The 55565-nt window shown below is 66.6% G+C and carries 54 protein-coding genes, 1 tRNA gene and 1 riboswitch (2 of these 56 cut by a window edge); of the genes, 16 read left to right on the plus strand and 39 right to left on the minus strand.

Annotated features, from left to right (window positions below):
• From AC1DVI_RS22560 to AC1DVI_RS22575, 4 genes are all read right to left on the minus strand, one after another.
• A protein-coding gene (locus AC1DVI_RS22560; RefSeq protein WP_476959867.1) for a DUF190 domain-containing protein crosses the window boundary here: on the minus strand, nt 1–248 show its 5' portion. The gene continues 118 nt to the left of window position 1, outside the view; the window shows 248 of its 366 coding nt (coding positions 1–248); it begins with the start codon at nt 246–248; its stop codon lies off the left edge, out of view.
• Between the two features lie 3 nt (nt 249–251).
• Nucleotides 252–647 (minus strand): fluoride efflux transporter CrcB, encoded by a 396-nt coding sequence (gene crcB / locus AC1DVI_RS22565; RefSeq protein WP_476959958.1) that lies wholly within the window; start codon nt 645–647, stop codon nt 252–254.
• Complete coding sequence (locus tag AC1DVI_RS22570) at nt 647–1273, minus strand: hypothetical protein (RefSeq protein ID WP_476959868.1); 627 nt, start codon at nt 1271–1273, stop codon at nt 647–649. Before AC1DVI_RS22570 ends, crcB begins: the two co-directional genes overlap by 1 nt.
• 98 nt (nt 1274–1371) lie before the next feature.
• Complete coding sequence (locus tag AC1DVI_RS22575; protein ID WP_476959869.1) at nt 1372–2562, minus strand: MFS transporter; 1191 nt, start codon at nt 2560–2562, stop codon at nt 1372–1374.
• Between the two features lie 77 nt (nt 2563–2639).
• Nucleotides 2640–2701, minus strand: a riboswitch (Fluoride riboswitch).
• Nucleotides 2702–2736: 35 nt separating this feature from the next.
• On the opposite strand from AC1DVI_RS22575, the gene AC1DVI_RS22580 reads away from it, so the two are divergent.
• Nucleotides 2737–3033 (plus strand): hypothetical protein, encoded by a 297-nt coding sequence (locus AC1DVI_RS22580; protein WP_476959870.1) that lies wholly within the window; start codon nt 2737–2739, stop codon nt 3031–3033.
• Nucleotides 3034–3049: 16 nt separating this feature from the next.
• Here AC1DVI_RS22580 and AC1DVI_RS22585 read toward each other — a convergent pair whose 3' ends face one another.
• Nucleotides 3050–3409 carry a DUF190 domain-containing protein gene (locus AC1DVI_RS22585; protein ID WP_476959871.1) on the minus strand — a complete coding sequence of 120 codons (360 nt, stop codon included), beginning with the start codon at nt 3407–3409 and terminating at the stop codon, nt 3050–3052.
• 227 nt (nt 3410–3636) lie between these two features.
• Between AC1DVI_RS22585 and AC1DVI_RS22590 the strand changes: the two genes are divergently transcribed.
• The 3 genes from AC1DVI_RS22590 to AC1DVI_RS22600 are packed head-to-tail and all read left to right on the plus strand — an operon-like array spanning nt 3637 to nt 4966.
• A complete protein-coding gene (locus AC1DVI_RS22590) occupies nt 3637–3942 on the plus strand; it encodes a substrate-binding domain-containing protein (protein WP_476959872.1) in 306 nt (101 codons plus the stop codon).
• A gap of 29 nt (nt 3943–3971) precedes the next feature.
• Nucleotides 3972–4154 (plus strand): hypothetical protein, encoded by a 183-nt coding sequence (locus tag AC1DVI_RS22595; protein ID WP_476959873.1) that lies wholly within the window; start codon nt 3972–3974, stop codon nt 4152–4154.
• A gap of 5 nt (nt 4155–4159) precedes the next feature.
• Nucleotides 4160–4966, plus strand: coding sequence for a TSUP family transporter (locus AC1DVI_RS22600; protein ID WP_476959874.1), 807 nt, complete (start codon nt 4160–4162; stop codon nt 4964–4966).
• A gap of 47 nt (nt 4967–5013) precedes the next feature.
• On the opposite strand, the gene AC1DVI_RS22605 is transcribed toward AC1DVI_RS22600, so the two are convergent.
• Entirely contained in the window at nt 5014–5685 is a 672-nt protein-coding gene (locus AC1DVI_RS22605) for a hypothetical protein (RefSeq protein WP_476959875.1), read from the minus strand.
• A gap of 274 nt (nt 5686–5959) precedes the next feature.
• Here AC1DVI_RS22605 and AC1DVI_RS22610 point away from each other — a divergent pair, with 274 nt between their 5' ends.
• Nucleotides 5960–6622: a recombinase family protein gene (locus tag AC1DVI_RS22610; RefSeq protein ID WP_476959876.1), complete on the plus strand. Its 663-nt coding sequence runs from the start codon at nt 5960–5962 to the stop codon at nt 6620–6622.
• Nucleotides 6623–7424: 802 nt separating this feature from the next.
• Here the strand turns inward: AC1DVI_RS22610 and AC1DVI_RS22615 are convergent.
• The 5 genes from AC1DVI_RS22615 to AC1DVI_RS22635 all read right to left on the minus strand — a co-directional run bounded on the left by AC1DVI_RS22615 (nt 7425) and on the right by AC1DVI_RS22635 (nt 11464).
• Complete coding sequence (locus AC1DVI_RS22615) at nt 7425–7916, minus strand: type II toxin-antitoxin system VapC family toxin (RefSeq protein ID WP_476959877.1); 492 nt, start codon at nt 7914–7916, stop codon at nt 7425–7427.
• Nucleotides 7913–8662, minus strand: coding sequence for a hypothetical protein (locus AC1DVI_RS22620; protein WP_476959878.1), 750 nt, complete (start codon nt 8660–8662; stop codon nt 7913–7915). Before AC1DVI_RS22620 ends, AC1DVI_RS22615 begins: the two co-directional genes overlap by 4 nt.
• Before the next feature lie 149 nt (nt 8663–8811).
• Nucleotides 8812–8979 (minus strand): hypothetical protein, encoded by a 168-nt coding sequence (locus tag AC1DVI_RS22625; RefSeq protein ID WP_476959879.1) that lies wholly within the window; start codon nt 8977–8979, stop codon nt 8812–8814.
• A complete protein-coding gene (locus AC1DVI_RS22630; protein ID WP_476959880.1) occupies nt 8976–10397 on the minus strand; it encodes a site-specific integrase in 1422 nt (473 codons plus the stop codon). The genes AC1DVI_RS22625 and AC1DVI_RS22630 overlap by 4 nt, the downstream gene beginning before the upstream one ends.
• Nucleotides 10398–10585: 188 nt before the next feature.
• Nucleotides 10586–11464, minus strand: a complete 879-nt coding sequence (locus AC1DVI_RS22635; protein ID WP_476959881.1) for an N-formylglutamate amidohydrolase — start codon at nt 11462–11464, stop codon at nt 10586–10588.
• Between the two features lie 233 nt (nt 11465–11697).
• Here AC1DVI_RS22635 and AC1DVI_RS22640 point away from each other — a divergent pair.
• Nucleotides 11698–11772 (plus strand) — tRNA-Val (locus AC1DVI_RS22640).
• A gap of 114 nt (nt 11773–11886) precedes the next feature.
• Here AC1DVI_RS22640 and AC1DVI_RS22645 read toward each other — a convergent pair.
• Nucleotides 11887–13878: a methyl-accepting chemotaxis protein gene (locus AC1DVI_RS22645; protein ID WP_476959882.1), complete on the minus strand. Its 1992-nt coding sequence runs from the start codon at nt 13876–13878 to the stop codon at nt 11887–11889.
• 452 nt (nt 13879–14330) lie between these two features.
• Nucleotides 14331–16502 carry a malate synthase G gene (locus tag AC1DVI_RS22650; protein ID WP_476959959.1) on the minus strand — a complete coding sequence of 724 codons (2172 nt, stop codon included), beginning with the start codon at nt 16500–16502 and terminating at the stop codon, nt 14331–14333.
• 240 nt (nt 16503–16742) lie between these two features.
• On the opposite strand from AC1DVI_RS22650, the gene recD2 reads away from it, so the two are divergent.
• From recD2 to AC1DVI_RS22670, 4 genes are all read left to right on the plus strand, one after another.
• Nucleotides 16743–18941, plus strand: a complete 2199-nt coding sequence (recD2, locus tag AC1DVI_RS22655; RefSeq protein WP_476959883.1) for an SF1B family DNA helicase RecD2 — start codon at nt 16743–16745, stop codon at nt 18939–18941.
• 351 nt (nt 18942–19292) lie between these two features.
• Nucleotides 19293–19901 carry a cold-shock protein gene (locus AC1DVI_RS22660; RefSeq protein ID WP_476959884.1) on the plus strand — a complete coding sequence of 203 codons (609 nt, stop codon included), beginning with the start codon at nt 19293–19295 and terminating at the stop codon, nt 19899–19901.
• A gap of 299 nt (nt 19902–20200) precedes the next feature.
• A complete protein-coding gene (locus AC1DVI_RS22665) occupies nt 20201–20923 on the plus strand; it encodes a Crp/Fnr family transcriptional regulator (protein ID WP_476959885.1) in 723 nt (240 codons plus the stop codon).
• A 155-nt stretch (nt 20924–21078) separates the two neighbouring features.
• Nucleotides 21079–24060: a DUF3369 domain-containing protein gene (locus AC1DVI_RS22670; RefSeq protein WP_476959886.1), complete on the plus strand. Its 2982-nt coding sequence runs from the start codon at nt 21079–21081 to the stop codon at nt 24058–24060.
• A gap of 39 nt (nt 24061–24099) precedes the next feature.
• Here AC1DVI_RS22670 and AC1DVI_RS22675 read toward each other — a convergent pair whose 3' ends face one another.
• From AC1DVI_RS22675 to AC1DVI_RS22730, 12 genes are all read right to left on the minus strand, one after another.
• The gene (locus tag AC1DVI_RS22675) at nt 24100–26091 is read right to left on the minus strand and encodes a methyl-accepting chemotaxis protein (protein WP_476959887.1); all 1992 of its coding nucleotides are present in this window, start codon (nt 26089–26091) and stop codon (nt 24100–24102) included.
• A gap of 230 nt (nt 26092–26321) precedes the next feature.
• Nucleotides 26322–26621: a hypothetical protein gene (locus AC1DVI_RS22680; RefSeq protein WP_145622447.1), complete on the minus strand. Its 300-nt coding sequence runs from the start codon at nt 26619–26621 to the stop codon at nt 26322–26324.
• 226 nt (nt 26622–26847) lie between these two features.
• The gene (locus tag AC1DVI_RS22685) at nt 26848–27141 is read right to left on the minus strand and encodes a ferredoxin family protein (RefSeq protein WP_014239763.1); all 294 of its coding nucleotides are present in this window, start codon (nt 27139–27141) and stop codon (nt 26848–26850) included.
• Nucleotides 27138–28439: an FAD-dependent oxidoreductase gene (locus AC1DVI_RS22690; protein WP_476959888.1), complete on the minus strand. Its 1302-nt coding sequence runs from the start codon at nt 28437–28439 to the stop codon at nt 27138–27140. Before AC1DVI_RS22690 ends, AC1DVI_RS22685 begins: the two co-directional genes overlap by 4 nt.
• Nucleotides 28440–28469: 30 nt before the next feature.
• Complete coding sequence (locus tag AC1DVI_RS22695) at nt 28470–29549, minus strand: electron transfer flavoprotein subunit alpha/FixB family protein (RefSeq protein WP_137102558.1); 1080 nt, start codon at nt 29547–29549, stop codon at nt 28470–28472.
• Between the two features lie 39 nt (nt 29550–29588).
• On the minus strand, nt 29589–30455 hold the full coding sequence (locus AC1DVI_RS22700; protein ID WP_476959889.1) for an electron transfer flavoprotein subunit beta/FixA family protein: 867 nt from the start codon (nt 30453–30455) through the stop codon (nt 29589–29591).
• A gap of 344 nt (nt 30456–30799) precedes the next feature.
• Entirely contained in the window at nt 30800–31123 is a 324-nt protein-coding gene (nifW, locus tag AC1DVI_RS22705) for a nitrogenase-stabilizing/protective protein NifW (protein ID WP_476959890.1), read from the minus strand.
• A gap of 17 nt (nt 31124–31140) precedes the next feature.
• Nucleotides 31141–32028, minus strand: a complete 888-nt coding sequence (gene cysE / locus AC1DVI_RS22710) for a serine O-acetyltransferase (protein WP_476959891.1) — start codon at nt 32026–32028, stop codon at nt 31141–31143.
• 13 nt (nt 32029–32041) lie between these two features.
• Nucleotides 32042–33187 (minus strand): homocitrate synthase, encoded by a 1146-nt coding sequence (nifV, locus tag AC1DVI_RS22715; RefSeq protein WP_476959892.1) that lies wholly within the window; start codon nt 33185–33187, stop codon nt 32042–32044.
• Nucleotides 33188–33307: 120 nt separating this feature from the next.
• Nucleotides 33308–34513, minus strand: coding sequence for a cysteine desulfurase NifS (gene nifS / locus AC1DVI_RS22720; protein ID WP_476959893.1), 1206 nt, complete (start codon nt 34511–34513; stop codon nt 33308–33310).
• A gap of 3 nt (nt 34514–34516) precedes the next feature.
• A complete protein-coding gene (gene nifU / locus AC1DVI_RS22725) occupies nt 34517–35440 on the minus strand; it encodes a Fe-S cluster assembly protein NifU (protein WP_476959894.1) in 924 nt (307 codons plus the stop codon).
• A 49-nt stretch (nt 35441–35489) separates the two neighbouring features.
• The gene (locus tag AC1DVI_RS22730; RefSeq protein ID WP_109068593.1) at nt 35490–35870 is read right to left on the minus strand and encodes a HesB/IscA family protein; all 381 of its coding nucleotides are present in this window, start codon (nt 35868–35870) and stop codon (nt 35490–35492) included.
• 280 nt (nt 35871–36150) lie between these two features.
• On the opposite strand from AC1DVI_RS22730, the gene AC1DVI_RS22735 reads away from it, so the two are divergent.
• Nucleotides 36151–36648: a hypothetical protein gene (locus AC1DVI_RS22735; RefSeq protein ID WP_476959895.1), complete on the plus strand. Its 498-nt coding sequence runs from the start codon at nt 36151–36153 to the stop codon at nt 36646–36648.
• On the opposite strand, the gene AC1DVI_RS22740 is transcribed toward AC1DVI_RS22735, so the two are convergent.
• The 14 genes from AC1DVI_RS22740 to AC1DVI_RS22805 form a co-directional block, all read right to left on the minus strand.
• Nucleotides 36611–37123: a nitrogen fixation protein NifQ gene (locus AC1DVI_RS22740; RefSeq protein ID WP_476959896.1), complete on the minus strand. Its 513-nt coding sequence runs from the start codon at nt 37121–37123 to the stop codon at nt 36611–36613. The two genes, AC1DVI_RS22735 and AC1DVI_RS22740, sit on opposite strands and share 38 nt — an antisense overlap.
• Nucleotides 37124–37191: 68 nt before the next feature.
• Nucleotides 37192–37485: a ferredoxin III, nif-specific gene (gene fdxB, locus AC1DVI_RS22745; protein WP_114860860.1), complete on the minus strand. Its 294-nt coding sequence runs from the start codon at nt 37483–37485 to the stop codon at nt 37192–37194.
• Nucleotides 37486–37644: 159 nt separating this feature from the next.
• Nucleotides 37645–37851: a CCE_0567 family metalloprotein gene (locus AC1DVI_RS22750; protein ID WP_119507475.1), complete on the minus strand. Its 207-nt coding sequence runs from the start codon at nt 37849–37851 to the stop codon at nt 37645–37647.
• A 10-nt stretch (nt 37852–37861) separates the two neighbouring features.
• Nucleotides 37862–38326, minus strand: a complete 465-nt coding sequence (locus tag AC1DVI_RS22755) for a NifX-associated nitrogen fixation protein (RefSeq protein WP_014239777.1) — start codon at nt 38324–38326, stop codon at nt 37862–37864.
• 4 nt (nt 38327–38330) lie between these two features.
• A complete protein-coding gene (gene nifX / locus AC1DVI_RS22760) occupies nt 38331–38732 on the minus strand; it encodes a nitrogen fixation protein NifX (RefSeq protein ID WP_200484393.1) in 402 nt (133 codons plus the stop codon).
• A gap of 47 nt (nt 38733–38779) precedes the next feature.
• Complete coding sequence (nifN, locus tag AC1DVI_RS22765; protein ID WP_476959897.1) at nt 38780–40186, minus strand: nitrogenase iron-molybdenum cofactor biosynthesis protein NifN; 1407 nt, start codon at nt 40184–40186, stop codon at nt 38780–38782.
• 5 nt (nt 40187–40191) lie between these two features.
• Nucleotides 40192–41607, minus strand: coding sequence for a nitrogenase iron-molybdenum cofactor biosynthesis protein NifE (gene nifE, locus AC1DVI_RS22770; RefSeq protein WP_476959898.1), 1416 nt, complete (start codon nt 41605–41607; stop codon nt 40192–40194).
• A gap of 205 nt (nt 41608–41812) precedes the next feature.
• A complete protein-coding gene (locus tag AC1DVI_RS22775) occupies nt 41813–43300 on the minus strand; it encodes a methyl-accepting chemotaxis protein (protein WP_476959899.1) in 1488 nt (495 codons plus the stop codon).
• 439 nt (nt 43301–43739) lie between these two features.
• A complete protein-coding gene (locus AC1DVI_RS22780) occupies nt 43740–44948 on the minus strand; it encodes an NAD(P)/FAD-dependent oxidoreductase (RefSeq protein ID WP_476959900.1) in 1209 nt (402 codons plus the stop codon).
• 142 nt (nt 44949–45090) lie between these two features.
• The gene (locus AC1DVI_RS22785) at nt 45091–45621 is read right to left on the minus strand and encodes an RrF2 family transcriptional regulator (protein WP_476959901.1); all 531 of its coding nucleotides are present in this window, start codon (nt 45619–45621) and stop codon (nt 45091–45093) included.
• A gap of 214 nt (nt 45622–45835) precedes the next feature.
• Nucleotides 45836–47395, minus strand: coding sequence for a nitrogenase molybdenum-iron protein subunit beta (nifK, locus tag AC1DVI_RS22790; RefSeq protein WP_476959902.1), 1560 nt, complete (start codon nt 47393–47395; stop codon nt 45836–45838).
• Between the two features lie 30 nt (nt 47396–47425).
• Nucleotides 47426–48865, minus strand: coding sequence for a nitrogenase molybdenum-iron protein alpha chain (gene nifD, locus AC1DVI_RS22795; RefSeq protein ID WP_476959903.1), 1440 nt, complete (start codon nt 48863–48865; stop codon nt 47426–47428).
• 141 nt (nt 48866–49006) lie between these two features.
• Nucleotides 49007–49888: a nitrogenase iron protein gene (gene nifH / locus AC1DVI_RS22800; RefSeq protein WP_014239786.1), complete on the minus strand. Its 882-nt coding sequence runs from the start codon at nt 49886–49888 to the stop codon at nt 49007–49009.
• Nucleotides 49889–50160: 272 nt separating this feature from the next.
• Nucleotides 50161–51405, minus strand: coding sequence for a hypothetical protein (locus AC1DVI_RS22805; protein ID WP_476959904.1), 1245 nt, complete (start codon nt 51403–51405; stop codon nt 50161–50163).
• Between the two features lie 337 nt (nt 51406–51742).
• On the opposite strand from AC1DVI_RS22805, the gene AC1DVI_RS22810 reads away from it, so the two are divergent.
• The 5 genes from AC1DVI_RS22810 to AC1DVI_RS22830 form a co-directional block, all read left to right on the plus strand.
• The gene (locus AC1DVI_RS22810) at nt 51743–52630 is read left to right on the plus strand and encodes an NAD(+)--dinitrogen-reductase ADP-D-ribosyltransferase (RefSeq protein WP_476959905.1); all 888 of its coding nucleotides are present in this window, start codon (nt 51743–51745) and stop codon (nt 52628–52630) included.
• 27 nt (nt 52631–52657) lie between these two features.
• On the plus strand, nt 52658–53551 hold the full coding sequence (draG, locus tag AC1DVI_RS22815; RefSeq protein WP_476959906.1) for an ADP-ribosyl-[dinitrogen reductase] hydrolase: 894 nt from the start codon (nt 52658–52660) through the stop codon (nt 53549–53551).
• 8 nt (nt 53552–53559) lie between these two features.
• Nucleotides 53560–53988, plus strand: a complete 429-nt coding sequence (locus AC1DVI_RS22820; protein WP_476959907.1) for an ArsC/Spx/MgsR family protein — start codon at nt 53560–53562, stop codon at nt 53986–53988.
• A gap of 75 nt (nt 53989–54063) precedes the next feature.
• A complete protein-coding gene (locus tag AC1DVI_RS22825) occupies nt 54064–54831 on the plus strand; it encodes a class II glutamine amidotransferase (protein ID WP_149166711.1) in 768 nt (255 codons plus the stop codon).
• A gap of 149 nt (nt 54832–54980) precedes the next feature.
• Nucleotides 54981–55565: the 5' portion of an FMN-dependent NADH-azoreductase gene (locus tag AC1DVI_RS22830; RefSeq protein WP_476959908.1), read on the plus strand. The gene runs 42 nt beyond the window's last position; only the first 585 of its 627 coding nucleotides appear in the window; it begins with the start codon at nt 54981–54983; the stop codon falls past the right edge of the window.

Consider the following 55565-nt stretch of genomic DNA (forward strand, 5'->3'; position numbering starts at 1 on the left):
GCGTTGATACGCTCCTCGTCGTCGATGATCTCGACGATCAGCGGCAGGTCCTGCGAGAGGTCGAGGATCTTGCTGGTGTGGATGTGGCTGTCGTGGCCGTACCCGATGACCCCGCGGAGCACCGTGGCCCCCCGCAGCCCCAACTCGCGGGCTTTCAGGACCACCGCTTCGTAGAAGGGCTTGCCGCCGCATTTGTCCTGCTCGCTGGTGTGGACACGGAGCAGCACCGCATCGTGGAGAGTCCGCATGGCCTAGGCTCCCTTGAGTTGGTTCAGGCTGGCCGCGGCGACGTGCCCGAGCCAGACGAAGATCATGCACAGCACAACCGACAGGACGACGTTCCATCCGGCCTGAAGCCACTCGCCGTCCTGCATCAGGCTGAGGGTCTGAAGGCTGAAGGAGGAGAAGGTCGTGAAACCGCCGCAGATGCCGACCATCACGAAGGTGCGGGCGTCCGACGGCACCATCAACCGGCCGTCCGGGCCGGTCAGCGTGGCGGTGAAGCCGATGATGAAGGAGCCGACGACGTTCACCACCAGGGTGCCCCACGGGAAGGTCTGCCCGAACGCGGCGGCGATCATCCCGGAGCATGCGAAGCGGAACACGCTTCCCATGGCACCGCCGAGTGCGACCCACAGGTAGGTGATCATGGTTCTCCTCCGGCCGTCTGCCAGAGCGTATCGGTGACCGATGCCCGGTCGCGACCCGTCTGCCCCCACCAGGAGAACGCGATGTCGTTGGCGACGTAGAGGGCCGTATCGGCGACCGCGACCGAGGCGGCGAAGGCGGCCGATCTCGCGATCTCCACGCCCCCCACCAGATTGTTGACGGCAAAACTTCGGAGGGTGCTGGCGACCCGGTAGCTCGCCGCTTTGGTGGCGAGAACCTGTGGATCGTCGGTTTCGGTGGAGCCCGGTGCCAGCCACTCCCACGCCAGTTCGTGGCCGACATAGACGGCGGTCGCCGTGGTCAGGCTGATGGCGAAGATGGGCGGGCCGCTGACGCCCGAACCGCCGTAGAAGGCCAGGAACAGGGCGGCCTCCCCGGTACTGGACAGGGTTTCGAACGTGACGGCCTTGGCGAGAATCCGCCCAAGTCCGGCCGGGAACGCATCGTCACCGGCCGCCGGGGCCGGCTCCTCAAACCCGACCTCCTGCATCACGACGACCGGAGCATCCCCCGTGACGTCCACATACGGCGTGGCGGCCCTTGCACCGGGCGGGGACACCACGAGCGTGAAGCCGGCCAGCAACGGCCCTGCGAACCGAAGCACGGAAAACACCTCCAACCTTCCCTCCATGACCTGTTCGTTCCGTCGCGGGTGATGCACGCCGTTGGGGAGCACGGGGCTCCGGTCAAACCCAATGCTCCTCATGTCGGCCTCGTCAGGCGAAGGAAGACCGGGATGGCCGCGGCCTGAAGGGCGACGGACACGCCAACGACCCACGCAACGCCCGTGTGATCGTAGAGAATGCCGAGCAGGACCGAGCCGCCGAACCACGCGACGCCATAGGTGCTGTTCATGATGCCGTAGGCCGTTCCGCGTCGCTCCCGCGGGGCCATGGTGGCGACCACCGCCCGCATCACCGACTCCTGGGCTCCCATGCCGACACCCCAGCAGACCATGCCGACCGCCGCCCACCAGAACCCGCCGAGGAAGGCCAGAGGTGCGGCAAGCAGGGACAGCAGCGTCGCCGGGATCATGCTGCGGACGCCGATCCGGTCGAACAGCCACCCGAGACAAAGGGCGGCGACGGCGTCGGCGGCCATCGCGATGGCGTAAAGCACCGGGATGAGCGGGGCTTCGACGGCACCCGTCCGTCCCCAATGGAACGCCACCAGGGCGAAATCGACGTAACCGGCGGCGATGCAGGCGACGGCCGTCATGTAGGTCCAGAATCCGGTCCCGAATCCACCTGTCGCCAGAGGCGGCGGGCCGAGGTCGAAATCCCGCGGGTTGGGGAACTGCACACGGGCCACCAGCAACAAGGCGATGGCCAACGCCGCCGGGATGGCCAGCAGGGCGTAGGCCGTCTGATAGCCGTGGCCGTGGAAGAGGATCAGGCTCAGCATCAGGGGGCCGAGGACGGCCCCGGCTTGATCCAGGGCCTCATGGAGACCGAATCCCCAGCCGAGACCGGTCTGCGAGCAGGCATGGGACAGCATGGCATCGCGGGCCGGCGAACGGATCGCCCGTCCCATCCGCTCGGCGACGATGAGGACGACGGCAACCGGCCAGTGTCCAGCCAGGGCAAGCAGCGGTACCGCCACGAGGTTCAACAGGTAACCCGTGATGGTGATCGGCCAATACCGCCCCGCCCGGTCGCTGAGCCATCCGGAGCCGAGCCGTATGGCATGGCCGATGAACTCGCCGAATCCGGACGCGATGCCGACCACCGTTGCTCCGGCACCGAGAGCCGCAAGATACGGTCCGTTCAGGCTGCGGGCACCCTCGTAGGTCATGTCACCCAGCATGCTGACCAAGCCGAGCAGCACGATGAAAGCCAGGGCGTGCCGACGGGTCAGCATCGGGGCAAGGGGGGCGTCGGTGCTTGCGACCATGCAGATCCCTCCAGTGGTGGCGGACGGAGCTACGCATGGACGCGGGGCGGGGTTCAGACAGAGTCCCACTGCGGACATACGCAGCAGGAGTCATCAGCCCTCACAGGCGGTTTCGGGGGACCCCATCCCCATCGCAGGTTAGGATACGCACATCAACCGGGAAATCAACCGCCGATGGACCGGATGAACAGGATTTCAGGGAACACGGACATGCCGCAACCGCAAACCGATCTTGAAGCCATCCGCCGTCATGCCCAGTGGGCGAGACGCCACGCCACGATCTGGGTGATGATCGCTCTGGGCCTCTTTGTCGCTGCCTTCTTCCTGCTGGACGATGCCGGTGTGACGGAAACCAGCCGCACATCATTCCTCGTCATTCTCGCCACCCTGCTCATCATCAACACCATCTGGCAGGCGGCGGGAGCCCTCGCCGCCCGCGTCGAGGCCATCGTCCGTGACCGGGATGACTGACCCACCCGGTCAGGGTTCAGTCGGTCCTCCTCGGTTCCCGCATCGCTTCGGGTCCGTACTGAAGAACCTGTATCTTCTCCAGGGTGATGAGCCCGCTGGCCATCATGCTTTCGAGCACGGGCAGGAAAGCGTTGACCTTGCCCTCGCCGTCGGCGATTTCCACCACCAGCGGCAGGTCGAGCGACAGCCGAAGGATCTTGGCCGTATGGACCCGGCTGGAATGGCCATAGCCCATCACCCCGCGGAGCACCGTGGCTCCGGCCAGACCCATCTCACGAGCCTTCATGACGACCGCCTCGTACAGCGGGCGTCCGTGGTAGCGGTCATTCTCTCCCATGAAGATCCGCAGGAGAACCGCGGCTTTCGGCATCTGCATCGCCAAGCCCTCCTCGATTGAAAACTGGTCGGTCCAACGCACAATTCAATTGGTAGCCACACCAGAATTGTGGAATTCCGTTAACGGCCGAGCCGGCGTTCGCTATGCTCGGGCATACACGACGAAGGTTGAAGCCCGCAATGCGACCCCGACATGGTGCTCTCCGCCTCTCCCGCCGGGTCCTGCTTGCAACAGGAGTGGTTCTCGGCGTCGGAGCCGGGTTGTCCATGATGGCCTGGGCGGCAGACCCAACGGTTATCGCAGCGGCTGCCGACCTGAATTTCGCCCTGACCGAAGCGTCCGATCTGTTCGCCAAGGAGTCCGGGAAACCCGTCAAGATTGCCTTCGGTTCATCGGGTAACTTCGCCTGTCAGATCGCCTGGGACGGCCCCTTCGAGATGGGCATGTCCGCCGACGAGAGCTATGTCCACCCTCGATACGGCCATCCCGCCGGGTACCAACGTCGGATGGCTAATCGCACCAGGGCATGTGTACCTGCACCGCTTCCACCGCCCATTCCGCGGCGATCATGAAAACCCGGTGGCAGGAACGAGCGGAAATCTTGCGACGGGGGCAATGCACCAGCATCGTCCGCCGGGTTGGCGACCGCGACGACAGCCCGCTGAGTTTCAGTGTGCCGACGCATGTGGCGGAGCGGAATCACCGCACCATCGGCGACCGGGCCACGGTGTCCCTGCTGCGGGCCGCCCTTCACCACATGCCATGGGACGGACTGGATCAGTAGATGTCATGAACGGAACGACGGCGAACCGGCGACCTGTGGTCCTGGCCATTGGATTCGGCATGCTGATCGCCATCCTGGGCGGACTGATGGGACTCGGCGGAGCGGAGTTCCGGCTGCCGGTCCTCATCGGTGTCTTCGGGTTCGCCGTCCGACGGGCGGTGCCGCTCAACCTACTGGTGAGCCTAGCAACCATCCTGGTGTCGCTGACATCCCGGCTGACCCTCGGCACCTCCGCTCCCATCGGCGGCATGTCCGTTGAGATCACGGCGATCATGGCCGGAGCAGTCGCTGCGGCCTGGGTCGGAACCGGGCTGTTCCAGCGGATTGCCGATCACACCCTGGAGCGGATCGTTGCCGGTCTTCTGCTGCTCATTGCGGCCATCCTGCTCGGGGAGGCGGCTCTGCCCGACGGGGTCGAGATCTCGCTGCCGGCCGACGCCGCGTTGCGGGCAACCACCGGCATTCTCGCCGGTCTGGCCATCGGACTTGTCAGCAGCCTGCTCGGCGTGGCGGGCGGCGAACTGATCATCCCGACTCTCGTCCTGCTGTTCGGAACCGACATCAAGGCGGCAGGCACCGCCAGCCTGATCATCAGCCTGCCGACCGTGCTGGTCGGCGTGATCCGCTACCACCGCCAGAATGCCTACAGCGAGGCTGGGGTGCTGCGGGAGGTGGTCGTACCCATGGCTGCCGGTTCGGTGTTCGGGGCCGTTCTTGGGGCAACGCTGCTCGGCCTCGTATCCGCCAACCTGCTCATGGTGTTCCTGGGCGGAATTCTGGCGGTGTCGGCGGTCAAGATGTTCCGGAGATAGTCACCGGTACGCCGGAGAACCGCCGCACCGGTGGAGACGGATCGTCATCACCATGCGTCGGCAAGTCGGTCCCGGACTTCCGCCGAAACGCATGCCGCGGAAACCACCGCTTTCTCGTTCCTGATGTCGTCGATCTGAACCACCGTCACGTCCGCATGGTTGCGGGCCAACCGGCAAAACTGGTCCGCCTGACGATGATCAAGGGTCAGTGTCAGGGTATACGGGTGCTTGCTCTCCCGCCGATGTGTACGCTCCATTACTTCATGCATCTTCATGTTGGGCTCCGTTTTGCGGTGACTGGCTCGGGTATTTACCACAACCGTCGTCAGCGGATCGGGAGCAAGCCAGCGTTTGCCCCAGTGGTGGATAAATCCTGAAGTCGCCACAACGAACCGGGGCATTGCATCATGTTGAGATTCAGTCGTGCTCATCACATCTTGGGAGAGTTCGTACCCGCCGCCGCCAAAGGCACCCCATGGACTCCCCTGATCAAAGTCGAGTCGCGGACATGGAAAGGTCTGCCGGCTGCCCGGATCAAACAATTCGTAGAGAAGGACTACTTGATCTCCCTGCTCCGGTTGGCCGTGTGGATTGTTCTCACCTCGAAGGAGCGGGCTCAGATAGTGGGGGCATTCCTCGATACCAATGAGAATGCCATCGAGATCCTGATCGCCTTCGTCACCGAAGTGCATCGCTCGGACTTTCAGATAGCCGTCCACGACGATCTGGCGGGTTGGGCAGGCCGATGATGCGGCCCCTGCTCTCCATCAGAAATACCGGTGCCTGGACGCGACTGGTCCGCACCGGCTAACGGATCGCCGGGAAAGTGCGAGCCGGTCGCCGTCTCACACTCCATGGCAGGCGAGCGGCATGATGAAGGGCTGCTCAAAGAGCCCGAGGATGTCCATCTTTCTTGGGAATAATAGACATACGTCGTTGTGAATTGATTGATGTTCCTGTACCTTTTCCCAAAGGTTTCCGGGGGAACTTCACATGAGCACGGCCTTCGCGTACCTCAGGACCTCATCAGCCAGCAATGTGGAAGGTGATAGCCCGTACCGGCAGAACCATGCCGTGATGCGGTACGCGGCGGCGTCCGGGATTGAGGTTGTCGCCTGCTTCTGGGACTCCGCCGTCAAGGGTACTGATCCGGTTGAAACCCGGAGCGGGTTCAAGGCCATGCTGGAGCAGGCCCAGGTGAACCACATCAACCTGATCCTCGTCGAGGACGAGACGAGGTTCGCACGCGACCTCCTGGCCCAGGAATTGGGCCTCATTCTACTGGCCAACCGAGGGATCAAGGTGTTGACCTCCAGCGGCTCCGACATGACCGACGGCAGCGATCCGGCCAAGGTTATGTGGCGGCAGATAGCTGGGTCATTCGCCCAATATGAAAAAACCAAGCTCGTGGCCAAATTGAGAGCGGCCCGTGATCGGCTAAGGACCAGCCAAGGAAAGTGCGAGGGCCGGAAGTCCCACGCAGAGCGGAACCCGGAAGTTGTCCGACAGGCCAAGCGATTGGCCCGTCGGAATCCCAAGACCCGTGTCGTCAAAAGCTTGAGGCAGATTGCGGCCGAACTCGCCATCCTTGGATATCTGTCCTCGACCGGTCGTCCCTACACGCCGCAATCCATAAAGAACATGCTGGCACAGTGAAACCGGCATGGTCATGGTCACGTACAGGTCCGCCGGTGTGAAGCCCCCCACCGGGGCTGGAAGACTTAGGCCATCTGCATCGTTCCCGTTGGTGACGCAACGGCCAAACGCTCGCAGGCTCGCGTTCGTCCGGCAGCCCTCGCTTCGGCGAGCCTCGCTTCCGCTCGGCTCCCCTTCGTTCGGCTGCATCCCGGCCATCAGGAAGGGCAATCCCCAGCCTCTCCCTCATCGTGGAGGGAGGCACACTTAACCCTTCCGCAGGGTTAAGTGCGTCCGTCGAAGCTCATCGCGTCGGTCGGCCATCGAGTATGGGGGCGGCGGGGTCTACGTGTGTTTCCGACACCTGAGGCGGTTGGCCTGTACCTCATTTTTCATCCCAAGGACTTCCCCCGAAGGGGCCAGCGGTAGGACCTGGAGCCCTCGATGCGGCTGTCAGGTCCGTCCCCGTCGTGGTGTATCACGTTGCGGGGTCATTAATGAAAGTGTGGCGGTCGCCGGCCGGCTCCGGTCGGCGGCCATTTGTGAGGCTGGCCTTTTTCCGGTATAGCCTTGAAACGCAGTTGAGTTCTGAAGCTGTCAGGGGCAGCTTCCTCAAGCGACCTATGGCACGTCGTCTGTTCGGCCCTGATCCGCCAGACGGGGGTATTTAGATCTACTCAATCCCGGAAATCGAAATTCCAAGAACCATTCTGTCGGATGGCTGATATGCGTAAGTTGCATATCAAGACCGTGTGGACGAGGGCAACACGAACCTCGGGCCTCCGCAGTGGGCAGCCACAGAAGGAGACGACCCCGATGTGGATTACTGAACGCTGGTGTCTTCAAGAACCTTGTCGAACGGCAACCGCGGTTGCACGGGTCCCCGCGGCCTGCATATGAGCAACTTGCTTGGGCTCACGACCCAGCTGCTCTTTTTCAGAAGTTCGCCGTCGAAGGTGTTGAACTCGTTCAGGCCCGCATCAAGAGCGGTCGCGATATGGATGGAATCCTTCGGTTTGATTCCATTCTCCCAGACAACCTCCCGTGCGAGTTCAGCCACCTTCCTGGTGACCCCCCGCACGGCGATGTACTCGCTTCGGAACAGGTTCAGGACCTTGTTCTTGTTCTCTTTCGGAACCGGCGGACGCCCTTTGAGGTTCAGGACCTCTGTGATCGTCAACGCCGACGTGACGATCAGCACACGGCCCTCGCTGGCCTCCTGGAGGACGGCTTCACAGAGACCCACCTTGTCCTCCTCGGCGAGCAGGTAGCCAAGGAAGCAGTCCGAATCCCAATAGAGCTTGGCCCTACTCATTCATAGTTCCTCAGGATGCCGCGGACCTTGCGGAAGTGAGGGAGTTGCTCCGGATCGGGAAACGGGACGATCTCTTCGACCTTAATGCCGGTCGGCATCCCGTCTGGCCGGTACCGGATCATGCCGTAGACTTCCACCCGCTTCCGGAAGCACGATAGAGCTTGTTCGAATTGGTGATCGCCCACGTAGCAGCGAATTGGCCGGTCTGAGACTGGCTCGTAGATGACGAAGTGTTGGCTCCCCCGGACGGTCGCCATTTCAAGGGTGCCCTCGATTGACCCATGGTCCTCGTACGCGGCCCTCAGGAGATCGACTGCTGTAGCCACCGTCCTGTGGCTGATACCAACAGGTTCTTTCCTCCGCCATACTCGGACGGTGGTGTCATCCCCCTCTTTGAGACCAACCACGGACCCGAGATCCCGCAGGTGTCGAAGACCCGCCTCTGGGAGATCCTCCAGATCGTCGGTGCCGAACTCCAAAGCCTTGATGCTGGACAGCACCCGTCCGGTGATGGCCGCCACAATGTTCGGCGGAGCACCGGCTGCTGGCTCGATCCCCACGAGATTGCTGCCGGCCTTGACCTGCACCAACCACTTCACTGGTTGATCGTTGTCGCAGGCTTCCTTCGTGATCGATGACAGCACGCCGAAGAACGCCCGCACCCCCTTGAGGAATTTCTCCGGGGTCACGCTCTGGCCGTCAATCTCCAGCGTAAGTTCAGCGTCGATGTCGTCCGGCGTTGCCACGGTTCCCTCCAGCACGGTGAAGTCTACCCCAAGAGTGCAAACTGGTACAGAGGGTTGAAGAGGAGAGGTGGCGTACAAGCATCGCTTCAGCCGTCGGCGGCAACCGCCGACCCTAGGCTGGCGTGACGACCGTCCAGTGCACTGCCAGTTCAGCCCGGTGGTGGCTTGATTGGCAGGTCGAAGTCGATGCGGTTCAACTCCTGGGCCATGTACGGGATCGAGATGGAGCGGGCGTAGGTTTTGTCGGCGGGATGGGCCGGCTGAGCCCAGCCGCCAAGCCGCTTGCGGGCGATCTCATTGGCCTGGGCTTCGATCATGGCTTGGTTCCAGGTGTGGCGAAACTGTGGTACGTCGTGGTGTCAGTGCGAACTCCCGCCCGGTCCAGGAGATCGTAGACATCGTCGCGGATGCTGTCCCAATAGTTTCCGCTGCTGTACTTCGAGGCCGGGAAGACCTTCCGAAAGCCGTCCTGCTTCCGCTGATGGACGTACTCGATGAAACCCAGGTTCACCACCCGCCGGTGGAGCGGGATTACGCGTCGCGAAGCGGCGGTTTTGATGGTCTTGTCTTTGTCCTGGCCGTCTGAAAACTCGGATTGGTCGGTGATCCGGAGGCACCAATGCTCGCTCTCCTGTATCACGTCAGTCACGTCCAACTGGGCAAGCTCGTTCGCCCGGCACCCCTGGAACAGGGATAGGACCGGAAGCCAGTTCAATCCGTCCAGCCGGTACTCCGCGGTGAACAGTGCCCGCAGTTGCGGAAGGGTGAAGGACGTTCGCCGGCTTTCGCTGGCCGGAATGGAGAGGTCGTCGGCGGGTGTCGCGGTCAGGTAGGTTTCGGTGACGGCGTACCGGAAAAGGGCTGTGATGCGGTTCAGGTACTTGTTCGTGACGGAAGCCTTCAAGGTCGGAATGGAATCGTCGTCCTCACGGCGGGTGTCCAGGATGGCGGCGATTTCCTGATACTTCAGGTCTCGGAACTCCGGATACGACTTCGCCCGCGGGATCATCGACAAGATGACCTCTCTGACCCGCTTGATGTCTTCCCGGCCAACCGTAGAGACATCACGAAATTCACCCAGCACATCGGTCAGAAAGGCAAACGCCACGCCGTACCCGCGGCGGGCGTTCATGTCCATCGACTTCCGCTTCGGTTCGGCCAAGTACTGTCGGATCAGTTCACCGAGACCGGCCGCCCGACGCGGCTTGGGAGGCGGCGACCACTGCTCGTACATCCGCTTCACCGCCCCGGCCGTCATATAGTAAGTGGGCGTGCTGCCGTTGAAAGGGTTGCCGAGGCTGGCGTACTCCTCCAGAGCCGCAACGGCCGGGACGGCGTGCTGGATCTTGGCCGCGAGGCTGGGCGGTACCTGCATGTTTCTCGCCCGCAGGACGCTGTCGAGGAACTCGGCGGGCGTTTGGGGTCGCTCGTTGCCGAAGTCGGTGTAGGCCAAGCCGCCGATGATGGCGTCGTGGATCTGCTCGACGGTCATATCCTCGATCCACCGGGGCTCACGATGCAATTCCCGCCGGTACGACTCGAACCGTTTCTCCACCTCGCCGTTGATGATGCTCACCTTGCTCCGAGCCTTGGAGCGTTCCGATGCCGACAATCCCAACGCGATTTTGATCATCCCGTTCTTCATGCGGCGGAGTTCGGGGTGATCCCGGAGGCTGGCGGGGATGCGGCGTTGGTAGTAGAGCCGCCCACCAATCTCGATCACGTAGTCAGCCATCCCCGCCTCCCCGGCACGCCGGCTGTATGCCGGCCCTGTATGCTGGGGCTAGCCTCTCACGACCTTGAAATCTGTCAACTTGGCGGGATTCCGCGGTTTTCCGGCCCCTCGTCGCACTTCCTCCCTAGACTCGGGCCGGGGCTCTTGCCCCGGCCTTTTTTTGCGCGGCCCGGTGCGCGAAGGGCTGTTCAGCGCGGGGCAAGGGGGTTGGGAGGCAGGTGGGCGATGTTGTCCACCATCTCGTGCATGTGCCGGGTCAGGACGGTCAGAAAGGGCAGGCGCGACAGCGTGGCCTCGTCCATGTAGAGGTCGCGGCTGATCTCGATCTGGAGCACGTGGATGCCCTGGCGCGGGCGCCCGTAATGGCGGGTGGTGTAGCCGCCGGCATAGGGCGCGTTGCGGCTGACCGTGTAGCCCAGACCGCGCAGGAACCGCTCCGCCGTCTCGGTGACCGAGGGGGCGCAGGAATTGCCGAAACAATCCCCCAGCACGATGTCGCTGCGCCGGTTGTCGCGGTCGCCCAGACCGGGGGATGGCATGGAATGGCAGTCGATCAGCACCGCATGGCCAAACCGGGCGCGGGTGTCCTCGATCAGACGGCGCAGCGCGGTGTGATAGGGGGTGTAGCACTGCTCCACCCGCCGCACCGCTTCGGCGAAGCGCAGCTTGCCGCGGTAGATGTCCTCTCCGTTGGCGACCACGCGCGCGATGGTGCCCAGTCCGGCGGCCACGCGCGGCGAGCGGGTGTTGACGTAGGGGGGCAGAGGGTCGGCGAACATCTCCGGGTCCAGCTCGTAGGCTTCGCGGTTGACGTCCAGGAAGGCGCGGGGGAACAGCGCGCGGATCAGCGGGATGCCCAGCGCCGGGGCGCCCGCGAAGATCTCGTCGACGAAGCAGTCTTCCGATTTGCGCAACGCGCGCGGGTCGAGCCGTGCCGCCGCCAGGAATTCGGCCGGATAGCGGTTGCCGCTGTGCGGCGAGGCCAGCACCAGTGGCTTGGTCTGTTCGTCCGGGGCCAGAAGTTCGAAGGCCGGCTCCGGTGTGGCGGCGTCGACGGAAGCATCCATGGCATGTGATGTAGTGGACACGGGCGGCTCTGTCACGCACCGTCCCGCTCGCCCCCCGACAGATGTGAGGCGCGTGGTGTCCCCTCGGCGGAAAAATCGGATGCGGTTCGTATGCGGCGGCAAAAAAGTGAAATCCGGGCTTGCCAGACCTCCGGGATGATGGTACACCCCACGCCCACGCCGGACGGGACGCAAGACGGATGCCGAACCCCGAACCGACCGGCGACACGGATGGGCGCGTAGCTCAGCGGGAGAGCACTACGTTGACATCGTAGGGGTCACAGGTTCAATCCCTGTCGCGCCCACCATCCTCGAAGGCCGGAACCCAGACGGGTTTCCGGCCTTCGCCATATCTGGGCTTTGGCTCCCTGCCGGAAGACCGGCCCTTGCCGCGGAGGGCAAGAGCCTAGCGGCCTTGTGCGTCACGCCGCGCTGCGGTCCGGTGTCCTGCCGCGCGTCAGGGTCGCCAGATCGCGGTCCAGCGCCGGCTGGTCGGCCTCCGGCAGGCGGAACTTCACGTGCAGCTGTCCCGGCTCGCAGGACTTCACCGTGAAGGGCACGGGGCAGGACAGGCCGGGCGCGCGCAGGGTGCCGGGAGTGCCCACCGTCATCATCGGCGCGTCCACGATCATCGCGCCGCCGGACGACAGGTTGGCGATCCGCGCCTTGCAGTCCGTACCGGCGACGGCGCCGTCGATGGTGCAGGGCAGGTCGACCTGGAAGCGGGGCTTGCGGCGGCGGTCGACGTCGCTGGTCGCGGTGCGGACCACGCGCACCAGGACGCTCTGCAGGTCGTCGATGCTCCGCGCCACGTCCCCGGCACCGGCGCGCATGCCGTCGGCCCGTTCGCCGGTCTGGTTGGCCTCCTCGGACACCAGGGCGATGCGGCTGGACACCTCCTGGGCGGCGTGGCTGGTCTCGTTGACGGTGCGGGCGATTTCCCGGGTGGCGGCGTCCTGCTCCTCCACCGCCGCGGCGATCGACGAGGAGATGTCGGAAACCTGATCGATGGTCGCGGCGACCTCGCCCACCCGGTCCACGGCCTGCTTGGTGACCGATTGCACGTCGGTGATCAGCGTGGCGATCTCCTCGGTCGAGCGGGCGGTCTGGTTGGCGAGGTTCTTGACCTCCTGCGCCACCACCGCGAAGCCCCTGCCGGCCTCGCCGGCGCGGGCGGCTTCGATGGTCGCGTTCAGCGCCAGCAGGTTGGTCTGGCTGGCGATGTCGCCGATCAGGCGGGCGACGGCGCCGATGCGCTCGACCGCCTCCGACAGATGCCCGATGATCGCGCTGGCGGAGCCGGCCTTCTCCACGGCCTGTCCGGTCACCGACACCGACGCCGTCACCTGCCGGCCGATCTCCTGGATGGAGGCGGACAGTTCGTTGGCGGCGGCGGCGACGGTCTGGGCGTTCGCCAGCGCCTGGTTCGCCGCGGCGGCGACGGTCTGGGAGTTGTCGCTGACCATTCCGGCGGATGCGGCCATCGCCTCGGCGTTGCTGGCCATCTGTTCGGCGTGCCGGGCGACCTGCTCCACGGCGGTGCGGGTTTCGCGCTCCACCGTGTCGGCCATGGCGGCCAGGGCCTGGCGCCGCTCCTCCTCGCCGGCCGCGCGGGCGCGTTCCTGTTCGGCGCGCAGGCGTTCGTTTTCCAAGCCGGCTTCGCGGAAGACGCGCACGGCATCGGCCATCTGGCCGATCTCGTCGCCGCGCCCCTCGAAACCGACCTCCGTTCGCAGGTTGCCGGCGGCCATGCCGGTCATGGTCAGCCGCATCCGGTCGATCGGCCCGACCACGGCCCGCCGCAGGAAGAGGATGGAGGCGGCGATCAGAAGGAGCGTGACCGTGGCTGTCGTGACCAGCAGGGTCTTCAGTGTGGCGGCGGAGGCTTCGATGTCGGTGACCGCCGCGTTGAGGCCGTTCAGCCGTTCACCGCGCACCTCCTCCATGGTGGAGAGGAGCCGCTCCATCTCCTTGTCCATGCTCTCGGCCACCGCGTCGAATTGCCCCATCATGGCGTTCCCCGCCGCCGGGCCGCCGTCGACGTAGGCGCGGGACATGCGCTGGCCCAGTTCATAGAAGGGGGGGAAGGCGGCCTGGGTGGCGGCGATGCTCCGCACCATCTCCGTCAGCCCCAGCTCGCGCGCGATGGCATGGGCGCTCTCGGCATGCCAGGCGAAGGCCCTCGCGTGCTCGTCCGCCTTCGCCGGCCCGTCGTCCAGCCCGTCCAGCCCGCGCGTCGCGGACACGTCGGTCAACCACTGCTGCACCTGCGCCACGTCGTAACGGATGTTGGCGATCAGCTCGCTCAGCGGCACCACCTTGCGGCTCACCTCGTCGGCGGTCTGGCGGACATGGGACAGGTGCCGTTCCTGCCACGACGTTTCGGTCCCGACGAGGAATGTTGCGATCGCCATGACGACAAAAACAAACACAGAGACCAGTGTTGTCTTTCGTTTGATGGTCATGGCGTGCAAGAAATTCATAACAATGCTCCATTCCATATATTGCTGCCGCGGACTTGCCGCCATCGGATGAGTCGAATGGACAATTCATCCAATCAAACTTGGAATCAAGTTTACCGTTGATCCTATTACGAAGCCCTGATGTGCGCTCGCCTTATGAATAAGGTCTGTAGTCCGCGTGAGCGGGCTATGCACGATGATTGGACGTTTAGAAACGAGGATTCGTTCGAAAGAATATTGTGCGGAGGTTCCGGTTTTATTTGTGCTCGAATGTATGGAATTTGCAACCTGAGCGCCTGATTTTATGTCCAGGTTCTGGTGATTTTGTTGCTTCACGCAAAGAAAAAGGCCCTCCCCCGCGAACGGGGGAAGGGCCTTCGATGCGCGCCGGATGGCGTGTCGGTTTAGCCGGCGGCCTTCGCCTTGGCCTCGATGCGGCGGCGGTGCAGCACCGGCTCGGTGTAGCCGTTCGGCTGCTCGCGGCCCTTGAAGACGAGGTCGCAGGCGGCCCGGAAGGCGACGCTGCCGTCGAAGTCGGCGGCCATCGGGCGGTAGAGCGGGTCGCCGGCGTTCTGCTTGTCCACCACGGCGGCCATGCGCTTCATCGTCTCCATGACCTGCGCCTCGGTGGTGATGCCGTGGAGCAGCCAGTTGGCGATGTGCTGGCTGGAGATGCGCAGCGTGGCGCGGTCCTCCATCAGCCCGACGTTGTTGATATCCGGCACCTTGGAGCAGCCGACGCCCTGGTCGATCCAGCGCACCACGTAGCCGAGGATGCCCTGGGCGTTGTTGTCCAGCTCCTGCTGGATCTCCTCCTCCGACCAGTTGGGGCGGTCGGCCAGCGGGATGGTCAGGATGGCGTCCAGGCTGGCGCGCTCGCGGCGGGCCAGTTCCTCCTGGCGGGCGGCGACGTTGACCTGATGATAGTGCAGGGCGTGCAGCGTGGCGGCGGTGGGCGAGGGCACCCAGGCGGTGTTGGCGCCGGCCTGCGGGTGGGCGACCTTGGCGGCCAGCATGTCGGCCATGCGGTCGGGCATCGCCCACATGCCCTTGCCGATCTGGGCGTGGCCCTTGAGCCCGCAGAGCAGGCCGGTGTCGACGTTCCAGTCCTCATAGGCCTTGATCCAGGCGGACGACTTCATGTCGTTCTTGCGGATCATCGGGCCGGCTTCCATGGCGGTGTGCATCTCGTCGCCGGTGCGGTCGAGGAAGCCGGTGTTGATGAACACCACGCGCGCCGCTGCAGCGCGGATGCACTCCTTGAGGTTCACCGTGGTGCGGCGCTCCTCGTCCATGATGCCCATCTTCAGCGTGTTGCGCGCGATGCCCAGCGCGTCCTCGACGCGGGCGAACAGCTCGTCCGCGAAGGCGACCTCCTCCGGCCCGTGCATCTTCGGCTTCACGATGTAGACCGAGCCGGCGCGGCTGTTGAGGCGGGCGCCCTTGACATCGTGCAGCGCGATCAGCGAGGTGATCATGCCGTCGAGGATGCCCTCCGGCGCCTCGCTGCCGTCCTTCAGCAGGACCGCGCTGTTGGTCATCAGATGGCCGACGTTGCGGATCAGCATCAGGCTGCGGCCCGGCAACGTGATCGTCTCGCCGTTCCGGCTGGTGTAGCTGCGGTCGGGGTTCAGCCGGCGCTCCACCGTGCCGCTGCCCTTGGGAAAGCTGGCGGTCAGAGTTCCGGTCATCAGGCCCAGCCAGTTGCGGTAGGCCAGCACCTTGTCCTCGGCATCCACGGCGGCGACGGAGTCCTCGCAGTCCTGGATGGTGGTCAGGGCGGATTCGAGCACGAGGTCGGCGACGCCCGCCGCGTCGGTCTTGCCGATCGGGTGGCTGCGGTCGATGCGGATTTCCATGTGCAGGCCGTTGTCGGCCAGCAGGACGGCGGTCGGGGCGGACGGCTCGCCGGTGTAGCCGACCAGCCGTTCCGGCTCGGCCAGACCCGTGCTGCGGCCGTCCTTCAGCGCGACGACGAGGCGGCCGTTGTCCACCGTGTAGCCGGCGGCGTCGGCGTGCGACCCGTCGGACAGCGGGGCGGCGCGGTCCAGCACGTCGCGGGCGAAGGCGATGACCTTCTCGCCGCGCTTCGGGTTGTAGCCGGCGGTGCGCTCCGCCCCGTCCGTGTCGGGGATGGCGTCGGTGCCGTAGAGCGCGTCGTACAGGCTGCCCCAGCGGGCGTTGGCGGCGTTCAGCGCGTAGCGGGCGTTCATCACCGGCACGACGAGCTGCGGACCGGCGGTCGTGGAGATCTCCGGATCGACGTTCTCCGTCGTCACGGCGAAGTCCGGGCCTTCCGGCAGGAGATAGCCGATCTCCTTGAGGAATTCGGTGTGGGCCGCGCGGTCCAGCGGCTGCCCGCGGCGGCCGCGGTACCACTCGTCGATCTGGGCCTGGAGTTGGTCCCGCTTGGCCAGCAGCGCGCGGTTGCGCGGGGCCAGATCGTGGAGGATCGCGTCAAGGCCCGACCAGAATTGCTCCGGCGTCACGCCGGTGCCCGGCAGGGCTTCGTTCTCGATGAAGCGGTGAAGCTCCGTGGCAACTTGCAAGCCGCCAACCTGAATGCGTTCCGTCACCATTGCTGCTCTTTCCTTCCGAAGTCGTAGACACCGCGGTTTTTCGGTTTGTCGTTCTTTGGCTGACGTTTTTTTCACCGCAAGCCCGCGCGCGGTGCCGTTCCTTCGGTGCGGCTCCGGCGTGGGCTTCGCGCGACAAAGTACACATTCGCGGCGCTCCGGTCTTCCCCCGAATTGACGGCGCGGAATGGTGACATGAGGAACTCCCCCAATGGCCCGGCGCGGCCTATGTTGGGGAGCATGAGCATATCCGGTCATGCATCCCCCGCCGCGGGCGCGCCCTTGCGGGAACCGCTGTCGGGTCTGGTGGAACGGGTGACCTTCCACAGCCCGGAGACGGGATTCTGCGTGCTGCGGCTGAAGGTGCGCGGGCAGCGCGACCTCGTCACCGTGGTCGGCCATGCCGCGACCATCGGCGCGGGGGAGTTCGTCCAGGCCAGCGGGGCCTGGGTGAACGACCGCAACCACGGGCTCCAGTTCAAGGCCGACTTCCTGCGCGCCACCCCGCCGACCACGGTCGAGGGGATCGAGAAGTATCTCGGCTCCGGCCTGATCCGCGGCATCGGGCCAGTCTACGCGAAGAAGATGGTCAAGGCCTTCGGCGAGGCCGTGTTCGACGTGATCGAGCAGGAGCCGGACCGCCTGCGGCAGGTCACCGGCATCGGGCCGAAGCGGGCGCAGCGCATCATCGCCGGCTGGGCCGACCAGAAGGTGATCCGCGAGATCATGATCTTCCTGCACAGCCACGGGGTCGGCACCTCGCGCGCCGTGCGAATCTTCAAGACCTACGGGCCGGACGCCATCCGGCTGATCACCGAGAACCCCTACCGGCTGGCCCGCGACATCCGCGGCATCGGCTTCAAGACGGCGGACGCCGTGGCCGCCAAGCTGGGCATCGAGAAGACCGCGATGATCCGGGCGCGGGCCGGCATCGGCTACGCCCTGGCCGAGGCGACCGACCAGGGCCATTGCGGCGTGCCGGTGGCCGAGCTGATCCCCATGGCCGTGAAGCTGCTGGAGATCGACGCCTCGATCCTGGAAACGGCGGCGGAGCTGGAACGGCAGGACGGCGCGGTGGTCGCCGACAGCCTGGGCGGCGAGCCCTGCCTGTTCCTGGCGAGCCTGCACCGGGCGGAGCGGGCCATCGCCGAGCGGCTGCGCCGGCTGGCCGGTGGACCCGTGCCCTGGCCGGAGATCGACGCGGAGAAGGCCATCCCCTGGGTGGAGGCGAAGGCCGGCATCACGCTGGCCGAGGGTCAGCGGGAGGCGCTGCGTCAGGCGGCGACGTCGAAGCTGCTGGTGATCACCGGCGGGCCGGGGGTGGGCAAGACGACGCTGGTGAACAGCATCCTGACCATGCTGAAGGCCAAGGGCGTGTCGATCGCGCTGGCCGCCCCGACCGGCCGGGCTGCCAAGCGGCTGAGCGAGAGCACCGGCATGGAGGCGCGGACCATCCACCGCCTGCTGGAGACCGACCCGCAGGCCGGCGGTTTCAAGCGCGACGAGACCAACCCGCTGGAGTGCGACCTGCTGGTGGTGGACGAGACCAGCATGGTCGACGTGCCGCTGATGAACGCCCTGCTGCGCGCCGTGCCGGGGCGGGCCGCGCTGCTGCTGGTCGGCGACGTGGACCAGTTGCCCTCGGTCGGGCCGGGGCAGGTGCTGGGGGACGTGATCGGCTCCGGCGCGGTGCCGGTGGTGCGGCTGACCGAGATCTTCCGGCAGGCGGCGACCAGCCGCATCATCGTCAACGCCCACCGCATCAACGCCGGCCGGATGCCGGAGACGCCGAAGGCCGGGGAGGACAGCGACTTCTACTTCGTCGAGGCGGCGACTCCAGAGGCCGGTGTGGCCAAGCTGATCGAGATGGTGCGCGACCGCATTCCCCGCCGGTTCGGCGCCGACCCGGTGCGCGACGTTCAGATCCTCTGCCCGATGAATCGCGGCGGTCTCGGCGCGCGGTCTCTGAACATCGAATTGCAGAAGGTGCTGAACCCGCCGGGCGAGTCCCGAGTCGAGCGATTCGGCTGGACCTTCGGTCCCGGCGACAAGGTCATGCAGGTCGAAAACAACTACGACAAGGAGGTCTACAACGGCGACCTCGGCATCGTATCCGCGGTCGATGCCGAAGAAGGGACGTTGACCGCCGCCTTCGACGGGCGCCCGGTGACCTATGATTTTGGAGAATTGGACGAGATCGTCCTCGCCTATGCGACGACGATCCACAAGAGCCAGGGGTCCGAATACCCGGTGGTCGTCATCCCGGTGGTGACCCAGCATTACACGATGCTCCATCGCAACCTGATCTATACCGGCGTGACGCGGGGAAAACGGCTGGTGATCATGCTCGGTCAGCGCCGCGCGCTCGCCATGGCGGTGCGCGGGACGCAGGGGCGGCGGCGCTGGACGAAACTGGGGGAATGGCTGTCGCCTCTATGACCCTTGGCGGAAGACAACCATGTCGGGATTTTGTCACAAGCGTATGCGCGCGGGGTTTGCGGCGCTGGTCCCGCTGTGCGGCGTGCGCCCCGCGGAACGCCGTGGAAAATGTCTTAAGCTGTTCAATTGGCGAAAGAAATCTCCTCCGCTCCAGGGGCGGGGCGGACGCGGTGGCCCACAGCCGGGCGGAGTCGGCACCGGGCGTCTTCGGGACCGGTACCCCTTCCGAATGGACGCGTTTCCCCCTGGCCGAATGTCGCAGGAAGGGTCGTCTGGCCTTTGGCGTGCTTGACGGATGGCTCGTACCCTGTGACAAAGATAATTCGGCATCCTTTATGAGCTTGAAGACACATGTTCGACCGCCCGCCCCGCCAGGGCTACCGCGCTCCCGAGATCACCAAGGCCAACGTCACCGCCACTGTGAAGTGGTTCAACCCCACCAAGGGGTTCGGCTTCGTGTCCCCCGAGGACGGTTCGCCCGATGCCTTCCTGCACGTCTCCGCGGTTCAGGCCGCCGGCTATGACGCGCTCGACGAAGGCGCTACCATCGTTTGCGACCTCGCCCGCGGCCCGAAGGGTCCGCAGGTTGCTTCCATTCAATCCGTGGACACGTCCACCGCGTCCCGCGCGCCGGCCCGTCCGGCCCGCGCGGGCGCTGGCGGCGGCTTTGGCGGCGGCGGCTATGACCGTGGCGGCTACGGCGGCGGCGGCGGCGGTTACGACCGCGGCGGCTGGGGCAAYGACGCCGGCGGCGAAGAGGTCGACGGCACCGTCAAGTGGTTCAACGCCGACAAGGGCTTCGGCTTCATCACGCCGAGCACCGGCGGCAAGGACGTCTTCGTCCACGTGAACGTTCTGCGTCGCTCCGGCATGCAGTCGCTCCAGGAAGGCGATCAGGTGCGCGTGACCGTCCGCCAGGGCCAGAAGGGTCCGGAGGCCGGCAAGGTCGAGTACCGCTAAGCCGTCTTCAGTCTCTGAAGAACGGCCGGGGCGCTTCCGCAAGGAGGCGCCCCGGTTCGTTTTCGGGCCTCTGATGCCGTCGCCCAAGGTTCCCGCATCGTTGCGGCGAATCCCCATCTTGCCCAAACCTTGTGCATGCTGCGACATTGCCCGGGCGGCATGGACCTGCGGGTCCCGGGACACGGCGGTGTCGGGGGCTTGTCGACGGCGCGGAATGGCAATCGCCGGTGCGACGGATGTCCCGTCCGCCGGGCATCCCGGCCGAGACTGTGGGGGAGGGTGAAGAGGTGAGGGAAGGCATGAGGAACGATCCGCCGGGCTTCCGGCCCCAGGACGCCGCGACGCTGCGGTCCAATGCGCTGTTCGGGCGTCTGCCCGACCGGTCGCTGGAGCTTCTCGTCAGCACCGCGCAAGTGCGCACGGTGCCCCGCGGCACCACCCTGTTCGTTCAGGACGAGGATGCCGACCGCTTCTTCGCGCTGCTCGACGGTTGGGTAAAGCTCTACCGGCTGACCCGCGACGGGGCGGAGGCGGTGGTGACCATCGTCGCCCCCGGCGAGACCTTCGCCGAGGCCGCCATGTTCGCCAGCGGCAAGTTCCCGGTCTGCGCGGAGGCGGTCGCCGAGTCGCGCGTCATGACCCTGACGGCGGAGGGCTTCGCCCGCTGCCTGCGCGAGGACGACCAGATCGCCTTCGCCATGCTGGGGTCCCTGTCGGTGCGGCTGCGCCACCTCGTCCAGCAGATCGAGCAATTGCAGGTCCAGCCGACCGCCCAGCGGGTCGGCAGTTTCCTGCTGCGCTTCTGCCCGGAGGGCGGTGGCGCCACCAGCTTCGCGCTGCCCTTCGACAAGGCGCTGGTCGCGCGGCGCCTCGGCATGCAGCCGGAAACCTTCTCCCGGGCGCTGGCGAAGCTGCGCGGGGTGGGGGTGGAGACGCAGGGCGGGACAGTGTCCGTCGCCGACCTGGACGCGCTGCGTCGCTTCTGCAACGCCGACTCCGGGGGCGGCGAGCACGGCGGTTGACGGAACGGGCCGGGCTGGGCGCAGTCTGGGGTTGTCATCGTCCGCGGTGCCTTGCCGATGAAGGGTTGCGGCGGGCCGCAGTGGCATGTTCACGCGCGGCGGCCCTGTGATATCCTCCCGCGACCGGAGGCTGCGGGTGGCGCGGAGGGAGTTCGATGAGCGACGAGTTTCTTTTCGCCGACGACGAGCCGGGTATCGAGGCCGAAACGGCGAAGGAAGCGGCGCCGGAGCCCGCCGATCCCTGGATCATCCTGATCGTCGACGACGATCCGGCGATCCACGCGACCACCAAGATGGTGTTGCGCGGCTTCACCTTCGAAGGCCGCCCGGCGCAGTTCCTGTCCGCTGGTACCGCGGCGGAGGCGCGCAGCCTGCTGGAGCAGAATCCGGCCATCGCCGTGGTGCTTCTGGACGTGGTCATGGAGTCGGACGACGCCGGCCTGCGGCTGGTGCGCATGATCCGCAGCGAGTTGAACAACCGGCGCGTGCGCATCATCCTGCGCACCGGTCAGCCGGGGCAGGCGCCGGAACGCGACGTCATCCTGAACTACGACATCAACGACTACAAATCGAAGACGGAGCTGACGGCGCAGAAGCTGTTCACCTCGGTCGTCGCCGCCCTGCGCGGCTATCAGGATATCACCGCCATCGAGGACCACCGCCGGGGGCTTGAGCGCATCCTGGACGCCTCCTCCGCCCTGCTCGACAAGCGGACCATGGCGGAGTTCGTCCGCGGCGCGGTGTCGAAGATTGCCGAGATCTGCCCGCCCTGCGACGGCATCGCCCTGTGCAGCCGCTGGACCGAGGAGGAGACCGGTGGTGCCGCGCGCGACCCGCTGGTGCTCGGGGCCGGCGGCATCCACGCGGCGGCGGAGGGCAAGCCGGTGCGCGCCGCCCTGCCGGCGGAGGCGGCGGAGGCGGTGACGCAGGCGCTGGCCGACGGGCGGAACCGCTATGAGCGGGAGCGCAGCCTGCTGGTCTTCCGCTCCACCTCGCGGCACCACGACACGGTGTTCCACATCAACCACCGGCGCCCCCTGACGGAGGACGAACGGCGGCTGCTGGAGGTCTTCTGCTCCAAGGTCGCGGTCGGCTTCGACAACGTGCATCTGTACGAGGAACTGACCGCGCTGAACCGCAACCTGGAGAGCCAGGTGGCCGACCGGACCCGCGAACTGGTCGCCGCGACCGAGGCGGCGGAGGCCGCAAGGGCGGAGGCGGAGGCCGCCAACCAAGCCAAGTCGTTGTTCCTGGCGACCATGAGCCACGAGATCCGCACCCCGATGAACGGCGTCCAGGGCATGCTGGAGCTGCTGGAATACACGCCGCTGACCCCCGAGCAGCAGGAGCTGGTTTCCGTCGTCCGCGATTCGGCTGGGGCGCTGCTGACCATCATCAACGACATCCTGGACTTCTCGAAGATCGAGGCCGGGCGGCTGGACCTGGAGCACGCTCCGGTGTCGCTGTCCGCGGTGGTGGAGGGCGTGGCCGAGACGCTGGCCCCGGCAGCGCGGCAGAAGGATCTGGCGCTGGTCACCTACGTCGATCCCGATCTGCCGCCACTGGTCATGGGCGATTCGGTGCGCATCCGGCAGGTGCTGTTCAACATCGCCGGCAACGCGGTGAAGTTCACCCCCTCCGGCTCGGTGCGCATCCGGGCCGAGCTGGCGCGGTTCGAGGACGGGCGGGCGACGATCCGGATCACCGTGACCGACACCGGAATCGGCATCGCCACGGAAGCCCAGGCCCAGCTCTTCGACCCCTTCACCCAGGCGGAGGCCTCGACCACCCGTCGCTTCGGCGGGACCGGGCTGGGGCTGTCGATCTGCCGTCGACTGGCCGAGCTGATGGGCGGCGAGGTCGGGGTGGCGAGCGAACCGGGCCGGGGCTCCACCTTCTGGTTCACCTTCACCGCCGATCTTGCCCCGGACCGCGACGCCGCGGGCGTCGGGGCTCCGCCGCTGGCCGGGCTGTCGGTGCTGCTCCTGGCCGCCGACGCGGAGGAGCGGCGGTTCCTCGCCCGCTACCTGAACACCGACGGTGCCGTTCTGCTGGACGCGCCGGACGCGGCGGCGGGGATGCAGGCCCTGCCGCCGGGGGCGCCCTGCGACGTCGTGCTCACCACTTCGGAAGCGGATTTGCAGGCGCTGGACACCGCAGCGCCTGGGCTGGCGCGCGGGCGGGTGCTGCTGGGGGGGCGGGGCGCCTTGATCGACGCGGTCGGGCTGGCCCGACCGGTGCGCCGCGGCCATCTGGTGCGCGCCGTGCTCGCCGCCGCGGGTCGCGGGCCGGCGGTCGAAACCGATGCGGGGCATCCCGGACCGACGGCGGTTTCTTTGGCGGAGGGTGGAGGGGCGTCTCCACCCCGCATCCTGGTGGCCGAGGACCATCCGACCAACCGGCAGGTCATCCAGCGGCAGCTCGCCCTGCTCGGCCAGACGGTGGACTTGGCGGAGGATGGCGTCCAGGCGCTGGCCCTGTGGCGTGACGGGAATTACGCGCTGCTGCTGACCGACTGCCAGATGCCGGAGATGGACGGCTTCGAGCTGACCCGGCTGATCCGTGCCGAGGAGGCGGCGGGCGGTCGTCCCCGCCTGCCCATCATCGCGGTCACAGCCAACGCCATGGCCGGCGAGGCGCAGCGCTGTCTGTCCGCGGGGATGGACGACGCCGTGTCGAAGCCGGTGGAGATCGGCCAGCTGCGCCGCTTGCTGGACCGCCACTTGCCGTCCATGTCCGCGTCCGAACCGGCGCCGGTTCCCTCGGCATCCGTCGCGACGCCGGACTCCCGCCCCGACGCGCCACCCATCGATGTGGGGGTCCTGGCGACCCTGTTCGACGGGGACATGGAGTTCGTCGGGCAACTGCTGCAGGAGTTCATCGTCTCCAACAGCGCCAGCCGCGACCGTCTGGTGGCCGCCCATGAGGCGGAGGATTGGGACGGCGTGCGTCAGGCCGCCCACAAGCTGGCGGGGTCCTCCCGCACGGTGGGCGCGCGCGATCTCGCCATGGCGAGCGATGCCATCGAACTGTCCTGTGTGGAGCGGCGGCTGGACGGCATCGGTTCGCTGGTCGCCCGCGTCGACCATGAACTTGGCCGCGCCGCCGCGTACATTCATGGCATGGCGCCGGCTTAGCGAACCGGCGCCGGCCCAATCAGTCGATCAAGCGGCTCCTCAAGCGGCTATTGGCCGCAGGGCGCGGTCGCGGACCAACGCGTTGAACCTCTGCTCAAATCCGGCCTTCGCCTCGTCCGGCAGCTCGAAACGGATGTGGCAGCTCTGGGCCTCGACCGTCACGACGGTGAAGGGCAGGGGCATGCCGAAGCCGTCGATGTGCAGCGTGCCGCGCGCGCCGTTCGTGGCGCCATCCCACACCTGCAGCGCGGCGCCGCTGGAGGACAGGTTGTGCAGGCGGCAGATCCGGTTGCCGGCGGGGGTGTCGGCGCGGGCGGGCAGTTCCACCGCATAGCGGGCCTCGCGGCGGCGGTCCACCTCGCTCATCGAGGTGCGGACGACCCGGACCAGGATGCCGCGCAGCTCGTCGATGCTTCCCGAGACGTCGTCGGCGATGACGCGCACGGCGGCGGCGCGGTCGCCGGTGGCCTTCGCCTCGCTGGAGACCTCGGCGATGCGGCGGGAGACCTCGCGCGCGGCGTCGGCGGTCTGGTTGACGTTCCGGCTGATCTCCTGGGTCGCGGCGGCCTGTTCCTCCATCGCGGCGGCGATGGCGGCGGCCACCTGATCGACCTCGGTTATGCTGTCGGTGATGGTGGAGACGGCGACCACGGCCCCGCCGGTCGCGGCCTGGATCTCGCCGATCTGGGTGGCGATGTCCTCCGTCGCCTGCGCGGTCTGGTTCGCCAGATTCTTCACCTCGCTCGCCACCACGGCGAAGCCCTTGCCGGCCTCTCCGGCACGGGCGGCCTCGATTGTGGCGTTCAGCGCCAGAAGATTGGTCTGGCTGGCGATCGTCTGAATGAGCTGGGCGACGTCGCCAATCTTCTGCACGGCGTTGGACAGCGACTGGATGGTGCCGCGCGCCTGGTCGCCCTTCTCCACGGCAATGCGGGTGATGCTGCTGGCCTGCGCCACCTGTGTGCCGATCTCGCGGATCGAGGCGGCCAGCTCCTCCGAGGCGGCGGCGACGGTCTGGGCGTTGCGCAGGGCCTGTTCCGCGGCGGCGGCCACCGACTGGCTGTTCGCCCCGACGGCGTCCGCCGACCGGGCCATGGCCGCGGCGTTGCCTTCCATCTGCCCGGTGCGCTCGGCCACCCGGTCCACGGCGTTGCGGGTTTCGCGCTCCACCGTCTGGGCCATGTTCTCCAGCGCGTCGCGCTTGGCGATCTCGGCCTGCTCCCGCTGGCGTTCCTGTTCCTGGCGCATGCGATGATTTTCCAGCCCGTTGGCCTTGAACACCTCCACCGCGCGGGCCATCGCGCCGATCTCGTCACGCCCGTCGCTGCCCGGCACGGCTTCGGCATAGTCGCCGTCGGCGATTCGCCGCATGGCGGCGGTCAGGCGCCCCACCGGGCCGGTGACCCGGCGGACCACAATCATCACGCCCAGCAGCACCATGGCGATGCCGACCGCCAGCAGCGTCCAGGCGGTCGTGCTGGCGGTGCCGTGGGTCTTCTGGGCCGCCTCGTAGTTCTCGCCGGCGACGCGCACCTGGAGGTCGATCAGCAGGCCGATGCGGTCGGTGACGGGATCGATGGTCTGGTACAGCTCCTTTCGGACGAAGCCGTCCAACGCGCGGCCGTCCTTGTCCAACAGGATGCCGATCAGCCGCTCGATCAGGATGTCGGCCTTGGCCATGTCCGGCTTGATCTGATCGACGAGCGCCTGTTCCTCGGCGTTGAGCGTGTTGGCCAGATAGGCGGACCAGTGCGACCGTATGTCCTCCTTCGCCTTGCGGGTGGACGCCAGGCTCTCGTCCCAGGTGAAGTTGCCGTTGCGGGCCTTGTGCGAGGCGTCGACGATGAAGACGGCGTAGGCGTCCGAGATGATCTTCAGGTTGCGCAGCGGCAGCACCCGGTCGTCATGCACCGACCGCAGATCGGCGTTCGCCATGTTGAGCGCGCGCAGCCCGACGACGTCGCTGACGGCGAGCAGAAGGCCGAGCAGGTTCAGAACCACAAGAAGAAGGACTTTGATGGAGAGGTGCATTGCAGACTTCCCGCGGATTTCGACAGGCACCCGCTGTTTCCCATCGTCGTGCGATGGTGCGGGTTTCAGAAGCGTCAGGCGTGGATGGAACGAAAAAATCGCCGTCCGCGGGATGGGCGCGGACGGCGATTCCTTGCTTTTGCTCTGCACAACCGGCCGCGCGATCCGGGCCCTGTCCGAACATCCGGTGGGTGTTTACGGGCGGTGCCTCGTCTTCAACCCCTCGGGCGTCAGTGGACCTTGACCTCGTTCCCGTGATCGCGGCGGTAGATGTGCACATGGTAGGCGGCCATCGGATTGCCCCGGACATACTCCAGCAGACGGCGTTCCATGTCCGGCGTGGCGTTGCGGATCAGCATCTGCCAAGCCGGCTCCATCGTGGCGCGCTGGGTCTCGTCGTGCGGCAGCATGATGAAGCCCGCCCATTCTGGCCGGAAATCAGCGAGATAGCTTTCGGCATAATGCCGCATCATGGACGCGTCGTTGACGTTGACCGACTTCATGTTCTCGAAGCAGACACGAAGCTGCATGTTCCGTCTCCCTCGTTTCGCAGGTCTCGATACAACGGATATGTGCAGCGTCCGTCCCTTCCGCATCCATCGGGCGGGCGGAAAATTTGGGCGGGGGCGGCGAGATAACCGTGCAACGAAGAAAACCCCTCCCCGCGGAGCGGGAAGGGGTTCCAGTCATGGCGGATAGGAGAGGGAGACGACCGGCGGACCAGCGGCGAAGGCCGTAGGACTGCCGGTGCGTTCCTCAACCAAACTTATAACTGATGCCGTAGCCGCCCCGCGGGTAGTCCCACTGAATATTTTCCTTGTCCTGGCAGACCACGCGGCAGGTGCCGCATTCCAGGCAGCCGTCGGTGGCCAGCGTCACGCTGCCGGTCTCGTTCTTGCTGTAGCAGGCCGCCGGGCAGCAGACGGTGCAGGCCTGGGACTCGCAGGACTTGCAGACCGCGTCGTTGCGGATCTGGATGTGCGGCCGGCTCTCGTCGACGATGTAGCGGTTCTGGTACAGCTTCTCTTCGATCTTGACCACGATGCTCATCGCACGGCCCTCACCAGCTTGATTGCGTCGCCGACCAGACCCATGATCGAGCGCTTCTTGACGAAGGACTTCATGATCTCCTTCTCCTTCGTCTTCTTGTCCACGCTGTCCACGGTGAACCAGCTGTGGGCGGCGGCGGTCAGCGTGTCGGGGTAGGCGCCGAAGAACTGCTTGTTCTCGTGCATGATGCCCGGCAGGTTCCGGTACTTCTTCAGGTCCTTCATGATGAAGCTGTCGTCCAGCTTCTTCTTGTAGCCGGCGAGGTTGGCGGCGTTGTAGGGCTTGCCGGCCTGCTTCAGCTCGATCACCGTCTCCGCGGCCATGCGGCCCGACGCCATGGCGAGGTTGGAGCCCTCGCGGTGGGCGGCGTTGTTGAAGTGGGCGGCGTCGCCGACCACCATCCAGCCGTCGCCGTAGAGCTGCGGAACCGCCTTGTAGCCGCCCTCGGGGATCATGTGGGCGGCGTATTCCTTCATCTCCGCCCCTTCGATCAGCGGCTTGATGACGGGGTGGTTCTTCAGGTCCTCCAGCATCTTGTAGGGCGGGATGGCGCCCTCCTTGAAGTCGGAGATCAGGCAGCCGATGCCGATCGTCAGCGATTCCTTGTTGGTGTAGAGGAACGCCGTGCCGACCATGCCCTTGGTCACCTTGCCCATGATCTCGATAACCACGCCCTCCTCGTCCTTCAGGCCGAAGCGCTGCTGGATCAGCTCGGGATCGATGAACAGGATTTCCTTGACGGCCAGCGCGACGTTCTGCGGCGCCAGCTCCTGCTGGAAGCCGGTGCGGCGGGCGAGCAGGGCGTTGACGCCGTCGGCCATGATGACCACGTCGGCGTGGATCTCGCCGCCCTCGCGGTCGGTGCGCACGCCGATGACCTTGCCCGAGGCGTCACGGATCAGCTCCGTCACGGTGGTCTCGCAGATCTGCAGGCCGCCGGCCTCGCGGATCTTCTCGGAAAACCACTTGTCGATGTTGGCGCGGATGATCGTGTAGCGGTTCGGCTTGTCGCTGTTGAAAGCCTCCGACCGGTAGTTGGTGCCGATGTAGTTGTCGTCACCGAGCAGCCAGATGCGCTGTTCGATGATGTGGCGCTCGGTCGGGCAATCCTCGCGGAAGTCCGGGATGATCTTCTCCAGCTCGGCGGCGTACATGATGCCGCCCTGGACGTTCTTGGCGCCGGGATACTCCCCGCGCTCGAGCTGAAGAACGTTGAGGCCCTGCTTGGCCAGCGTGTAGGCCGCCGCGTTGCCGGACGGGCCGGCACCGATGACGATGGCGTCGAACTTTTCGACCATGGTCCTTGTGGCTCCTGTTCGTCCGGTTGCTTAGCCGGCCAGCCGGTTGACCGAGAGGCGCTTGCCGAAAGCGTCGGTCAGGGCCGGCAGGATGGTCAGCGCGTCGCCGACCAGCCCGAGATGGGCGAAGTCGAAGATCGGCGCGTTGGGGTCGGTGTTGATGGCCAGGATCAGGTCGGACTTCTCCATGCCGACCCGGTGCTGGATGGCGCCGGAGATGCCGGCGGCGATGTAGAGCTTCGGGCGCACCGTCTTGCCGGTCTGCCCGACCTGACGGTCGAAGCCGGTCCAGCCGGCCTGGACCAGCGGACGGGTCACCCCGACCTCGCCGCCCAGAACCTTGGCGAGGTCGAAGACCAGCTTCAGGTTCTCCGGCTTGCCCAGCCCCTTGCCCGCCGCGACGATGATGTCGGCGAAGGCGAGCTGCGCCTCGTTCTGCTCGCGGTCGGCGATGAAGCTCAGCACCTTGGTGATGACGTCGGTCTCACGCAGGTTCGGGAACACCTCGACCACGCGGCCGGTGCGGCTGTCGTCGCGGTCGGGCATCGACATCACGCGCGGCCGCACCGTGGCCATCTGCGGCCGGTAGGCCAGCGTCTGGATGGTGCAGAGCAGCGTGCCGCCGAAGGTCGGGCGGGTGGCCGCCAGCGAGCGGTTGTCCATGTAGATATCAAGCTCGGTGCAGTCGGCGGTCAGGCCGGTGGCGAGCGTGGTGGCGATGGCGCCGGCGAGGTCGCGGCCCAGCGTGGTGGCGCCCAGCAGCACGATCTCCGGCTTGTAGGTGTTGACCACGTCGGTCATCACCCGCGTGTAGGGATCGGTGCGGTAGTCGGCCAGGACCGGGTCGGTCACCTTGTAGACGACGTCGGCGCCGTAGGTGAAGGCGTCGCCGCAGATGGCGTTCAGTTCCGGGCTGTCGGCGCCCAGGACCACGGCCCCCACCTCGACCCCCAGCTTGTCGGCGAGCTTGCGGGCTTCGCCCACCAGCTCCCACGACACGGAATGGACGGAGCCGCGCTCCTGCTCCACGATCACCCAGATGCCCTTGTATTCCTTCAGGTGCTCGGGCAGTTGGAACTTGCGTCCCTGCGGCTTGCTTGGTTCGCTCATCGGGATGTCTCCGGCGGAGGATTCGTCAGGAACGGCGCGTCACAGCCCGGCGGCGGCGCGGGCGAGCAGCTCGTCGGCGAGTTTCGGCTGGGCGCCGAAGATGGCTTCGACCGCGGCGGCGGCCATTGCCTCTGCGCTGGGGGCTTCCGCGGTGGGAGCCCCGGCCTCGACCATCGTCGCCTTCTGGGCGCGCGGCTTCGGCACGAAGACCTTCGACACGACGGTGGGCGAGCCCTTCAGCCCGACCTTCGTCTCTTCGGCGCCGGTGGTGTCCTTGTTCCAGGTCTTCAGGCCGTAGCGGGCGGCGCGGAACATGTCGTCCATTTTGCCGAAGCGGATGGTGTTCGTGCCTTCCAGCATCGTGATCATGCAGGGCAGGGCGGTCTTCAGCACCTGAACGCCGCCCTCGGAGCGGCGGTGCACGACGATCTCCCTGGCGCCCTGGTCGATCGATTCGATCTTCGTGATGTAGGTGAGCTGCTGGAAGCCCAGCCGCGTGGCGATGCCCGGACCGACCTGCGCGGTGTCGCCGTCCACCGTCTGCTTGCCGCAGAAGACCAGATCGACCTGTTCCTCCTCCGACAGCTTCTTGATGGCGGAGGTCAGGGCGTAGGAGGTCGCCAGCGTGTCCGACCCGGCGAACTTACGGTCGGTCAGCAGCACCGCGTCGTCGGCGCCCAGCGACAGCGCCTTGCGAAGCGAGGTTTCGGCCATCGGCGGCCCCATGGTCAGGACGGTGACGCGGGCGCCGACCTTGTCCTTGATCCGCAGCGCCTCCTCCAGCGAGAAGAGGTCGAAGGGGTTGATGATGGCCGGGACGCCCTGACGCATGATCGTGTTCGTCACGGGGTGGATGCGGATCTGGGCGCTGTCGGGCACCTGTTTGATACAGACAACGATGTGCATCCCGGTCTCCTTGACATTCCGCCGCCTGTCGCGCGGCATGGCTATGGTCCTACCAGCAAGCGGCGTGCCAGATTTGTGCAGAGCGGTAAGTTACTGTAATCAATGATTTTTATGGCTGTTGAGAGATTGTCGCAAAAACGACAAAGAACCGACGTGTCGGCTTCTCAACAGGGGGCTTCCGTCGCGGCCCGACCCGTTCCCGGCCCCCCGTCCAGCTTCTGTCGCGTACCGGACAAAGCCGACAACGGCCGCTCAGGGGAAGGACGGCCGAAAAACAGAACGGCCTGCGGACGCTCGCCGGGGGCGGGTCCGCAGGCCGTTCTGGACACGAAGGATGAAACGGATCAGGTCGGCAGCAGGGAGTCCAGCGGGACGAAGCGGTCGGCCATCTTGCGCGCTTCCTCCTGATGGACCTTGAAGGTCTTCTCGGCGATGGCGTTGGACGCTACGAAGTCCTGGTAGGCGCGCTCCAGATGGGCGTGGTAGCGGGCGGCCATGCCCTCGTCGTCCAGCCCCTCCATGCCGGTGTCGGCGGACAGATAGTCGTGGAAGCGCTGCAGGATGTGCAGGCGGTTCACGTTGACCACGCGCTGCTCGTAGGTGACGCCGAGGAAGCGCAGGAAGTCCTCCGCGGTCTCCAGATCCTCCAGATCGTCCTTGAAGCTCATGGCGGGGTCCTTTCCGTTCAGATGACGTAGTGATCGGCGCGCGCGCCGATGTCGGGAGAATGGGGGTTGGGAGTGTCGTGTTTGCCGCAGGTGTCCTGGTCGCACAGGTTGCCGCAACTCCGGCAGACGATGCCGTCGAGCGGCAGGTCGTCCAGCCGGATGCTGCTCAGCGGCGGAGCGGGGCGGGGCGGGGCGTGTCGCGTGGCCTCCTCCGCCGCGTGGGCTTCCAGCCGGGCCTCAATGCGGTTGATGTGGTCGATCAGGCAGGCGATGGCCTTGCCGACCGGATCGGGCATCAGATGGTGGTCAAGGTCGATGCCGTGGGCGGCCAGCCGCCGCTGGGTGTCCGGACGGACGACGCGGCCGGGGATGCCGACCACCGTCATGCCGTCCGGCACGTCCTTGGTCACCACGGAGTTGGCGCCGACGCGGCACTGGGCGCCGACGGTGATCGGCCCCAGGATCTTGGCCCCGGACCCGACCAGCACGCCGTCGCCCAGCGTCGGGTGCCGCTTGCCCTTGGTCCAGGAGGTGCCGCCCAGAGTCACGCCGTGGTAGAGCGTCACGTCGTCACCGACCTCCGCCGTTTCGCCGATGACGACGCCCGCCCCGTGGTCGATGAAGAAGCGGCGGCCGATGGAGGCGCCGGGGTGGATGTCGATGTTGGTCAGCGCCCGGGCTAGATAGGACAGGAAGCGCGCCGGCCAGCGCAGCCCCCGCCGCCACGCGGCGTTGGACAGCCGGTGGACCACCAGAGCGTGGATGCCGGGGTAGCAGGTCAGCACGTCGAAGACGTTGCGCGCCGCCGGGTCGCGGTCGAAGACGCAGGCGACGTCCTCGCGCAGCAGCCGCCACAGGCTGGTCTCATTCATGGCGAGGTCCGGGTGGGCGTCGATCGCGGCCATGGGGTCCTCCGGATCACGAAGTGACGACGCTCCAGCGCGTGGCGTCGTCGTGGAAGGCGCGCAGCTCCTCCGCCGTCGGCGCACGCTTGGCGCAGGTGGCGAGCGCGCGGACCCGCGGCAGCACCGCCTGGGCGGTGGCGTCGTCGCAGGCGATGCCGAGCTGGCCGTAGGCCATCTTCACCCCGGCCGTGCCGGAATGCTTGCCCAGCACGATGCGGTGCTCGCGTCCGACCTCGGCGGGGTCGAAATTCTGGTAGGTGGCGCGGTCGCGCAGCAGCCCGTCGACATGGATGCCGGCCTCGTGCGTGAAGACGGCGTCGCCGACGATCGACTTGTTGACCGCCACCGGCCGGTTGGAGGCGCGCTCCACGAGGTCGGAGATCGCCCCCAGCGCGCGGGTGTCCACCCCGCAGTCCTGCCCGTAGAGCACCTTCAGCGACACCACCACCTCCTCCAGCGGGGCGTTGCCGGCGCGCTCGCCCAGCCCGTTGACGGTGGTGTTGACGTGGGTCGCCCCGCCCAGCACGGCGGCCAGCGAATTGGCGTTGGCGAGGCCGAGGTCGTCGTGGGCGTGGATCTCGATCTCCAGGTCGGTGGCCCGGCGCAGCCGTTCGATGCAGGCGCGCGTCTGGAAGGGATCGAGCACGCCCAACGTGTCGGCGAAGCGGAAGCGGCGGGCGCCGGCCTCCTGCGCCACCGTCGCGGCGGCGATCAGGAAATCCATGTCGGCGCGCGAGGAGTCCTCGCCGCCCAGGCTGACCTCCAGCCCGTGGTCGCGGGCCGTCTTGACCTTGCGCTCGATCTCCGCCAAAGCCCAGGCGCGGCTGCGCTTGAGCTTTCTGGTGATGTGGATGTCGGAGACCGGCATCGACAGGTTGACGGTGCCGACCTGGCAATCGAGCGCCGCCTTCAGGTCGGTGTCGTGCATGCGGCACCAGACCATCAGCCGGGCCTTCAGCCCCAGCGCGGCCACGGCGCGGATGCCCTCGCGCTCCTCCGGCCCCATGGCGGGGATGCCGATCTCCAGCTCCGGCACGCCGGCCTCGTCGAGCGCGCGGGCGATGGCGATCTTCTCGTCGAGCGTGAAGGCGACCCCCGCCGTCTGCTCCCCGTCGCGCAGCGTCGTGTCGTTGATGATGGTGGAACCGGCCATCGGCATGACGTGAGCCTCGATGCGAATGCGTCGCGGTGATTGCCCCCTCCCTAACCCTCCCCCGCTTCGCAGGGGAGGGGATTGAGGGCCCTCTCCTGCGAAGCGGCCCGGCCTGCGATCTCGGTGTTACGAATAGACCGGTGCGAACTCCTTCGGGGCGCCCGCCTGCGACCAGTAGGGCGACAGCGAGCGCAGCTTCGCGATGATGCCGGGAACCACCGCGATCACCCGGTCGATCTCCTCCTCGGTCGTCTCCCGCGACAGGGAGAAGCGGGTGGCGCCGTGGGCGGCGGTGTAGGGCACGCCCATGGCCCGCATCACGTGGCTCGGCTCCAGCGACCCGGAGGTGCAGGCCGACCCCGACGAGGCGGCGATGCCGGCCTCGTTCAGCAGCAGGAGGATCGCCTCGCCCTCGATGTACTCGAAGGCGACGTTGCAGGTGTTGGGCAGGCGGTTGGCCGGGTTGCCGGTGACGAAGCAGTTGGGGACGGCGGCCAGGATGGCCTGCTCCAGCTTGTCGCGCAGCGCCTTCACCCGCGTGTTCTCGTCGGTCATGTGCAGCAGGGCCAGCTGTGCCGCCGCCCCCAGCCCGACGATGCCCGGCGCGTTCTCGGTGCCGGCGCGGCGCGAGCGCTCCTGGTGGCCGCCGCGCAGCATCGGGCGGAAGCGCAGGCCGCGCTTGACGTAGAGCGCGCCGATGCCCTTGGGCGCGTGCAGCTTGTGACCGGACAGCGACAGCATGTCCACCGCGCTGTTGGCGAGCGTCATCGGGATCTTGCCGACCGCCTGCACCGCGTCGGTGTGGAACACCGCGCCAACGGCCTTGGCAAGCTGGGCCAGCTCCTCGATCGGGAAGATCGTCCCGGTCTCGTTGTTCGCCCACATGATCGAGACGATGGCGACGTCCGGCGACAGGGCCGCCTTGTAGGCGTCCAGGTCCAGGTTGCCCCGGTTGTCCACGCCGATGCGGTGGACCGTGTAGCCGCGCTTCTTTTCCAGATAGTCGCACAGCGCCAGCACGGCGGGATGCTCGACCACGCTGGTGACGATGCTCTTCTTTTTCGGATAGGCCTCCAGCGTGGACAGGATGGCTGTGTTGTCGCTCTCCGTGCCGCCGGAGGTGAAGACGATCTCGCTGTCATGGGCGGCGCCGAGCAGCGCCTGCACCTGCTTGCGCGCCCATTCGATCTTGCCGCCCACCGCGGCGCCGAAGCCGTGCATGGAGGAGGGGTTGCCGAACTGCTCGGTGAACAGCGGCAGCATCTCCGCCAGCACTTCCGGATCGACGCGGGTGGTGGCGTTGTTGTCGAGGTAGATTCCCTGTGCGGTCATGGCTCAGGCCCCCACCGGCAGAAGGGAGGCGGGCTTGACGCGGACGAATTCGCCCAGCGCCTCGACCAGCTTGGCCTGCACGCCCATCATGGTGCCCGCGGACTGCGAACAGCCGGAGCAGGCGCCGGTCAGCCGGACGTAGATGTCCTTGCCGTCGATGTCCACCAGCTCCACGTCGCCGCCGTCGCGCTGGATCTGCGGGCGCAGCTCCTCGATGGCGACCATGATCTTCTGCATGCGCTGCACGTTCGTGAGCTTGGCGGGCGCCGCCGAGGCCTCGGCCTTAGGGGCCAGCGGCTTGATGGCGTCCAGCCCGACCGTGCCGGGGGCGTGGGACTTGGGCGGGGCCAGCGCGCCGGTCTTGGCGAGCACGGCCTCCAGAACCTCCTCGATCTTCTCGTGGCAGGTCTGGCAGGAGCCGCCGGCCTTGGTGTAGTGGGTGACCTCCTCCAGCGTGGTCAGGCTGTTGACGGTCACCGCGCGCTCGATCATCGCCGCGTCGATGCCGAAGCACTTGCAGACCAGTTCGCCTTCCTCGTGGTCGTCCACCCACTCCTCGCCCTTGAAGTTGGCGATGGCGGCGCGGAGCGCCTCGGCGCCCATGACCGAACAGTGCATCTTCTCCGGGGGCAGGCCGCCCAGATACTCGGCGATGTCGCGGTTGGTGACGGCCAGCGCCTCGTCCACCGTCTTGCCGATGATCATTTCCGTCAGCGCCGACGAGGACGCGATGGCCGAGCCGCAGCCGAAGGTCTGGAACTTCGCGTCCTCGATGACCTGGCTGTCGGGGTTGACCTTCATCATCAGCTTCAGGGCGTCGCCGCAGGTGATCGACCCGACCTCGCCCACGGCGTTCGCCTCATCCAGCGCGCCGGCGTTCTTCGGGTTGAAGAAGTGTTCCTTGACCTTGTCGGTGTAGTTCCACATGACGCCTTGCCTTTCCCGACGTTATCGGGTGGGGGGAGAGTGTTCGGGGTTAGTGGGCGGTGCCGCAGCCGCCGGCCGACGGCGCGGAAGAGCAGCTGCCCCCCGGGCCCGCCGAGAAGGACTTGCCGCAGCCGCAGCTGCCCGTCGCGTTCGGGTTGTCGAACTTGAAGCCCGCGCCCTCGACCCCTTCGACGAAATCGACCACCACGCCGGTCAGGAAGGGCTGGCTGGTCGGATCGACGAAGATCGTCACCGGGCCGAAGGTCAGCACGGCGTCCTCGTCGCCCGCCGAGGCCTCCAGCCCCATCTGGTACTTCATGCCGGCGCAGCCGCCGTCCGCCACCGCGATGCGCAGCCCGGCCGCAGCGCCGCCGGACTTCGCCAGCACGCGCTCCAGGGTGTTCACCGCCGCATCCGTCAGGGTCACCATGTCTGCCGCCTCCAAATGCTCCGTCGGGCATGCCGACCGATCTTGGTCATAGAACAGCAAGCGCTGTGCCAACTTTTAAGTTATTGATTTTCAATGATTGTCAGGTCGACGGGCTGGTGGCTTCCCGACAATTGTCGGGTCGGGCCCCTGTCGGGTTTGCGACATCCTGCGACGAAAGGACGCACAATTTGTTTATGGGCTTTTGCGAAGCCCGCTAGCGGCTCATACAGAATTGTCGGTCGGGCGCACAGTGTCGGAAAACAACGGAAGGGGACGGGTGATGGAGCGGCCGGTCGAACTGCGGATGTCCAACGGGCGCATGGCCTTCGGCGAGGTCCCCGAGCACATCGACGAGACGCTGCAGGAGGCGGTGAGGGCCCGACCCGACGCCGCAGCCTGCGAGGCCCTGCTCTGGGAGGCCCACCGGATGGGGCCGCGCGTCCTGCCGGTCTTCTACGCGCTCTACAAATTCTATTTCAACCGCAAGCGCTTCGCGGACGCGGAGCGGGTGGCGACCATCGGGCTGGACGCGGCCGCGCGCGAGGGCGGCTATGCCGGCGACTGGCGGAGCCTGCGCGCGGACAGCGCGGATTGGGCGACGGAAGGGCCGGCGCGCTTCACCCTGTTCACCCTGAAGGCGCTGGCCTTCATCAGTCTGCGCAGCGGGCGGGTTGAGGATGCGAGGGCGATCCTCGCCAAGCTGACGGAGATCGACCCGCAGGACCGGGTCGGCTACGGCGTCATCGCCGCGCTGGCGAAGGGTGTGGGGGACGAGTGACGGCGGAGAAGGGCGGGGGGGGGGGGGGGGGGGGGGGGGGGGGGGGGGGGGGGGCCGCGAGATGGCTTGGGCCGGCCAGCCCCAGGTCGCGCCACAACTCGCCCTCGTCCAGCATCGCCCGCGCGACGATCGCGGCGAGCCATTCCTCCTCCTCGATGCCCAGCGAGCGGTGGGCGAGCAGGAGTGCGGTGATGTCGTCCACCTCGCCGCGAAGCAGCGGGGGCAGGGGGGTGGGCGAGCTGTCAGGAACCGGAAGGCCGGCCGCGAAGGCGTCGGGAAAGTAGCGGTCGAGAAGCTGGCCGAGCGCCCTGTCGTCGAGACCCAGCGCGCCCGGACCCGTCGGCCAGCGGCGGGCCAGGATGCAGGCGAACAAATGCGCGTCGAAGACGTTGCAGCGTCCCTGACGGTCGGTCAGCCAACGGTACAGTCGCGTGGTGTCACCCGCCCCCGGCGGGGCGGCGTGCAGGATGCCCATGGCGTCCTCCTCCGGGGGCGGGCGGCCGTCAGGCCGCTTCAGACAGGTTCAGGTAAGGTGGGCGGCCCTCAGGCCGCCTGGGGCAAGTGGGTGATGCAGCTCTTGGAGCAGACCTTGCCGCAGCTCTCGCAGCCGATGCAGTTGCCGGCGTTCTTGACGCTCATGACCTTCTTCTCGGCCTCGTCGTCGAAGGCGTCGACGATGTCGCCGTCCTCGGTGATGCCGATCAGCTCCAGCACGTCGCGGCCGCAGACCTTGAAGCAGCGGCCGCAGCCGATGCACATCTTCTGGTCGACGCTTTCCACGAATTTCGGCGTCCAGGCGGCGCCGCCGCGGGTGGTGCCGGTCACGAACTCAGCCATCGTGTGCTCCTCAATCGGGCTTGTTGTCGGGATGTTTGTTGGGAATGGGCGTTGCCCCCACCCCGGCCCTCCCCCGCTGGGCGGGGGAGGGAGAACCGAGTCCCCTCCCCTGCGCAGCGGGGGAGGGTTAGGGTGGGGGCAAGGTGTCCAAACAGGCGCTCAGGCGGACGCCGTCTCCAGCGCCTTCAACTCGGCGCGCTTCTCGGTCAGGGTCTTGTAGGCGTCGTAGGTCTCCTGGGCGACCTGGAGGATCGACTGCCAGTTCTGCGGCAGCTCCTCCGACAAATCGTGCAGGTCCATCTTCTTCTGGGTCGCGCGGGCGTTGAGCTTCTTGACCTCGTCCTTCAGGGCGTCGATGTCGGACATGGCGGAACCCTCACAGATCGGCGACGTCGGGATATTTGCGAATCAGCGCCACGGCCTCCTCCACAACCTTGGCGCCGTCGGCGGCCAGCTTCTCCAGCGACGGGAAGCCGAAGCGGTGGACGTCGCGCAGGTGCTTCGACACGACGACCAGCCGGCCCGTGGTCAGAACCATGCGGCCGAAGCCCTCGTGGCTCATCTTCATGATGGGGGATGCGATGTGGCCGGTCTGCTTCTCGACCGTGATGCCGACGGCCTTGTAGAACAGCTCCAGCCGCCACAGCGTGTCGGGGTCCGGGTCGCCCATGATCGGGATGGCGGCGCGGGCCTCCTTGTCGAGGATGAAGGGGGCGAGGATCGTCTCGTCGCTCTTGCCTTCCCAGGCGCCGTAGCTGTCTTCGGCGCGGAACAGCATGACCAGAGTCTTCAGGAAAGCCTCGGCGAGATCGCTCCCGGCGGCCACGGTGGTGTCGGTCATGCTCTCAATCCTCTTCGTCGAAGGCCAGCTCCTGCGGCTGGCCGGCGTTCAACGCCTTGCGCAGCCAGGGCGGCGGGTTGCCGTTGATGGTTTCGACCAGACGGTCGAGCAGGGCGGTGATGGTGTCCGTGGCCTCCACCTTCACGGGGTGGATCTTCTTCGCCACCACGCGGGCGGCGGCGGAGGCGCCGATGGCCGACAGGTAGACGATGGCGCAGTCGGCCAGCGCGTCGAGCTTCGGGATCAGCTTGTCCTCGTTGCCGTCCTCGAACATCGAGCCGCCGAACTGGCAGGTCTCGACCATCGTGTAGCCGGCCCTGTCCACCTCGTAGACCACGATGTTCTTGGCCCACCCGAAATGCGCATCGACGTGCTGCATGTCCTGGGTGCAGAAAGCGACCTTCATGGAACCTCCTTTGCGGGGCCGGCCCTCCTCGGCCTGGCCCACCACACTCAGCCGGCGCTGCATCCGCATGATCCGCTCCCGCAGTGCTGGCCGTGTTCATGCCCGTCCCCATGAGGATGACCGTGGGCATGGCCGTGGCCGTGCCCGTCGTGGTCCATCTCGCGGGACAGGAACAGGTTGCCGATTTCGAACAGAAGCTCGCGCGTGCCGCGGTAGCCGACATGGACCTTCAGCCCGGCGCCCAGCCGGTCGAACATGGGTAGACCCATGCGGTGCAGCGGCACGCCGATGCGCGCCGCCCCCTGTCGCCCGTGCGAGTTCGAGACGATCAGGTCGGCGTCGCGGGCCAACGTCTCCACGTCGGAATGGTCGCCGACCATGACGGTCGCGGCCTTCAGCTTCTCCAGCACGGCGGTCTGGGTGGGGGAGACGGCGGCGATCACTTCCGCCCCCATGTCCGCCAGGAAGCTGGTGACGGCGTAGAGCAGGTCCGGCTCCAGCGCGACGGCGATCCGCTTGCGGCTGTAGAAGAAATGCCCGTCCAGCATGCCGTCCACCAGCGTCTCGCGCTGGCGGCGCAGCTTCGCCGGCACCGGACGGCCCGACAGCTCCGACAGGGTGCGGACGAGGCGGTCCGACGCCTCCAGCCCGGTCAGCCGGTCGAAGAAAAGGCTGCGCACGTCGGTCTTCAGTTCCAGAGCGGCGGCGGCGACGCGCATGTGCTCGCCGACCACCAGCGTGGCTTCCGACGCGCCCATCGACGCAATCTGCTCCACCGTCACGCCGCCCAGCGAGGTCGCCGTGAATTCGTCCGGCTGGCGGCCCGACATGGACAGCGACAGGTCGGGCAGGACGATCGGCGTCAGGCCGAAGCTCTCGATGATGTCGCGCAGCTCCTCCACGTCGCCCGGCGACAGGTGGCTGCCGGCCAGCACGTTGATCTGGCCCTTCACCGTGGTTTCCGACGGCTGGACCACCTCCTCGACGATGCCGGTCACCGCGGCGGAGAAGCCGTCCTCGAAACCGCCGGAGAAGTCCGGCGTGTTGGCGAAGACCAGCTTCAGCCCGGACAGGGCGGGGTTGCGCTGGCGGAACAGCGAATACTGCCCGGCCATGTCCTCGCCCTTGGTCTCGGTCACGCCGGTGGTGGCGACGCCGATCAGGGCGGGCGCGTTGCGCTCGTGGATGGTGCGGACGGCCTGCTCCAGATTCTCGTAGCCGCCGAGGATGGTGGAGACCTGATCCATCGCCGTGGTCTGGAGCGGGATGGCCTCGCGGAAATGGCGGACCAGAAGGACCAGCCCGAAGGCGGTGCAACCCTGGCTGCCGTGGAACAGCGGCATGCAGCGGTCCACGCCGAGGAAGGCGAGCGCCGCGCCCAGCGGCTGGCTCATCTTCAGCGGGTTGGTGGAGGCCGCCTTGGCGGAATGGGGGAAGCGCTGGATGGTGCCCATGGCGGTTACGCTCCCACCGGTTTGGTGTCCGGCCTGAAGTCAGGCTTGGCGTCCCAGGGGGCGGCCAGACGCACCTGCCGCCAGATCGGGTTGGACAGGGTCTTGTCGATTTCCTCGCATAGGTTGACGATGCCGTCATAGCCCGCGTAGGGGGTGTGGCGCTCCTGGTTCAGGTCGAGCCACGGCACCTTGGCCTTCAGCGCGATGAACTGCGACCGGCCGCCGGACATCATGATGTCGGCCTCGCTGTCGCGCAGCATCTTGTAGATGTCGCGGGGCTTCAGGTCGTCCCACTGGTGGAACTCCTCGCCCTTCATTTTCTTGATGCGCTCCTTGTCCTCCTTGGTCGACTTCTTGGTGGAGGTGCCGACGATGGTCAGCCCGGCGCCCTCCAGCGCGGTGACCATCGACCAGCTCTTCACGCCGCCGGTGAACAGCAGGACGCGCTTGCCGTCGAAGCGCGGCCGGTAAGGCTCCAGGCGCCGCCAGACGCGGCTTTCCTCGCGGGCGATGACGCCTTCGGTGCGGTCGATGAGCGCCTTGTCGGCGCCGCGCTCCACCAGCATGCGGGCCATGGTGCGCAGCGTGTCCGACATGTCCGACACGCCGTAGAAGGAGCCTTCGAAATAGGGGATGCCCCAGCGCTCCTGCATCTTGCGCCCGACATTCACCAGTGCCTGCGAGCAGACCACCATGGTCAGCCGCGCCCGGTGGGCCTGCGCCACCTCGTTGTAGCGCCCGTCGCCGGAGATGCAGGACAGGATGCGGATGCCGATCTCGTCGAGCAGCGGCTTCACCAGCCACAGCTCGCCGGCCAGATTGTATTCGCCGATGATGCAGATGTCGGTCGGGGTCGTGATCTCCGGCTCCACCGTGCCGATGACGTGGTCGAGCAGTGTCTCGCCGGCCAGCTTGTTGCCCAGGTTCTTCGATCCCACGAAGCCCGGCGCCATCACCGGGATCACCGGCTTGCCGAGCTTCTTCGCGGCGAATTTGCAGACCGCCTCGATGTCGTCGCCGATCATGGCGGGGACGCAGGTCTGATAGACGAAGACCGCCGGTGGATCGTACTGCTGCACGATCTCCTTGATCGCCCGGTAGAGCTTCTTCTCGCCGCCGTGGATGATGTCGAGTTCCGACATGTCCGTGGTGAAGCCGGTGCGGTAGAGCTGCGAGCCCGACGACTTGGTGCCGCGGTTGTCCCAGGAGTTGCCGAGGCAGGCGATCGGCCCGTGCACGAGGTGGGCGGCGTCGGCGATCGGCTGGAGCGCGATCATCGCGCCGTCATAGGCGCAGCCCCCGGCGGCAGCCCCCGGCTTCAGAGCCTTGGAGCACCCCTTCTTCCGCTCCTTCTCCGACTTGGCTTGGTTGGTGGAGCAACCCGGCTCGTTGAAGACGTCCTGGAGCTTTTCCTGGAGCATGACCTTCTCCCGCCATTGGCCGACATCGGCGCCCGTGGGTCAGTCGCCTGTGGGTCGGACATATGCAGGAGGTGTGCCAAAGAGCGAGTTGTTTATATTCAATAAGTTAGGGAGAGTGGCCTCGTGTGCGATACCCGACAATCGCGGACTTTGTCGGGTATCGCACAGCGGAGAGCGAGGGCAGGGCCGTGTAAGGCGCGCGCCTTCAACGGGCCAAAACCTTGGCGGCTTCCTTGGTTTCCGAAACCGCCGACGCGATCTGGGTGATCGCGGAGTTGATGGCGCCGATGTTGTGGTCGACGGCGCTGACCGAGACCGACGCGTTCTGCATGTTGGTGGACATGTCGCCGGTCACCGCGCTCTGCTCCTCCACCGCCCCGGCGGAGACGGTGACGAACTCCATCAGGTTGCTGGTGGCCTGACGGATGTTGCCCAGCGACGCGACGACGTCGGACGAGACGGCCTGCATGCCTTCGATCTCCTTGGAGATCTGGGCGGTCGCGTTGGCCGACTGGTTGGCGAGATTCTTGACCTCGTTGGCGACGACCGCGAACCCGCGCCCGGCCTCGCCGGCCCGGGCGGCCTCGATGGTGGCGTTGAGCGCCAGCAGGTTGATCTGGCTGGCGATCGAACTGATCAGATCGACGATGCCGCCCATCGCCTTGGCGACCTCGGTCAGGCGCGCCGCCGCCCGGTCGGCGTTCCCCGTCTCGTCCATCGCGGTGCTCGCCGCTTGGCGGGAGCGGATCATGCTGTCGGCAATTTCCCGGGCCGACGCCGCCAGTTCTTCCGCGCTGGCGGCGACGGTCTGGACGGTTCCTTGCGTCGCGCCCGACCGTTGAGCGGCGTCCTCGGCCTGCCGGCCGGCGGCGGAGAGCGCGGTGTCGATCTCAGTGAAATTGTTGTCGATCAGCGCCTTCAACTGGTCCAGCAGTTCCACCTGGCGGGTGATGTCGGTGGCGAACTTGACGATCTTGGACAACCGGTTGCTGGTGTCGAACACCGGGTTGTAGGAGGCCTGAATCCACACCACGCGGCCGCCCTTGCCGATCCGCTTGTACTGCGCGGCCTGGAAACGGCCCTGCCGCAGGCTTTCCCAGAAGGCGCGATAGTCCACGCCGCCGTGCTCGGCGGGATCGACGAAGGTGCTGTGGTGGCGCCCGGCGATCTCCGGCAGCGTGTAGCCGAGCAGGGACAGGAAATTCTCGTTGGCGGTGATGACCGTGCCGTCGGGGGTGAACTCGATCACCGCCTGGGACTTGGAGATGGCCTCCGCCTTGCCGCGCAGATCGATGTGTTCCAGATGGCGCTTGGTGACGTCCGTGCAGACCTTGACCACCTTGTACGTGACGCCCTGGCGGTTCTTGATCGGGTTGTAGGACGCCTCGATCCAGATCTCGCGCCCGCCTTTGCCGATCCGCTTGTACAGTGAGGATTGGAACTCGCCGCGGCGCAGACGCTCCCAGAAATCCTTGTAATCCGGGCTGTTGTGGAGATTCGGATCGACGAATATACGGTGATGCTTCCCTTTGATCTCCTCAAGGCCGTATCCCATGCATCGGAGAAATTGATCATTCGCCGACAATATGTTGCCAGATGTGTCAAAGGTGATCATGCCATTAGATTTGTCTAATGCATTGGTTATTTCCGTCGCTTCCGTGTCTGCCGACCTTAGAAAGGTTTTAAAGGGCATGTTGATTGTCCTTATGGCGCAAGAAGGGAATGATGATTTGAGGTTATCGTCAATTTACATAAAAAACAATTAATTGGCGTTCATGCGACGCCGGGGAGTGCCGTGTCGTTTCGGCAATCAATGTATTCGCCAAGATATGCAGTTTTGTTGATAGGTAATCGGATGCAATTTTTTGTTGATGTTGTGGGCATTCTGCCGGTAGTGGTCGCTGATGGATTAAAGGCTTCGATGGCTCTGCTCTTCAACCGACGGGCATCGCGTGTGTTCGCGCAAAAGCAATCAGGGCCGTCGTCGGCTGACTCCCTTCCATGGAAAGCTGTGAGGATGGCATGCCTGCAAAGAGCGCGGGCTGAAACGGTCAGCGGGTTCCACCGGAAGTAACGCCTGTGCGGAACCGCGTCCCTGCGGTGGCAAGGAGAGCGGCTCCGCTGGGCCACCGTCAGGGAACGATCACATAGTCGGGGTTGGCGATGGCGAAGACGGCGTCGCGGTCCGGCTGGGGCGGGTAGATCCACTTGGTGTTGATCTCGCGCTTCACCGCCTTGCCCTCCTCACGGGTCAGCCGGACCTGCCGGTCCCAACCTTCGGTGAAGAGCGCGCCCCACGGGCCGAGATCGAGGCAGGTCACGTATTTGGGCTGGCTGTAGGGGTGGGTGGGCAGGCCGACCAGCTCCGCCGCGGCGTTGTGGCCGGCGACGCGGCCCAAGCTGAGGGCGTGCTGGCAGGACATCGCGGCGATGTTGCCGAGATCGTCGGTGGTGGCCCGCGCCACGTCCCCGGTGACGAAGATCCCGTCGCTGCCGACCGCCCGCAGGAACGGATCGGCCGGAACGCGCCCGAACCGGTCATGCCCGCTGCTGATCTGTGCGGCCAGAGGGTTGGCGCGGGCGCCCGCCGTCCAGACGACGGTGGCGGCGGCAATGCGCTCGCCGGTGGCGGTGGTCACGCCGTCGGCGTCGATGGCGGCGACCGCCGTACCGACGACGATCTCCACGCCGCATTCGGCCAGAGCCTGCTCGATGACGGGGCGCGGCACGGGGCCGAGGTCAGGACCGATGGCCGGGGCCTGCTCGACCACAACGATGCGGACCTTGGCGTCCGCACCGAGGATGGCGCGCAGCCGGTCCGGCATTTCCGCCGCCGTCTCGATGCCGGTGAAGCCGCCGCCGGCCACCACCACGGTGTTGCGCGCCGCCGTCTCCGGCTGGGCGGCCAAGGCCTTCAGATGGGCGTCGAGGGCGCGGGCGCTGTCCAACTGGTCGACGTTGAAGGCGTGCTCGGCGAGGCCGGGAATGGGCGGGGTGAACAGGCGGCTGCCGGCGGCCAGGACGAAGCGGTCGTAGGGCAGGGTGAAGAGGGCGCCGTCGGTGCCGGCGACGTCCACCGCACGACGGTCGGCGTGGATCGTTGTCACGACGCCGGGGACGTGGCGGACGCCCACGGCCTTGAACAGCGCCGCGAGGTCCGGCGCCATGCCCTCCAGCACCGCTTCGTAGAGGCGGGGGCGGATGTGGAGCTGCGGGGCCGGCGAGACGACGGTGATCGCGACGTTGCCGTCCCGGCCGGCCAGCGCCACGGCGCGGGCGGCGGAGAGGGCGGCCCACAATCCGGCGAAACCGGAGCCGGCGATGACGATCTGCTGGGTCATGATTGCGTGTCCTTTTGAAAGCCGGACAGGGGGGGGCGTTCTGGCGCGCGGGTGCGCGGCAGCCATCCCGACCGTCCGGCGGAGGTCCGGGAAAAGCTCAGGGCATCGGGTGAGGGGCGGTGAGGCCGGCTACGGTGGCCGACTATGGTGTCTGCCGTGTCCGTGACATTGCGCGGGCGCTGAGGCGCGCGTCGATCCAGGTCTGGACGTCGCCTTGGAATTCCGGCGGGGCCTTGCGCCCGAAGGTTTCGCCGACGCTGGCCAGCGTTTCCTTGGCCAGCGTGTCGCGCATCGCCTTCTCAGCCTTCAGCATCACGGCGTGGATGGCGCAGACGCCGGAGGTTGCCCAGCTCGGCGGCGCGTCGTCGAAGACCGCGCAACGGCCGCGGATCTCTTGGCACTCGAACAGCGGCTTCTCGCCCTCGATGGCGTCGACGACGGCGAGGAAGCTGACGTCTTCCGGTGCCTTGGCGAGGCGGTAGCCGCCGCGTACCCCTTCGCTGGCCGTCACGATTCCGGCTTTCTCCAGCTTCGGAAAGATCTTGGCGAGGAAGGAGGGGGAGATGCCCTGCAATTCCGCCAGATCCCGGCTGCTCAGCGGCGTGTCGCCGGCGGCGGCCAGCCAGAGCAGGCAGTGGATGCCGTATTCGACGCTTGCGGTGAGGTGTGCCATGGCGTGGCCCGTCCAACGATCTCGACAACACAGACCGTATCAGTCCGCGTTCTCATACGCAAGACATAAAACACGGATAATGTTTGTCCGCGTTTATGGGCGAGGTGGCAGGCCGGAAAAATGGAAAAGCCGGAGCCCACCTCGCGGTGGACTCCGGCTCTCCGGGGAAGCCGGCCGGGCGGGGGGATGGAGGCCCCGCGCCGGCCGGGGGAGGTCAGCGCACCAGATCGAACGAGTAGTCGGTCTCGCCGACGATGTTCGTGTTGGCGTCCATATCCTCGAAGATGCGATCCAGGATGCGCACCAGCACGTTCAGAGCGCCCTGGTAGCCCCAGGTCGGGTAACGGTGATGGTGGTGGCGGTCGAAGATCGGGTAGGTCAGGCGGATGAGCGGGATCTTGGTATCGCGCTCCAGATACTTGCCGTAGCTGTTGCCGATGATGTAGTCGACCTTGTCGGTGAACAGCAGCGAGCGCAGGTGCCAGAGGTCCTTGCCGCCGTAGGCCTTGCCGGACTTGCCGAACGGCGAGCCGTCGAGCACCTTCTGAACCTGCTTCTCCCACTTCTTCGAGCCGGAGGTGGACAGGATGTGCACCGGCTCGGCGCCCAGCTCCATCAGGAACTTCGACATGCCCAGGCAGAAGTCCGGATCGCCGTACACGGCGAAGCGCTTGCCGTGCAGGTGGGTGTGGCTGTCGGCGATGGCGTCGACGAGACGGCCGCGCTCCAGCTTCAGCTCCGCCGGGACCGGCTTGCCGGACAGCTCGGCCAGCTTCATCAGAAGCTCGTCGGTGCCGGTGACGCCCATCGGGTAGTTGTACTTGGCGACCTGCTGGCCCTTCTCCTTGATGAACTGCAGGGACTGCGGGGTGCAGTATTCCTGCATGGAGATGGTGGCCTTGGCGTGGACGGCCTCCTTCGTGGCCTCCAGCGGGGTGCCGCCGTCATACATGCGGTATTCGCCGTCGGCCGGGGTGTCGAAGTTGTCCGACACGTCCGACAGGATGGTCAGCTGGATGCCGAACAGGCCGGCGATGCGCTTCAGCTCGCGGTTGTTGCCGACCGCGAAACCGTCGAAGCCCGGGATCAGGTTGATCGTCTCGTTCTTCGGGGTGTCGAAGTTCTCCGACGTGCCCCAGAAGTGGGTCAGGACGCCCTTGATCATGTTGTCGTAGCCAACGATGTGGCTGCCGACGAAGGCCGGGGTGTGGGCGAAGGGAACCGGGAAATCCGCCGGGACGCTTTCCTTGTTCTTCGCGTTGCTGATGAAGCCGGACAGGTCGTCGCCGATGACTTCCGCCATGCAGGTGGTCATCACGGCGATCATCTTCGGCTTGTACAGCGCGTAGGCGTTGGCCAGGCCGTCGATCATGTTGTTCAGGCCGCCGAACACCGCCGCGTCTTCCGTCATCGACGAGGAGACCGCGGAGTTCGGCTCCTTGAAGTGGCGGGTGAGGTGCGTGCGGTAGTAGGCGACGCAGCCCTGCGAACCATGGACGAAGGGCAGGGTGCCCTCGAAGCCCTGGGCCGCGAACATCGCGCCGATCGGCTGGCAGGCCTTCGTCGGGTTGATGACGACCGCCTCACGGGCGAAGTTCTTTTCCTTGTACTCTTCCGTCTTGGTCCACGCGGAAACCCGGGCGACCTCTTCGTCGGAGTGGCCGTACTCGAACTCCGCCTTCTTGCGCTCGAACAGCTCCTTGTATTCGGGCTGACGGAAGAGCGTGAAGTGGTCGATGACCTTGTCGGCGCTCTGGGAAACGGGGTGGGACATGCTCATTACTCCTATCTTCCAGAGGCCGCTTTAGAACGGAGCCTTCATGATGCCCCAGACGGGGTTGTTGATGGCCAGATCCATGTCGCGGGCGAAGATCGCGAAGCCGTCGTAGCCGTGATACGGACCCGAGTAATCCCAGGAGTGCATCTGGCGGAAGGGCAGGCCCATCTTCTGGAAGACGTACTTTTCCTTGATGCCCGAGGCGACGAGGTCCGGACGCATCACTTCGACGAACTTCTCCAGTTCGAAGGCGGTGACGTCGTCGTAGATCAGCGTGCCTTCCTTCACGTAGTGCTGGGTGCGCTGATAGTCGTCGTTGTGGGCGAACTCGTAGCCCGTGCCGACGATCTCCATGCCCAGGTCGTGGTAGGCGTCGACCACGTGGCGCGGACGCAGGCCGCCGACGTAGATCATCACCTTCTTGCCTTCGAGCCGCGGCTTGAACTTGGCGATGACGGCGTCGACCATCGGCTGGTACTTGGCGATGACCTTCTCCGCGTTCTCCTTGATGGTGTCATCGAAGAGAGCGGCGATCTTGCGCAGGGACTCGGCGATCTGCGACGGGCCGAAGAAGTTGTACTCCATCCACGGAATACCGAATTTCTCTTCCATGTGGCGCGCGATGTAGTTCATCGAGCGGTAGCAGTGGATGAGGTTCACCTTCGCCTTCGGCGTGTTCTCCAGCTCGGCGAGCGTGCCGTCGCCCGACCACTGGGCGATCACGCGCAGGCCGATCTCTTCCAGCAGGATGCGGCTGGCCCAGGCGTCGCCACCGATGTTGTAGTCACCGATGATGGTGACGTCGTACGGGGTGGAGACGAAGCCGTCCTTCGGCTCGGTCTTCTCGAAGATCCAGTCGCGGATGACGTCGTTGGCGATGTGGTGGCCCAGCGACTGGGAGACGCCGCGGAAGCCTTCGCAACGGACCGGAACGACCGGCTTGCCCAGCTCCTCGGACTTGGCGCGGGCGACCGCCTCGATGTCGTCGCCGATCAGGCCGATCGGGCACTCGGACTGGATGGAGATGCCGTTGACGAGCGGGAACAGCTCGTTGATCTCCTCGATCACCTTGTGCAGCTTCTTGTCGCCGCCGAAGACGATGTCCTTCTCCTGGAAGTCGGAGGTGAAGTGCATCGTGCCCCAGCTGTCCACGCCGGTGTCGCCGACATAGTAGTTGCGGCGGCCGGACCAGGAGTAGTAGCCGCAGCCGACCGGGCCGTGGGAGATGTGGATCATGTCCTTGATCGGACCCCACACCACGCCCTTGGAACCGGCGTAGGCGCAACCACGGATGGTCATCACACCGGGGATCGACTTGATGTTCGACTTGACGCCGCAGTCCTTGGCCTCGGCCTCCAGCACGTTCAGGTGCTTGGCGCGGCGCTTGCGGGACTTCTCGGGATACGCTTCGAGAACCTTGTCGACGAGACCCTTGACGTCGACGCCTTCGTTCACGGACAGGCTCATGGTGCCAGTCTCCTGCATGCTCTCATTGTCCGCGCTACTGCAGCGCGGGACCGAGCCCCCTCTCTCCCACCCCGCGCACAAAGGCGGGGTGGGCTGGGGAGGGGGCCAGTTCAGACCTGTGCCCCGTCAGGGACCCAGGTGTCAGGCCTTGGCGGCTTCCTTGGCCTGGAGCTCGGCGAGCTGCTGCTCCTCCGACTTCATGATGCCGAAGTCCATCAGCATCTCTTCCAGCTCTTCCATCGTGATCGGGGTCGGGATGGTGCCCTTGCCCTTGTTCGCGTGGACCTTGTTGGCGAGCTGGCGGTATTCCTGGGCCTGCTGGCTGTCCGGCGCGTACTCGATCACGGTCATGCGGCGCAGCTCGGCGTGCTGCACGATGTTGTCGCGCGGCACGAAGTGGATGAGCTGGGTGCCGAGGCGGGCGGCCAGGGCCGAGGCGAGGTCGATTTCCTTGTCGGTCTGGCGCTCGTTGCAGATCAGGCCGCCGAGGCGCACGCCGCCGCTGTGGGCGTACTTCAGAATGCCCTTGGCGATGTTGTTGGCGGCGTAGAGCGCCATCATCTCACCGGACATGACGATGTAGATTTCCTGGGCCTTGTTCTCGCGGATGGGCATGGCGAAGCCGCCGCACACCACGTCGCCCAGCACGTCGTAGGAGACGTAGTCCACGTCGTCGTAGGCGCCGTTCTCTTCCAGGAAGTTGATCGAGGTGATCACGCCGCGGCCGGCGCAGCCGACCCCCGGCTCCGGACCGCCGGACTCGACGCACTTGATGCCCTTGTAGCCGATCTTGAGAACGTCCTCGAGCTCCAGATCCTCGACCGAGCCGGCTTCGGCGGCGAGGTGCAGCACGGTGTCCTGCGCCTTGGCGTGCAGGATCAGGCGGGTCGAGTCGGCCTTCGGATCGCAGCCGACGATCAGGATCTTCTGATCCAGCTCGACCAGCGCGGCCAGGGTGTTCTGGGAGGTGGTGGACTTTCCGATACCGCCCTTACCGTAGAACGCAATCTGGCGCAAAGACATGGGAGGTTACTCCTTTGCTTGGGTCTACAGGGTGTCTTCAATTCCGGGGCGGCCTGCCCAGCGGCCGCTTCGACCCCTTCTCTGCATCCCCCGTGCCAGTTCGCGAGAAAATTTTAAGTCATTGAAAGTAAACAAGAAATTAGATTGCGGACGAGCGCGGTCCGCTTTGTCGGGCCTGTGACATACCCGACAAACCCCGACATTTTGTCGGGTCTCTCGCAATGAAAAGGAAGGGAAGGACGAACGTCGTCCGCCAGCGTCAGAAGACAGCGTCAGGCGGCGGCGTGGTTCAGCGCGTCGCGGGCGACGACGAGGCGCAGCGCCAGCGCCTCCAGCTCGTCGCCGTCCTGGCCCATGTCGTAGAGAAGCTGGGCCAGCGACTGGCCGCGGGCGAGCAGGAGGCGCGCCTTGGCCGGGTCGGCGGGGCGGGCGAGCAGGATGCCGACGAGACGCTCCCCGGCGATGCCGGCCAGCGCGCGGCTGCGTTCGGCCAGACGGCGCTCCAGCGTGTCGAGCACCGCCGGGCGCCCGGCATGGTCGAGGTCGGTGCAGAACTGGTGCAGGGAGCGGAGCTGGCGCAGCAGCGCCTCGAACAGCAGCTCGTCGAGGTCGCCGCCGTTGGCGGCCTTTCCAACAAGATCGAACAGCGTGTCGGAAAGCCGCCACGCCGCCGACAGGCAGTCGTTCATCGCCTTGCGGTCAGCGGGCTCGACGAAGGCGTTGGCCTCCTCGCGGTGCTCCTCCTGGTCGTCGAGGTTCCGCATTGCGACGACAAGCAGCCCGTCCACCGAGGCCAGCGTGGCGAGGCTGGCGTGCAGCGCCTTGATGCCGCGGTCGGCGCCGAAGCCGTCCATGGCCTCCGCCGCCCGGCGCAGGGCGTGGCGGGTGAGACGGCGCGACTGATAGACGACGTCACGCAGGGCGACGGTGGCGCCCAGCGTTTCCAGCATCAGCCGCCGCGCCTCGAAGCGCAGCAGGGCGTGGGCGAGGCTGTCCATGGCGCCGGCGGTGACGCCCGCCGGATCGTCCTCCGCGGCCACGACGGGCGGTTCGCCGCGGACCAGCCGGTCGGCGTCGGCGCGGGCGTCCGCCTCGATGGCCGACACCACCGACAGCACGGCTCCGCGTCCGGCACCGCGCAGCAGGGCAACCAGGGAGCGCAGGGCGGTGGCCACCTCCAGCGCGCCGGGCAGCCCATCCTCGGTTCCACTCTTGTTGTGGACGACGCGGTCGATCAGATGGTCGCGCAGGCGTGGCAGCAGGACGTCCAGGATGATCGGCGCGGTGGGGCGCAGCAGCGCCTCCAGCAGGCGGCCCTGCGGCTGGCCGAGCATGGCGGCCAATGGATTGACCGGCTTGGGCACCAGACGCGGACGATGGGGCTCCAGCAGGGCCAGCACCTCGTCGCCGCGCAGCGGGGTGATGGTGCCGCGCAGCAGCCGGGCGAGCGTCACGGCGTCGCGGGCCTCCTTGGCGCCACGCAGCGGAACCGGCGCCCGTCCCGAGCGCATCGGCATCTTTTCCGAGACGGCGGAAGGAAGAAGAACGCGCGGGGGCTGTGCCGCCCGGTTGCGCGTCTCCTGTTCCTTTCGCTTCATCGGCCACATGGCCTTGCCTCGTCTTGCGATGCACTGAATCCCAATCGAAGAACTATGGTGTCGTCTCATCATCCGTTCAAACGGATATTTTTAAGATATTTGGAGTAAGCCAAAAGTTGTTTCGGCTGTTTAATCGAATTGTTTTTGAATTCGAAATGTATTGTGGGCTGCGCGGCTCACCCTGCGGTGACGCGGACCCTTGGCGGACGCGCCGGTTCGCTGTATCCATGAAAGAATTGTGGATTTCGGGAATGTCATGGCGGACGGTTCGGCGAGCGGTGGGTTGCGGGATGCGCGGGGACGGCTGATCGATCCGGATTCGCCGCTGGCGCTGAAGGCGCATCGCACCAACCTGCTGAACGTGACGGCGGAAGCGCTGTGCGCGGAATCCTTCAACGACGAGCCGCGGCGCCTGCGCATCGGCGGCACGCGCAGCGAGCACGCCGTGCTGTTCGAGGCGCTCGACGAGAGCCCGAACAGCCTGATCGCCGCCGACATCTTCCAGCACTACATGGCCTTCATCTTCGGGCTGAACCCGGACTTCTCCGGCGCCGAGGGCACGGACGGGCGGCGGCGCTACCGCGCCAGCTACCTGCGCCTGCTGAAGGGATGGCTGTTCGATAGCAACAACGCCGAGGGGGCGGTGCTGAAGGGCTGGGTGGAGAGCCGCTTCGGCCTGCTGCCCACCTATCACAAGGAACCGATCCTCCGTTTCGCCTCCGACGCGTGGCGGACCTACGGCGAGGAGAAGGTCGCCACCCGCTTCCACAACAACAACATCAACCTGCAGCTCGACCTGCTGTACGAGTATTGCCAGTGGTGGATGCGCCGCTGCTGGCCGGACGCGCCGATGCCATCGCGCGCCAGCCACATCCGGCTCTACCGCGGCGTCAACGATTTCGAGGAGCACCACATCGTCGCGCGCCCCGACAAGCGCACGGCGGTCCTGCGCCTCAACAACCTCAGCTCCTTTTCCATCGAGCGCGACATCGCCGGCCAGTTCGGGGACTACATCCTCGAAACCTGGGTGCCGCTCACCAAGGTGGTCTTCTTCCGCGACATCCTGCCCCGCTACCCTTTCAAGGGAGAGGGCGAGTATCTGGTCGTCGGCGGGGACTACAGGGTGGGGGTGTCGCTTCTCTGACAACCGATCACGGGACAGATCCGGCCCATGACTGACCATTCCATCCGCTCGCGCGCGCTGGGCGCCTATCTCGGGCTGGCCTGCGGCGACGCTCTGGGCGCCACCGTCGAGTTTCTGACAAAGGGCGAGATCGCCCACCAATACGGCGTGCACAAGCACATCAAGGGCGGCGGCTGGCTGAAGCTGGCCGCCGGGCAGGTGACCGACGACACCGAGATGTCGATCCATCTCGGCCGCGCCATCCTGGCCGCCCCGGAGTGGGACGCCCGCCGCGCAGCGGAGGAGTTCGCCGTCTGGCTGAAGGGCGTTCCCGTCGATGTCGGGGACACGACACGGCGCGGCATCCGCCGCTTCATCATGCACGGCACCCTGTCGGAGGCGGAGAGCGAGTATCACGCCGGCAACGGGGCGGCGATGCGCAACCTGCCGGTCGCCCTGGCGACGCTGGGCGACGACGACGCCTTCGAGCGCTGGACGGTGGAGCAGGCGCACATCACCCATTGCAACGCCATGTCCGACGCGGCGACCCTGACGCTCGGCCACATGGTGCGCCGTCTGGTGCTGGGCGGCGACGTGCGCGACGTGCGCGACGAATCGAACAAGCTCATCGCGAAGCACCGGCAGTTCAAGTTCCAGCCCTACCGGGGCCTCGCCACCGCCTACATCGTCGATACGATGCAGACGGTCATGCACTATTATTTCCAGACCGATTCCGTGGAGTCCTGCGTCGTCGAGACCGTCAACCAGGGCGGCGACGCCGACACCACCGGCGCCATCGCCGGCATGCTGGCCGGAGCGACCTATGGCGTGGAGACCATCCCGCCGCGCTGGCTGCGCAAGCTCGACCGCGGCGTCTACGACGAAATCTGCGCCCAGGTGGACGGGCTGCTCGCCCGCTCCCCGGCGCTCAAGCAGGGGTGACCGCGACCATGGCCGACGTGATCTTCTTCGAAAAGCCCGGCTGCGCCGGCAACAACCGCCAGAAGGCCCTGCTGGCGGAGGCCGGGCACACCGTCCACGCCCGCGACCTGCTGTCCGAACCCTGGACGGCAGACCTCCTGCGCCCCTTCTTCGGCGACCGCCCGGTGGCCGAGTGGTTCAACCGAAGCGCCCCGGCGGTGAAGAACGGCGAGGTCGATCCGGACGCGCTGGACGAGGCCGCCGCCCTGGCGCTGATGCTCAAGACACCGCTGCTGATCCGCCGCCCGCTGATGCAGGTCGGCGACCGCCGCGACTGCGGCTTCGAGGCGGAGCGGGTGGACGCCTGGATCGGGCTGGCCGCCGGCGCGCCGGAGGGCAAGCTGGAAGACTGCGCCCGCGCCGGGATGCCGCCCTGCCCACCACCCGCAAAGGGATGACGGGACAACCCGGACTGTCGTAGGTTTGCCCCCGTCCTGTCTGATACCCGACAATCCTGCGATGGGGGCCGATCCATGTGCGAACTCCTGGGCATGAGCGCCAACGTGCCCACGGATATCTGCTTCAGCTTTCGCGGCCTGATGCGCCGCGGCGGGCAGACCGGTCCGCACCGCGACGGCTGGGGCATCGCCTTCTACGAGGGGAAGGGCTGCCGCGCCTTCCACGACCCGGCGCCGAGCTGCGAGTCGGAAATCGCGCGGCTGGTCAGCAGCTATTCCATCAAGTCCTGCGTGGTCATCTCCCACATCCGCCGCGCCAACCGCGGCCGGGTGTCGCTGGAAAACACCCACCCCTTCACGCGGGAGCTGTGGGGCCGCGTCTGGACCTTCGCCCACAACGGCCAGCTCAAGGGCATCAAGGACCGGACGCTGACCTTCTACGAGCCGGTCGGGACGACGGACAGCGAGCACGCCTTCTGCTGGCTGCTCGACCAGATCCGCATGCAGTACCCGGAACCGCCCAAGAGCAGCGGCGCCCTGATGCGGCTGATCCGCGACCTCGCCACCGACCTCGGCGGGCTGGGCGTCTTCAACATGCTGCTCAGCGACGGGCGGTACCTGTGGTGCCACTGCGCGACCAACCTCGCCTGGCTGACGCGCAAGGCCCCCTTCGGCCCGGCGACCCTGATCGACGAGGACATGAGCGTCGATTTCGCCAAGGAGACGACGCCCAACGACGTGGTGACGGTGGTCGCCACCCGCCCCCTGACCCGCGACGAGGATTGGACCGTCATGAAGGGCGGCGAGATGGTCGTGTTCAAGGGCGGCAATCGGGTGCGTTGACCGGGGATTGTTCTGATCTGTGCAACGAAGATTGGCGAAATCGGGGCTCAATCGATTGGCGTAAGCGGGCTTATGGTCACTCCCGAGACAAACCGAAGCGGTGACGGTGCCGGACCGGCGCCCCGTTTCCCGGACAGGAAGACGTGACCATGAAGATCCTTCGCATCGACTCCAGCCCGCTGGGCGACGCCTCCGTTTCGCGCCAGCTCACCGGCTCCATCGTCGCGGCGCTGCTCCAGGCGACGCCGGACGCCGAAGTGTCGGCCCGCGACCTCACCGTCGCCCCGCCGGACCACCTGACCGGCGAGCTGATGCAGGTCGTGAAGTTCCGCAACCTGGAGGGCCTGACCGCCCGCCAGCAGGAGGAACTGGCCCTGACCGACGCGCTGGTCGACGAGTTCCTGGCCGCCGACGTCGTGGTGATCGGCGCCCCGATGTACAACTTCACGGTCCCGACCCAGCTCAAGGCCTGGATCGACCGTATCGCCCAGGCGGGCCGCACCTTCCGCTACACCGAGACCGGCCCGGTCGGTCTGGCCGGCGGCAAGAAGGTCTACATCGCCTCGACCCGCGGCGGCGTCTACTCGACCAACGCGGCGATGAGCGCGCTGGATCACCAGGAGGCCTTCCTGCGCACGGTGCTGGGCTTCCTGGGCGTCACCGACGTGACGGTGATCCGCGCCGAGGGCGTCGGCATGGGTCCGGACGCCCGCGCCAAGGCGCTGGCCGCCGCC

It is taken from the genome of Azospirillum sp. P4_B5, assembly GCF_056402275.1.

What these genes read in the sequence shown, in the direction of transcription:
- AC1DVI_RS22575 (WP_476959869.1), bottom strand. Translation starts at nt 2,562, where the DNA reads ATGGTCGCAAGCACCGACGCCCCCCTTGCCCCGATGCTGACCCGTCGG.
- AC1DVI_RS22580 (WP_476959870.1), top strand. Translation starts at nt 2,737, where the DNA reads ATGGACCGGATGAACAGGATTTCAGGGAACACGGACATGCCGCAACCG.
- AC1DVI_RS22585 (WP_476959871.1), bottom strand. Translation starts at nt 3,409, where the DNA reads ATGCAGATGCCGAAAGCCGCGGTTCTCCTGCGGATCTTCATGGGAGAG.
- AC1DVI_RS22590 (WP_476959872.1), top strand. Translation starts at nt 3,637, where the DNA reads ATGATGGCCTGGGCGGCAGACCCAACGGTTATCGCAGCGGCTGCCGAC.
- AC1DVI_RS22600 (WP_476959874.1), top strand. Translation starts at nt 4,160, where the DNA reads ATGAACGGAACGACGGCGAACCGGCGACCTGTGGTCCTGGCCATTGGA.
- AC1DVI_RS22610 (WP_476959876.1), top strand. Translation starts at nt 5,960, where the DNA reads ATGAGCACGGCCTTCGCGTACCTCAGGACCTCATCAGCCAGCAATGTG.
- AC1DVI_RS22615 (WP_476959877.1), bottom strand. Translation starts at nt 7,916, where the DNA reads ATGAGTAGGGCCAAGCTCTATTGGGATTCGGACTGCTTCCTTGGCTAC.
- AC1DVI_RS22625 (WP_476959879.1), bottom strand. Translation starts at nt 8,979, where the DNA reads ATGATCGAAGCCCAGGCCAATGAGATCGCCCGCAAGCGGCTTGGCGGC.
- AC1DVI_RS22630 (WP_476959880.1), bottom strand. Translation starts at nt 10,397, where the DNA reads ATGGCTGACTACGTGATCGAGATTGGTGGGCGGCTCTACTACCAACGC.
- AC1DVI_RS22635 (WP_476959881.1), bottom strand. Translation starts at nt 11,464, where the DNA reads ATGGATGCTTCCGTCGACGCCGCCACACCGGAGCCGGCCTTCGAACTT.
- AC1DVI_RS22645 (WP_476959882.1), bottom strand. Translation starts at nt 13,878, where the DNA reads ATGGCGATCGCAACATTCCTCGTCGGGACCGAAACGTCGTGGCAGGAA.
- recD2 (WP_476959883.1), top strand. Translation starts at nt 16,743, where the DNA reads ATGAGCATATCCGGTCATGCATCCCCCGCCGCGGGCGCGCCCTTGCGG.
- AC1DVI_RS22665 (WP_476959885.1), top strand. Translation starts at nt 20,201, where the DNA reads ATGAGGAACGATCCGCCGGGCTTCCGGCCCCAGGACGCCGCGACGCTG.
- AC1DVI_RS22670 (WP_476959886.1), top strand. Translation starts at nt 21,079, where the DNA reads ATGAGCGACGAGTTTCTTTTCGCCGACGACGAGCCGGGTATCGAGGCC.
- AC1DVI_RS22675 (WP_476959887.1), bottom strand. Translation starts at nt 26,091, where the DNA reads ATGCACCTCTCCATCAAAGTCCTTCTTCTTGTGGTTCTGAACCTGCTC.
- AC1DVI_RS22680 (WP_145622447.1), bottom strand. Translation starts at nt 26,621, where the DNA reads ATGCAGCTTCGTGTCTGCTTCGAGAACATGAAGTCGGTCAACGTCAAC.
- AC1DVI_RS22685 (WP_014239763.1), bottom strand. Translation starts at nt 27,141, where the DNA reads ATGAGCATCGTGGTCAAGATCGAAGAGAAGCTGTACCAGAACCGCTAC.
- AC1DVI_RS22690 (WP_476959888.1), bottom strand. Translation starts at nt 28,439, where the DNA reads ATGGTCGAAAAGTTCGACGCCATCGTCATCGGTGCCGGCCCGTCCGGC.
- AC1DVI_RS22695 (WP_137102558.1), bottom strand. Translation starts at nt 29,549, where the DNA reads ATGAGCGAACCAAGCAAGCCGCAGGGACGCAAGTTCCAACTGCCCGAG.
- AC1DVI_RS22700 (WP_476959889.1), bottom strand. Translation starts at nt 30,455, where the DNA reads ATGCACATCGTTGTCTGTATCAAACAGGTGCCCGACAGCGCCCAGATC.
- nifW (WP_476959890.1), bottom strand. Translation starts at nt 31,123, where the DNA reads ATGAGCTTCAAGGACGATCTGGAGGATCTGGAGACCGCGGAGGACTTC.
- cysE (WP_476959891.1), bottom strand. Translation starts at nt 32,028, where the DNA reads ATGGCCGCGATCGACGCCCACCCGGACCTCGCCATGAATGAGACCAGC.
- nifV (WP_476959892.1), bottom strand. Translation starts at nt 33,187, where the DNA reads ATGCCGATGGCCGGTTCCACCATCATCAACGACACGACGCTGCGCGAC.
- nifS (WP_476959893.1), bottom strand. Translation starts at nt 34,513, where the DNA reads ATGACCGCACAGGGAATCTACCTCGACAACAACGCCACCACCCGCGTC.
- nifU (WP_476959894.1), bottom strand. Translation starts at nt 35,440, where the DNA reads ATGTGGAACTACACCGACAAGGTCAAGGAACACTTCTTCAACCCGAAG.
- AC1DVI_RS22730 (WP_109068593.1), bottom strand. Translation starts at nt 35,870, where the DNA reads ATGGTGACCCTGACGGATGCGGCGGTGAACACCCTGGAGCGCGTGCTG.
- AC1DVI_RS22735 (WP_476959895.1), top strand. Translation starts at nt 36,151, where the DNA reads ATGGAGCGGCCGGTCGAACTGCGGATGTCCAACGGGCGCATGGCCTTC.
- AC1DVI_RS22740 (WP_476959896.1), bottom strand. Translation starts at nt 37,123, where the DNA reads ATGGGCATCCTGCACGCCGCCCCGCCGGGGGCGGGTGACACCACGCGA.
- fdxB (WP_114860860.1), bottom strand. Translation starts at nt 37,485, where the DNA reads ATGGCTGAGTTCGTGACCGGCACCACCCGCGGCGGCGCCGCCTGGACG.
- AC1DVI_RS22750 (WP_119507475.1), bottom strand. Translation starts at nt 37,851, where the DNA reads ATGTCCGACATCGACGCCCTGAAGGACGAGGTCAAGAAGCTCAACGCC.
- AC1DVI_RS22755 (WP_014239777.1), bottom strand. Translation starts at nt 38,326, where the DNA reads ATGACCGACACCACCGTGGCCGCCGGGAGCGATCTCGCCGAGGCTTTC.
- nifX (WP_200484393.1), bottom strand. Translation starts at nt 38,732, where the DNA reads ATGAAGGTCGCTTTCTGCACCCAGGACATGCAGCACGTCGATGCGCAT.
- nifN (WP_476959897.1), bottom strand. Translation starts at nt 40,186, where the DNA reads ATGGGCACCATCCAGCGCTTCCCCCATTCCGCCAAGGCGGCCTCCACC.
- nifE (WP_476959898.1), bottom strand. Translation starts at nt 41,607, where the DNA reads ATGCTCCAGGAAAAGCTCCAGGACGTCTTCAACGAGCCGGGTTGCTCC.
- AC1DVI_RS22775 (WP_476959899.1), bottom strand. Translation starts at nt 43,300, where the DNA reads ATGCCCTTTAAAACCTTTCTAAGGTCGGCAGACACGGAAGCGACGGAA.
- AC1DVI_RS22780 (WP_476959900.1), bottom strand. Translation starts at nt 44,948, where the DNA reads ATGACCCAGCAGATCGTCATCGCCGGCTCCGGTTTCGCCGGATTGTGG.
- AC1DVI_RS22785 (WP_476959901.1), bottom strand. Translation starts at nt 45,621, where the DNA reads ATGGCACACCTCACCGCAAGCGTCGAATACGGCATCCACTGCCTGCTC.
- nifK (WP_476959902.1), bottom strand. Translation starts at nt 47,395, where the DNA reads ATGTCCCACCCCGTTTCCCAGAGCGCCGACAAGGTCATCGACCACTTC.
- nifD (WP_476959903.1), bottom strand. Translation starts at nt 48,865, where the DNA reads ATGAGCCTGTCCGTGAACGAAGGCGTCGACGTCAAGGGTCTCGTCGAC.
- nifH (WP_014239786.1), bottom strand. Translation starts at nt 49,888, where the DNA reads ATGTCTTTGCGCCAGATTGCGTTCTACGGTAAGGGCGGTATCGGAAAG.
- AC1DVI_RS22805 (WP_476959904.1), bottom strand. Translation starts at nt 51,405, where the DNA reads ATGCCGATGCGCTCGGGACGGGCGCCGGTTCCGCTGCGTGGCGCCAAG.
- AC1DVI_RS22810 (WP_476959905.1), top strand. Translation starts at nt 51,743, where the DNA reads ATGGCGGACGGTTCGGCGAGCGGTGGGTTGCGGGATGCGCGGGGACGG.
- draG (WP_476959906.1), top strand. Translation starts at nt 52,658, where the DNA reads ATGACTGACCATTCCATCCGCTCGCGCGCGCTGGGCGCCTATCTCGGG.
- AC1DVI_RS22820 (WP_476959907.1), top strand. Translation starts at nt 53,560, where the DNA reads ATGGCCGACGTGATCTTCTTCGAAAAGCCCGGCTGCGCCGGCAACAAC.
- AC1DVI_RS22825 (WP_149166711.1), top strand. Translation starts at nt 54,064, where the DNA reads ATGTGCGAACTCCTGGGCATGAGCGCCAACGTGCCCACGGATATCTGC.